At 72.5% G+C, this 57,671-nt stretch carries 38 protein-coding genes (1 of these 38 running past the window's edge); 20 read left to right on the top strand and 18 right to left on the bottom strand.

Features of this window, described 5'->3' with window-relative positions:
* On the bottom strand, nucleotides 1-290 hold the 5' portion of the coding sequence (gene thrB / locus ACFYWM_RS34240; RefSeq protein ID WP_389922497.1) for a homoserine kinase. 670 nt of this gene lie to the left of the window's left edge; the window shows 290 of its 960 coding nt (coding positions 1-290); its start codon is at nucleotides 288-290; its stop codon lies beyond the left edge, outside the window.
* 29 nt (nucleotides 291-319) lie between these two features.
* Nucleotides 320-1,378, bottom strand: coding sequence for a threonine synthase (gene thrC / locus ACFYWM_RS34235; RefSeq protein WP_389922494.1), 1,059 nt, complete (start codon nucleotides 1,376-1,378; stop codon nucleotides 320-322).
* 169 nt (nucleotides 1,379-1,547) lie between these two features.
* Between thrC and ACFYWM_RS34230 the strand changes: the two genes are divergently transcribed.
* On the top strand, nucleotides 1,548-3,170 hold the full coding sequence (locus ACFYWM_RS34230) for a glycosyltransferase (RefSeq protein WP_389922491.1): 1,623 nt from the start codon (nucleotides 1,548-1,550) through the stop codon (nucleotides 3,168-3,170).
* A gap of 143 nt (nucleotides 3,171-3,313) precedes the next feature.
* Complete coding sequence (locus tag ACFYWM_RS34225) at nucleotides 3,314-4,111, top strand: SAM-dependent methyltransferase (RefSeq protein ID WP_389922488.1); 798 nt, start codon at nucleotides 3,314-3,316, stop codon at nucleotides 4,109-4,111.
* Here ACFYWM_RS34225 and ACFYWM_RS34220 read toward each other — a convergent pair.
* Complete coding sequence (locus tag ACFYWM_RS34220; RefSeq protein WP_389922486.1) at nucleotides 4,095-5,852, bottom strand: glycosyltransferase family 2 protein; 1,758 nt, start codon at nucleotides 5,850-5,852, stop codon at nucleotides 4,095-4,097. The two genes, ACFYWM_RS34225 and ACFYWM_RS34220, sit on opposite strands and share 17 nt — an antisense overlap.
* Nucleotides 5,853-6,292: 440 nt before the next feature.
* Between ACFYWM_RS34220 and ACFYWM_RS34215 the strand changes: the two genes are divergently transcribed.
* The 5 genes from ACFYWM_RS34215 to helR all read left to right on the top strand — a co-directional run bounded on the left by ACFYWM_RS34215 (nucleotide 6,293) and on the right by helR (nucleotide 14,894).
* Nucleotides 6,293-6,775 carry a hypothetical protein gene (locus tag ACFYWM_RS34215; protein ID WP_389922483.1) on the top strand — a complete coding sequence of 161 codons (483 nt, stop codon included), beginning with the start codon at nucleotides 6,293-6,295 and terminating at the stop codon, nucleotides 6,773-6,775.
* Nucleotides 6,772-8,505: a glycosyltransferase gene (locus tag ACFYWM_RS34210; protein WP_389922480.1), complete on the top strand. Its 1,734-nt coding sequence runs from the start codon at nucleotides 6,772-6,774 to the stop codon at nucleotides 8,503-8,505. The genes ACFYWM_RS34215 and ACFYWM_RS34210 overlap by 4 nt, the downstream gene beginning before the upstream one ends.
* Entirely contained in the window at nucleotides 8,505-10,427 is a 1,923-nt protein-coding gene (locus ACFYWM_RS34205; RefSeq protein WP_389922477.1) for a glycosyltransferase, read from the top strand. Before ACFYWM_RS34210 ends, ACFYWM_RS34205 begins: the two co-directional genes overlap by 1 nt.
* The gene (locus tag ACFYWM_RS34200; protein ID WP_389922475.1) at nucleotides 10,424-12,241 is read left to right on the top strand and encodes a glycosyltransferase; all 1,818 of its coding nucleotides are present in this window, start codon (nucleotides 10,424-10,426) and stop codon (nucleotides 12,239-12,241) included. Before ACFYWM_RS34205 ends, ACFYWM_RS34200 begins: the two co-directional genes overlap by 4 nt.
* 499 nt (nucleotides 12,242-12,740) lie before the next feature.
* Complete coding sequence (helR, locus tag ACFYWM_RS34195; RefSeq protein ID WP_389922472.1) at nucleotides 12,741-14,894, top strand: RNA polymerase recycling motor ATPase HelR; 2,154 nt, start codon at nucleotides 12,741-12,743, stop codon at nucleotides 14,892-14,894.
* A gap of 44 nt (nucleotides 14,895-14,938) precedes the next feature.
* Here the strand turns inward: helR and ACFYWM_RS34190 are convergent, their stop codons facing one another.
* From ACFYWM_RS34190 to ACFYWM_RS34165, 6 genes are all read right to left on the bottom strand, one after another.
* The gene (locus ACFYWM_RS34190) at nucleotides 14,939-15,775 is read right to left on the bottom strand and encodes a polysaccharide deacetylase family protein (protein ID WP_389922467.1); all 837 of its coding nucleotides are present in this window, start codon (nucleotides 15,773-15,775) and stop codon (nucleotides 14,939-14,941) included.
* A gap of 175 nt (nucleotides 15,776-15,950) precedes the next feature.
* Nucleotides 15,951-17,243, bottom strand: coding sequence for a homoserine dehydrogenase (locus tag ACFYWM_RS34185; RefSeq protein WP_389922462.1), 1,293 nt, complete (start codon nucleotides 17,241-17,243; stop codon nucleotides 15,951-15,953).
* Between the two features lie 61 nt (nucleotides 17,244-17,304).
* On the bottom strand, nucleotides 17,305-18,687 hold the full coding sequence (gene lysA, locus ACFYWM_RS34180) for a diaminopimelate decarboxylase (protein ID WP_389922459.1): 1,383 nt from the start codon (nucleotides 18,685-18,687) through the stop codon (nucleotides 17,305-17,307).
* Between the two features lie 193 nt (nucleotides 18,688-18,880).
* On the bottom strand, nucleotides 18,881-19,693 hold the full coding sequence (locus ACFYWM_RS34175) for a neutral zinc metallopeptidase (protein WP_389922456.1): 813 nt from the start codon (nucleotides 19,691-19,693) through the stop codon (nucleotides 18,881-18,883).
* A gap of 61 nt (nucleotides 19,694-19,754) precedes the next feature.
* Nucleotides 19,755-20,423, bottom strand: a complete 669-nt coding sequence (locus ACFYWM_RS34170; protein WP_389922453.1) for a DALR anticodon-binding domain-containing protein — start codon at nucleotides 20,421-20,423, stop codon at nucleotides 19,755-19,757.
* 135 nt (nucleotides 20,424-20,558) lie between these two features.
* Nucleotides 20,559-22,466, bottom strand: coding sequence for a hypothetical protein (locus ACFYWM_RS34165; RefSeq protein WP_389922450.1), 1,908 nt, complete (start codon nucleotides 22,464-22,466; stop codon nucleotides 20,559-20,561).
* Nucleotides 22,467-22,537: 71 nt separating this feature from the next.
* Between ACFYWM_RS34165 and ACFYWM_RS34160 the strand changes: the two genes are divergently transcribed.
* Both ACFYWM_RS34160 and treS read left to right on the top strand, forming a co-directional pair.
* Nucleotides 22,538-24,196 (top strand): asparagine synthetase B family protein, encoded by a 1,659-nt coding sequence (locus ACFYWM_RS34160; protein ID WP_389922448.1) that lies wholly within the window; start codon nucleotides 22,538-22,540, stop codon nucleotides 24,194-24,196.
* Between the two features lie 613 nt (nucleotides 24,197-24,809).
* The gene (gene treS / locus ACFYWM_RS34155; RefSeq protein ID WP_389922445.1) at nucleotides 24,810-26,531 is read left to right on the top strand and encodes a maltose alpha-D-glucosyltransferase; all 1,722 of its coding nucleotides are present in this window, start codon (nucleotides 24,810-24,812) and stop codon (nucleotides 26,529-26,531) included.
* A 114-nt stretch (nucleotides 26,532-26,645) separates the two neighbouring features.
* Here treS and ACFYWM_RS34150 read toward each other — a convergent pair whose 3' ends face one another.
* From ACFYWM_RS34150 to ACFYWM_RS34140, 3 genes are all read right to left on the bottom strand, one after another.
* Complete coding sequence (locus tag ACFYWM_RS34150; RefSeq protein ID WP_389922443.1) at nucleotides 26,646-28,925, bottom strand: FtsX-like permease family protein; 2,280 nt, start codon at nucleotides 28,923-28,925, stop codon at nucleotides 26,646-26,648.
* 68 nt (nucleotides 28,926-28,993) lie between these two features.
* The gene (locus ACFYWM_RS34145) at nucleotides 28,994-29,761 is read right to left on the bottom strand and encodes an ABC transporter ATP-binding protein (RefSeq protein WP_389922441.1); all 768 of its coding nucleotides are present in this window, start codon (nucleotides 29,759-29,761) and stop codon (nucleotides 28,994-28,996) included.
* A complete protein-coding gene (locus ACFYWM_RS34140) occupies nucleotides 29,758-30,264 on the bottom strand; it encodes a PadR family transcriptional regulator (protein ID WP_389922439.1) in 507 nt (168 codons plus the stop codon). The genes ACFYWM_RS34145 and ACFYWM_RS34140 overlap by 4 nt, the downstream gene beginning before the upstream one ends.
* Nucleotides 30,265-30,393: 129 nt before the next feature.
* On the opposite strand from ACFYWM_RS34140, the gene ACFYWM_RS34135 reads away from it, so the two are divergent.
* The 6 genes from ACFYWM_RS34135 to ACFYWM_RS34110 all read left to right on the top strand — a co-directional run bounded on the left by ACFYWM_RS34135 (nucleotide 30,394) and on the right by ACFYWM_RS34110 (nucleotide 36,864).
* Entirely contained in the window at nucleotides 30,394-31,674 is a 1,281-nt protein-coding gene (locus ACFYWM_RS34135) for an ABC transporter substrate-binding protein (RefSeq protein WP_389922436.1), read from the top strand.
* 106 nt (nucleotides 31,675-31,780) lie between these two features.
* Nucleotides 31,781-33,115 (top strand): ABC transporter substrate-binding protein, encoded by a 1,335-nt coding sequence (locus tag ACFYWM_RS34130; RefSeq protein ID WP_389922433.1) that lies wholly within the window; start codon nucleotides 31,781-31,783, stop codon nucleotides 33,113-33,115.
* A 12-nt stretch (nucleotides 33,116-33,127) separates the two neighbouring features.
* Nucleotides 33,128-34,834 carry an ABC transporter permease subunit gene (locus ACFYWM_RS34125; protein WP_389922431.1) on the top strand — a complete coding sequence of 569 codons (1,707 nt, stop codon included), beginning with the start codon at nucleotides 33,128-33,130 and terminating at the stop codon, nucleotides 34,832-34,834.
* Nucleotides 34,831-35,706, top strand: a complete 876-nt coding sequence (locus ACFYWM_RS34120; RefSeq protein WP_389922428.1) for a carbohydrate ABC transporter permease — start codon at nucleotides 34,831-34,833, stop codon at nucleotides 35,704-35,706. Before ACFYWM_RS34125 ends, ACFYWM_RS34120 begins: the two co-directional genes overlap by 4 nt.
* A gap of 83 nt (nucleotides 35,707-35,789) precedes the next feature.
* A complete protein-coding gene (locus ACFYWM_RS34115) occupies nucleotides 35,790-36,467 on the top strand; it encodes a uracil-DNA glycosylase (protein WP_389922426.1) in 678 nt (225 codons plus the stop codon).
* A gap of 37 nt (nucleotides 36,468-36,504) precedes the next feature.
* On the top strand, nucleotides 36,505-36,864 hold the full coding sequence (locus ACFYWM_RS34110; RefSeq protein WP_389922423.1) for a hypothetical protein: 360 nt from the start codon (nucleotides 36,505-36,507) through the stop codon (nucleotides 36,862-36,864).
* Between the two features lie 390 nt (nucleotides 36,865-37,254).
* Here the strand turns inward: ACFYWM_RS34110 and ACFYWM_RS34105 are convergent, their stop codons facing one another.
* Nucleotides 37,255-38,208, bottom strand: a complete 954-nt coding sequence (locus ACFYWM_RS34105) for a hypothetical protein (RefSeq protein WP_389922421.1) — start codon at nucleotides 38,206-38,208, stop codon at nucleotides 37,255-37,257.
* Between the two features lie 68 nt (nucleotides 38,209-38,276).
* Nucleotides 38,277-39,623, bottom strand: a complete 1,347-nt coding sequence (locus ACFYWM_RS34100) for a cryptochrome/photolyase family protein (protein WP_389922420.1) — start codon at nucleotides 39,621-39,623, stop codon at nucleotides 38,277-38,279.
* Between the two features lie 119 nt (nucleotides 39,624-39,742).
* Here ACFYWM_RS34100 and ACFYWM_RS34095 point away from each other — a divergent pair, with 119 nt between their 5' ends.
* Both ACFYWM_RS34095 and ACFYWM_RS34090 read left to right on the top strand, forming a co-directional pair.
* Entirely contained in the window at nucleotides 39,743-40,723 is a 981-nt protein-coding gene (locus ACFYWM_RS34095) for a MerR family transcriptional regulator (RefSeq protein ID WP_389922418.1), read from the top strand.
* Nucleotides 40,724-40,888: 165 nt separating this feature from the next.
* On the top strand, nucleotides 40,889-42,475 hold the full coding sequence (locus tag ACFYWM_RS34090) for a DUF1722 domain-containing protein (RefSeq protein WP_389922415.1): 1,587 nt from the start codon (nucleotides 40,889-40,891) through the stop codon (nucleotides 42,473-42,475).
* A gap of 19 nt (nucleotides 42,476-42,494) precedes the next feature.
* Here the strand turns inward: ACFYWM_RS34090 and treZ are convergent, their stop codons facing one another.
* The 4 genes from treZ to ACFYWM_RS34070 form a co-directional block, all read right to left on the bottom strand.
* Nucleotides 42,495-44,222 (bottom strand): malto-oligosyltrehalose trehalohydrolase, encoded by a 1,728-nt coding sequence (treZ, locus tag ACFYWM_RS34085; RefSeq protein WP_389922412.1) that lies wholly within the window; start codon nucleotides 44,220-44,222, stop codon nucleotides 42,495-42,497.
* Between the two features lie 3 nt (nucleotides 44,223-44,225).
* Nucleotides 44,226-46,775, bottom strand: coding sequence for a malto-oligosyltrehalose synthase (gene treY, locus ACFYWM_RS34080; RefSeq protein ID WP_389922409.1), 2,550 nt, complete (start codon nucleotides 46,773-46,775; stop codon nucleotides 44,226-44,228).
* Nucleotides 46,768-48,873, bottom strand: a complete 2,106-nt coding sequence (gene glgX / locus ACFYWM_RS34075; protein WP_389922406.1) for a glycogen debranching protein GlgX — start codon at nucleotides 48,871-48,873, stop codon at nucleotides 46,768-46,770. The genes treY and glgX overlap by 8 nt, the downstream gene beginning before the upstream one ends.
* 440 nt (nucleotides 48,874-49,313) lie before the next feature.
* On the bottom strand, nucleotides 49,314-52,574 hold the full coding sequence (locus ACFYWM_RS34070) for a BTAD domain-containing putative transcriptional regulator (protein WP_389922403.1): 3,261 nt from the start codon (nucleotides 52,572-52,574) through the stop codon (nucleotides 49,314-49,316).
* 187 nt (nucleotides 52,575-52,761) lie between these two features.
* Here ACFYWM_RS34070 and mscL point away from each other — a divergent pair, with 187 nt between their 5' ends.
* The 3 genes from mscL (at nucleotide 52,762) to ACFYWM_RS34055 (ending at nucleotide 57,386) form a co-directional block, all read left to right on the top strand.
* Complete coding sequence (gene mscL, locus ACFYWM_RS34065) at nucleotides 52,762-53,190, top strand: large conductance mechanosensitive channel protein MscL (protein ID WP_389922400.1); 429 nt, start codon at nucleotides 52,762-52,764, stop codon at nucleotides 53,188-53,190.
* 125 nt (nucleotides 53,191-53,315) lie between these two features.
* The gene (locus tag ACFYWM_RS34060; RefSeq protein ID WP_389922397.1) at nucleotides 53,316-56,429 is read left to right on the top strand and encodes a BTAD domain-containing putative transcriptional regulator; all 3,114 of its coding nucleotides are present in this window, start codon (nucleotides 53,316-53,318) and stop codon (nucleotides 56,427-56,429) included.
* Nucleotides 56,430-56,681: 252 nt separating this feature from the next.
* On the top strand, nucleotides 56,682-57,386 hold the full coding sequence (locus ACFYWM_RS34055) for a hypothetical protein (protein ID WP_389922394.1): 705 nt from the start codon (nucleotides 56,682-56,684) through the stop codon (nucleotides 57,384-57,386).
* The last annotated feature ends 285 nt before the right edge of the window (nucleotides 57,387-57,671 follow it).

Below are 57,671 nucleotides of genomic sequence, written 5' to 3'. Positions count from 1 at the left end.
CGGGCGTGCGGGATCCGGTTGAGGCAGCGCAGCCTGATGCCGCGCGGCTGCGCGAGGCCCATCCTGTCGAAGGTCGCGCGCATCGTGCTGACGACGAGGTGCCCCTCGCCCGGGTCGAGCTCGCCGGCCCCCTCGCCCTCGACCGCGATGTCGATGCCGGGAGAGTCGGAGATCTCGGCCTCGATCTCGTCGTGCAGGCCGAGGGCGAGCCCCAGGGTGTCGAATCCGGGACCGAGGTTGGCCGAGGTCGCGGGGACCCGGACGGTCACCCTCGCCGTGCCGCCGGTCATCGGGGTCCTGGAAGAGTCATCGGGCCCCACTAGGCGAGTTCGAGGGCGGTGGCCGCGGCGTGCGCGTCGATCGGGATCGTCACCGGGGTGGGCGCGCCCGAGATCGCCCAGTCGGGGTCCTTGAGGCCGTTCCCGGTCACCGTGCACACGACGCGCTGCCCGGGCTCGACCAGCCCCTGCGCGTGGGCCTGCAGGAGGCCCGCCACGCTGGCGGCGGAGGCGAGCTCGACGAACACGCCCTCCTCCTGGGCGAGCAGCTTGTACGCGGCGGCGATCTGGCGGTCGGTGACGGCCTGGATGACACCGCCGGACTCGTCGCGGGCGGCCTCGGCGAGCTGCCAGGAGGCCGGGTTGCCGATGCGGATCGCGGTGGCGATCGTGTGCGGGTGGGTCACCGGCGCGCCGTTGACGATCGGCGCGGCGCCGCTGGCCTGGAAGCCGAACATGCGGGGCGTCCTCGTCGCGACGCCGTCCCCGGCGTACTCGGTGTAGCCCATCCAGTACGCCGAGATGTTGCCCGCGTTGCCGACCGGGATGCAGTGGATGTCGGGGGCGTCGCCGAGCGCGTCGACGATCTCGAAGGCGGCGGTCTTCTGGCCCTGGAGCCGGAACGGGTTCACCGAGTTGACCAGCGCGATCGGGTAGTTCTCCGACAGCTTCCTGGTCATCTCCAGGCAGTCGTCGAAGGAGCCCTCGACCTGGAGCAGCCTGGCCCCGTGGACCAGCGCCTGGGCCAGCTTGCCCATCGCGATCTTGCCGCGGGGCACCAGCACGGCGCAGGTCAGGCCCGCGCGGACCGCGTAGGCGGCGGCGGAGGCGCTGGTGTTGCCGGTCGAGGCGCAGATGACGGCCTTCGCCCCGTCCTCGACGGCCTTGCTGATGGCCATGGTCATGCCACGGTCCTTGAAGCTTCCGGTCGGGTTCAGGCCCTCGACCTTCAGGTAGACCTCGCAGCCGGTCAGCGCCGACACCCGGTGCGCCGGGACGAGCGGGGTGCCGCCCTCCAGGAGCGTGACGACGGGCGTCGCCGTGGTCACCGGAAGTCGGTCACGGTACTCCTCGATGAGGCCACGCCACGCCCTGGTCATGATTGCTCCTCACCGCGCGCGGCCGGTCCGTGCGCGTGCTACCTGCGGTATTGGGAACCGAGTCTACGGGCAACACGCTCGGCCCTGGGATGCGTTGTCCACCAAATGGACAAGCCGGGCGTCCTGTCTCCAGGGAACCCTAAGGATCGACCGGTATGGTCTGCGGGGCTTGACAGAGCTTGACAGCGGGGACCACGACAAGGGGTGTCACATCATGACGGGCGGCACGGCGGCGGACCTGCCACCGATCCGGCACAACGACTACTCGCCCCTGGACCCGCCCGCCCTCGGCGAGTGGGACCCGGAGCTCCCGGTGAGCGTGGTCATTCCGGCCCACGGCGGGCAGCACCGGCTCGATCTGACCCTCGCCGCGCTGGCCGCGCAGACCTACCCGGGTCACCTCATGGAGGTGATCGTGGTCGACGACGGCAGCGAGCCGCCGCTGCGGCTGCCGGAGATCGTCCCGGACGGCACCAGGATCGTGACCGCCGGCTCCTCCGGCTGGGGCATCGCCCACGCGGTGAACACCGGCGCCGCCCTCGCCGAAGGACAGATCATCCAGCGCCTCGACGCCGACATGGTCGTCTGCCGCGAGCACATCGAGGCCCTGGCCCGATGGCACCACCTGGCCGGATACCTGGTCACGATCGGCTCGAAGAAGTTCGTCGAGGAGCCGGCGCTGACGGCCGCGCGGGTGCACGAGGGCGTGCGCGCGGGCTCGCTGGGCTCCCTCTTCGACCTGTCGGGCGCCCTGCCCAGCTCCACCGAGCAGACGATCTCCCGCACCGACGGCCTGCGGGCCAGCCGCAACCCGTACCACGTGTGCACGGGGCCGACGGTGTCGATGCGGCGTGAGATCTTCCGGGCCGTGGGCGGGGTGGATCCCGGGGTGCTGCGCGGCGAGGACACCGAGTTCGCCTACCGGCTGGCCGCGCACGGTGTCGTCTTCGTCCCCGACATGGCCGCCCAGGCCGTCCATCTGGGACTTCCCGCCCAGCGCCGCGACCCTCGGCGGGCGGTGCGCGTCGTCGCCCCCTACCTGGCCCACCGGGTGCCGCTCCGCCGCGACCTGCGCAAGGACCGGGGACGGCACTGGCTGGTCCCGTACGTGGAGGTGGTGCTCCACGCCGACGGGCCCGAGGAGCGGGTGCGCGAGGCGGTGGGCGCCGCGCTCGACGGGTCGCTCGGCGACGTGGTCGTCACCCTGGTCGCCCCGTGGTCGAAACTGTCCGGCGACCGCCGTCCGGTGCTGGACGACCCTCTGTTCGACCTGCGGCTGCTGCGCGAGCACTTCGCCCACGACGAGCGGGTGCGCTTCGCCGACGAGGTCTCCGCCACCCCCGCCCCGATCCCGTTCCGCTACACGGGCCCGATCTCGGTCCCGCTGGGGCGCGACACGCTGGAGCGGATGATCCGCGCGATGCAGGAGGACCGCTCGGGCATGATCGTCGTCGGGCTCGGCGGTGACGGCGAGGCGACCCTGGAGCGGACCGAGGCGCTGGGCCGGGCGAGGCTGCTCGGCGCGGACGACGTCGCCGCCTCGATCCGGGCCACCCACGGCGTGCGGCGCGCCGAGCGGCCGGAGTTCTGGCCGGCCGAGCCCGCTCCCCCGGCCCCCACGGCTCCCCCGGCTCCCGCGCCGTCCCCCGCCCGGGTTCCGGCCTCGTCCGGGACGGCGGCAGGCGGACGGGAGGCCGCGCGGCCCTCGGTGGAGCGGGTCTCCGGGCAGGAGCAGCGCCAGGAGGGACGCGGTTCGTTCCTGGGGAGGCTTCGTACCGCTCTCAGGAACTGAGCGGGGCCGCGCGAGGAACACCCCCGGAACCGGGCGAGGGACGGCTGTGACGCGAACTCGCCCGTGTTGATAATGGCCTTTTTGATATTACAAGTGGCTATGATCTACGCAATTCTGGAAATGTCATTACCTGGGAGCGGCACATGGCCGACCAGATACCCAAGGGTGTCCAGACGCACATTCCCAACGTCGCCCGCATGTACGACTACTACCTCGGGGGCAAGGACAACTTTCCGGCGGACCGGCAGGCCGCGGAGAGGGCGTTGGAGATCGCCCCGGAGATCCGGCACGGCGCCCGCGCCAATCGCGCGTTCCTGAGGCGGACAATCGGTCTTCTCGTCTCGGCGGGGATCGACCAGTTCCTCGACCTCGGCGCCGGGCTGCCCACCCGGGACAACGTGCACCAGATCGCGGCCGGCGCCCGGATCGTCTACGTCGACAACGACCCGACCGTGCTCGTCCACGGCAGGGCGATCCTCGGCAAGAACGAGAACGTGACCATCGTCGAGGGGGACGTCCGCCGGCCCGGGGAGATCCTGGAGCACCCGGACGTGCGCGAGGCGATCGACTTCGACCGGCCCGTCGGGGTCCTCCTGCTGGCGATCATGCATTTCGTCCCGGACGCGCACGATCCCCCGGGCATCGTCGCCACCCTGCGCCGGGCCATGGCGCCCGGCAGCCACCTCGCCCTGTCCCACGTCGCGCTCGACGCCCGTCCGGAGGCCGCCGAGGGGGTGGTCAAGATCTATGACCAGGCCTCCGCCCCCCTGGTCATCCGTACCGGCAGGGAGATCGCCCGCCTGTTCGACGGTTTCGACCTGGTCGAGCCCGGGGTCGTCAACCTGCCCGAATGGCGCCCGGCGCCCGGCGCCGCCGTGCCCTACCGGGGCGCCGGCCCCTATTTCCTGGGGGGCGTCGGCGTCGTCAGCGGCGGCGGGTGATGACCCGTTTCACGGAGGTGAGCAGCCCGTACTGGACGACCTTCCTGGCGGCTGCCAGCTCCTTGCGCAGGGTGCCGACCTCGCGCCGCAGCTCGACCGTGCTCCTGCGCCAGCGACCGGCCTCGTCGCGCCACTTGGCCACCTGCTCGCGGAGCCGCTCCGCCTCCCTGGTGAGGCGGGCCACCTCGGCCGCCGCCTCCGCCCTGGCCCGGTAGGCGCCGCGACGGCCGGTGAGGACACCGGCCTCGGACGCGAACCCGTAGGTCTCGCCGTCCACCCAGATCACGCCGAAGGTGTCGTCCACGGCGGAGTCGAGGTCCTCCCCCTCCTCCAGCACGATCGCGGCGCGCGCGAACGCGGCGGCACGTTCCAGCCGCGCCCTGACCACCGCCCCGGCGCTCCCCCCGCTCCCCCCGGTCGCGCCGTCGTCCCCCTCGGCCAGCAGCACCGAGACCAGGCCGTACCCCTCGTCCCTGGCCAGGTCGAGCAGGCGGGCGAGGGTGTCCTCGCCGGGCACCCACCCGGCGGGCAGCCGCAGGCGGTACGGGACCGCCCAGGCGGGGCCGGGCGCGACGGGAACGGACGCGGCGGGAAGGGCCCGGACGGCGGGAACGGCGGGAACGGCGGGGACCTCGTCGGCGAAGCGGACCCTGGGCTCGTGGGCGTAGTGGCCGCGGATCAGCACCAGGTCCAGGTCGGGGTCCTTCAGGGGGGCACGCCCCTCGGCGCCGACGCGCTCCCACGGACCCGTGAGGGTGACCGCGACGTCGGGCAGGGTGCCCGCGAGCACGGCGTCGACGGTGGCGCGGACCTCGTCGTAGACGTAACCCTCGCGGCCCTCGCGGCCCTCCCGCCCCCCTCCGGGCTCGACGACCACCTCCACGTACGGCACCTTCCACTGCCTGGTCGGATGGGAGCGGAGCCAGCGGTAGGAGGGGATCCGGTCGGCCACGAAGGCGTGGCTGACCCGGTCGATCGGGGCCTTGTCGCGCATGCGCATCGTCGGGCCCAGGTGGAAGGCGCGCGACAGCGGCTCGGGCACGAAGACCGCGCCCGCCTGGGCGAGCCGGTAGCCCATCTCGGTGTCCTGGCCGAGGATCAGGTCGGTGTCCATCGGCCCCGCGGCGGCGAACAGCGCGGCGTTGACCGAGGTCGCGCCGCCGACGTGCAGGCTGAACGCGCGGTGCGGGTTGGCGGTGAGGCCGTCGGTGCGCTCGACGAGGTCGACCAGCCAGGCGTGCGGCTCGGCGGGCTCGAAGAGCTTGGCCAGGTCGTCGGCGGCGGCGACCACCTCGGGGGCGGGCAGCGCGGCCGGGGTGAAACGCAGGTAGCCGGTCACCACGAGGTACGGGGCCGCGTGGTGCCAGCGCATGTGCGCCTCGACCGACCTGCGGTCCAGGACCACGTCGGAGTCGAGCCAGTGGACCACGTCGCCGGTGGCGGCCGCCAGCCCGGCGTTGCGGGCGTGGGCGCGGCCGGGGACCGGGCAGAGGAGCAGGCGGGTGTCCGAGGGACGCAGGGCCGGCAGGCGCAGCGGCGGGTTGCTGCCGTTGTCGACCACGATGACCTCGGTCAGCGCCGCCGGGTAGGTCTGCGCGGCCAGCCCGGCGAGCGTGAGATCGAGTTTCTCCTGGTCGCCGTACGCGGGAACGACGACGCTGACCCGGAGCGAGGGGGTCAAGGAGCCCAGGGCGGGCGGCGTGAGGCTCCGGTAGTCGTTACCGGCGATCCGTGCTGTCATGGCGTTTCCAGGATCGGGCTCGGGCGGGGACCGCGCCACCGGTTCGGTACGACAGGCGGGAAACCGGTCTGGGAGGGCCGCCGGGGGTGCTCGGCGCCGGGGGTTCCGCGAACCTCGCGATCCCCGGGGGCGCCGTGAGGGCCGGGGGCGCACGCCCTCGGCAACGGCCGTGGGAGGCTCGCCGGGGCGGCGGGAGAGGGCGGGGGGAGGGCGGTCGGCTGCGCGGGCACGAGCGAAGGATAGCGAGGTGGGAAGATCCCTTCTCACCGCGCTTCCCCCTTGACATCGACGATGACCCTCGACCACTCACAGCTGTCACACAGGTCACAGGAACCTTCGAATTTCCTATTTATCGCCGTATTTGCACTTGGAGAGCCGATAGCCTCATTTACCACCCACAAGGACAAGTAACGACAGAGCGGCACGGAAGGTAAGCGCGGATGCCCACGCCCCGAAAACTGACGCTTCTGGCGGCGACACTCGGCCCGGTGTTCCTGATCGCGCTGACGCTGCTCGCGACCACCGGGATTCTCTCGGTCACGGCGGCCATCGTGCTCGGCGCGATCGCGACGCTGCTCGCCGTCCAGGTGCTGGCGGTCGCGACCGTACGCAGGGTCGACGGCAAGGCACAGCGGATCGACGCCCGGGTCAAGCGCTACGAGGCGGAGCTGGCCACGGTCAAGACGGCCGCCCAGCGCCTGGACCGGCGGCTGGACGAGATCGTCGAGCTGCTGAAGGAGCACGAGCGCAAGCGGGACGAGGACCTGCAGGCGATCCTGGTCTCCCTGGGCGAGGACCGGCTGGCCTCCGTACCCCGGCGCCAGGAGATCGAGAAGATCGTCCACGACCTGCTGCCGCGCCTGGGCGCGGCGGGGGCCGGGACCGAACGGACCACGGAGGAAAGAGCGAGGAGGGAGGCGTGACCGGCTCCGCCACCTCCGGCGCCACCCCGCCCGGCCACCCACGTGACGACCGGGACGACAGGGCCGACCGAAACGACTGCCCCGAGCGGGCCGACCACGCTGAGCGGGCCGCCGTCCCGCGTGCCAGGGTCGGGCACAACGACTACGGGACGCTGCTCCCGCCCGACCTGGGCGAATGGGAGCCCCGGCTCAGGGTGAGCGTGGTGATCCCGGCGCACGACTGCCAGGAGGCCCTGGACCGCACGCTCGCCGGGCTGGCCGCGCAGACCTACCCCGCGCATCTCGTGGAGGTGGTCGTCTCCGACGACGGCAGTGACCCGCCGCTGCGCGTCCCCGAGATCGCCCCGGCCAGCACCAGGCTCGTCCGGGTGCCCGAAGGCCGCTGGGGACGGGGCTGGGCCCGCCAGACCGGCGCCGCCACGGCGGCGGGCGACGTCCTGCACTGGGTCGACTCCGACATGATCCTTGACAGGGAGCACGTCGAGGCGCACATGCGCTGGCACCATCTCGTCCCCTACGCCGTCGTGATGGGCGACGTCCGCTTCACCCCCGACGGGGCCGCCCCCTCCGCCAGGGAGGTCCTCTCCGCGGTGGACGCGGGGGACGCGGAGAAGCTGTTCGACGAGTCCGCGCCGCACGAGTGGCGCGCCGGGGTGCTGGAGGAGACCCGATGGCTGCGGGACGCGGGCGCCGGGGCCTACCGGCTCCACTCGGGCGCCACCACCTCGGTCCCGGTGGCGCTGCTGCGCTCGGTCGGCGGGGTGAACACCACGCTGAACATGGGTGAGGACACCGATCTCGGCTTCCGTCTCGCGCAGGCGGGCGCGGTCTTCGTCCCCGACCCGCGTGCCCGTGCCTGGCACCTCGGGCCGTCCACGGTCATGATCCGGGAGAAGGAGGTGCACCGGCACAACTGGTCGGTGCTGCCCGACCTCATCCCCGACCTGCGCTGGCTGCGCACCCACCCGCGCAGGGCCTGGCTGGTGCCGTACGTGCACGTCGTCGTCGACGCCCGCGGCGCCTCCTACGAGGACGTGCGGGCGAGCGTGGACTCCGCGCTCGCGGGCACCCTCGTCGACGTCGCCGTCACCGTGGTCGGCCCCTGGACGGACCTCCCCGCCGGGCGCCGCCCCTCCCTCGACGAGCCGCTGCTCGACCTGCGCCTGGTGCGCAACCTGTACGTCCACGAGCCGCGCGTCTCCTTCACCGAGGAGGCGCCCGCGTGCTCGGCGCCCGCGCCGTTCAGGCTCACCGTCCCCGCCGGGTGGGCCCTCGGCGCCGACAGCCTCGCCGAACTGGTCAAGCTCGCGGAGAGCGAGGAGTACGGGCTGCTGAGCGCGGCGCTCGACGAGGGGGCCTCGGGGGTGAGGGCGGCCAGGTTCGAGCGCACCGCCGCCTTCGCCAGGGCCGCGCTGGTGAGCGAGGGCCCCGGTGGCGACGGGATCGACGACGCCGTCCACGAGATGTTCGGCTCGCTCTGGGTGAGCGCCGCCGAGGTCGGCGTGACGACCGCCGACGAGGCGGAGCCCGTCGCCGGGGACACCGCGAGGTGGCGGGCCGACTCCGCGCGCTGGAAGCGTGAGGCGGAGAGCCTCAAGGACGAGGTGGAGAGCCTCCGCGCCGAGACGGATCGGCTGCGGGCCGAGGCCGGGCGCCTGGCGGCCGAGCGGCGGCGCGGCCCGCTGGGAAAGATCACTTCTATGGCCAGGCGTCTGGGGAAGACCGGCTGATGTCCTTTCTGATCGATCTGGTCCGTGCCGCCCTGGAGCGGAACGGCAAGCGACGCGTCCTCGTCTACTGCGCGGGCTTCGAGACGCCCGGCGAGCTGGAGCCGTACGAGGTGATCGACCTCGACGGCGACCTCGACGGCATCCCGCGCCCGGAGGAGGGCGCCGGGGAGATCCTGGTGCTCGCCCGCACGCCGACCGACGTCCGCAGGGCCGCGAGCCTGCAGTCGCTGCTGCCCATGGCCCCCCGGGTCGTCGTCGCCGTACGGGAGACGCCGTACTGGTACACCGCGCCGGTGCTCGCCCCCACCCCCGCCCACCGCTGGCGCGCGCTCGTGGAGCTCCGCGTCCACCAGCCGAAGCAGCACGCCTGGGTGGTCGAGGCGAGCTTCTCCAAGCCGGTGCCCGCGGGGCGGACGCTCGCCGCGACCGCGAGGGCGTTCGGCGGGCACCGGATGGACGCCGTCGCCGGGCCCGTCGCCGGTCTGGCGGGACCGGGAGCGGCCCACTGGCGTCCCGGCGACCCGAACGCGGCCCCGGCCCCCCTGACCGGGCCCGTCCCCGACAGGTTCGGCGCCCGGGGCGCCGACCTGGTCGTGCGCGCGGTAGGCGAGGAGCCGCCGTCCTGGACCGGCGTCGAGGCCGCGGTGGACCGCCCGGTCGCCGGGCTGCTGACCTGGGAGAGGCTCGGCCGCCCCGGCGGCGGAAAGATCCTGGAGAACGGCCTGGGCGACCTGTCGGAGCCCTGGACCATCCCCCCGGTCGACGGCCGCTCGGTCAACCCGATGAACTTCGTCACCGTGCCGACCCTCGGCACGGCCGACCTGTCCTCCGAGTCCGGCCGCTGGGCGATCACCTGCGAGGGCAGGACGCTCACCACCTTCGACGCCTCCGGCCTCGTCACGGACGTGGACGTCAACCGGATCAGGCAGGTCAGGGGGGTACGGGTGGACTGGCGGCGCAGCCACACCGGCCCGGCCGCCGCGCTGCGGGTCGTGACGGGGCTGGCGGCGGCCGGGGTGCCCCTGGTCTCCGAGGCCGTGCCGCGCTGGGCGGGCGCCCTCGGCCCCGAGCTGGCCAGGCTGATCACCTCGGTCGACGTGCCCGCGCTCAAGGACGACCTGGAGCGCGAGGAGCACAGCATCCGGCTGCGCCGCGAGGCGCTGCGCGTCCACGGGGTCCGCGCCCGCTGGGAGCAGCTGGGCGCCCCCGTGGGGCCCGTGCCGACGGTCTCGGTGCTGCTCGTCACCCGCCGCCCGGACATGGTGGGCTTCGCGCTGGAGCAGCTGGCCAGGCAGCGCGGCGCCGAGTTCGAGGTGATCCTCGCGCTGCACGGGGTCCCCGCGACGCACCCCGGCGTGGCCGGGGCCCTGGCGGGCTTCGAGCGGCCGGTCACCGTGGTCGAGGCCGACGGCGGGACCGTCTTCGGGACCGTGCTGAACCAGGCCGCCGCCAGGGCCTCGGGGTCGTTCCTGCTGAAGATGGACGACGACGACTGGTACGGGCCCGACTTCGTCTCCGACCTGCTGCTGGCCCACTCCTACTCGGGCGCCCAGGTCGTGGGCATGGTCCCCGAGTTCGTCTATCTCGCCTCGATCGGGGTGACCGTCCACCGCGAGCAGATCACCGAGCAGATCACCAACTTCATCGCCGGGGGGACCATCTTCTCCGAACGTTCCGCCTTCGAGGCCGTGGGCGGCTTCCGCCCGATGCCCGGCACGATCGACGCCCAGTTCCAGCACGCCGTGCAGGCAGCGGGCGGGCAGATCTACCGTACCCAGGGCCTGGGCTACATCCTGCGGCGCGGCAACGTCGCCAACCACACCTGGCGCGAGCCGATCGGCACGTTCCTGCGGCGCAACAAGCGTCAGTGGCGCGGTTTCCGGCCCAGCGCGCTCATGGAACTCCCCCCGGAGGCGCCGTGAGCACGCCGCGAGCCCCTTTCGACGCGCCGTACGTGGGAGCGGTCCCGGCTGGAGGCGACGCGGACGTCCCGCGGATCCCCTCCCACGCGCCGTACGCGACACCGGAACCGGGCGTGGACGTCGCGCGGATCCCCGGCAACGACTACGGGGTGCTGGCCGCGCCCGCCCCGGGCACGTGGGAGCCGCGCCTGGCGGTGAGCGTGGTGATCCCCGCCAGGGGACGGCAGGACAGGCTCGACCTCACGCTGGCCGCGCTCGCCGCGCAGACCTACCCCTCCCACCTCCTTGAGGTGATCGTGGTGGACGACGGCAGCTCGCCCCCGCTCCGGCTCCCCGAGATCGCCCCGGAACGCACCCGGATCGTCGGCAACTCCCCCGGCCGCCGGGGCATCGCCCGGGCCCTGGAGACCGGCACGGCCGTCGCGGACGGCCAGGTGATCCACCGGATGGACTCCGACATCGTCTCCTACCGGAAGCACGTCGAGGCGCACATGCGCTGGCACCACCTGGCCGGCTACCTGGTGGTGCTGGGAACGCTGCGCTTCACCGCGATGGCGGGCATCCCGCCCACCCCCGCCGAGGTCCAGATCGCCGTCGCCAAGGACAGGGCGAACCTCCTCTTCGAGGAGGACCCCGAGCACGGGCACGACTGGATCGGCGAGCTCGTCGCCGCCCACCGCGGCTTCCGCGACGCGCCCAGCTCCCTGCTGCACCGCGTCCACGTGGGCGCGACGGTCTCGCTGCCCGCCGCCCTGCTGAGGGAGGCGGGAGGGCTGGACACCTCCCTCACCCTCGGCGAGGACACCGAGCTGGGCTACCGGCTCACCCAGACGGGCGCGGTGTTCGTCCCCGACGCCGAGGCGCTGAGCTGGCACCTGGGCACCACGACCGCGATGCGCAGGCCCGCGGACGTCAGGCGGCACAACGACCCGTTCATCGCCGACCGGGTCCCGTACCGGCGCCACCTGCGCACCGACGCGGGCCGGCAGTGGCTGGTCCCCTACGTCGACGTCGTGGTGGACGCCGCGGGCGCCTCCTTCGAGGACGTCAGGGCGAGCGTCGACGGGGCGCTGGCCAGCACGCTGCCCGACGTGCGCGTCACCCTGACCGGGCCGTGGGCGTCCCTGGCCGGCGAGCGCCCGGCCCCGCTGGACGACCCGCTGCTCGACCTGCGGCTGCTGCGCGGCCAGTACGCCCACGACGGCCGCGTCTCCTTCGCCGAGCGGGTCCCCGCGACCTCGGCGCCCGCGCCGTTCCGCCTGGTCTGCCCGGCCGGGTGGGTACCGGGCGCGGACTCGCTGGCCAGGCTGGTCGAGCAGGCCGAGCGGGACGACGAGGGCCTGCTGCTCGTGGCGCTGGACGAGGACGAGTCGGGGGTCCTCGCCGCCCGCCTGGAGCGGACCTCCGCTGTGGCCAGGGCGAGGCGCGTGATCCGCGAGGGCGAGCGGCTCGACGACGTGATCGCCGACCTGCACGGGGCGACCTGGCTGGACGCGGAGTCCTGGAAGCTGCGGCCCGCGGCGCGCGCGTACCCCTCCTGGGCCGTGAACCGCAACCGGGAGGCCGCGCACTGGCGGGCCGCGGCCGAGGCGCGCGCGAGGGAGGCCGAACGGGCCCAGCGGCAGGTCGCCGCCCTCAAGGCCGAGCTGAAGGAGCTGCGGGCCAGGGCAGCCAAGGGCAGCCGCGACACCGTCAGGTGGAAGGAGAAGGCCGAGCAGCGCCGCCTGGAGGCCGTCGCCCTGCGCCAGGCCCAGCAGCGCTCCCTGCTCGCCCGCGCCGCCCGTCGCCTGCGCAGGCTCACCGAGGGTTCCTGAGCGGGTTCCCGAGCGCGGGAGCGGCGGACGATCAAAAAGGGGAAAAGAGGAGCAATCACTCCTTTCCACTCTCAACGTATAGCGCACCGGGGGGCTTGCCACAAGACCCGGGTCATGCCTCAGAATCGTCGGCCGAGGCTGGAACCTGCGGAAACCGGGGGCATGGAATGCGTGTGTTGTTGTCGGCGTACGGGCCGGGCGGGGGCGTCGAACCGCCGCCGGGACTCGCGGCGCGGTCGCGAGAAACGGGACTCGCGGCGCGGTCGCGAGAAACGGGACTCGCGGCGCGGTCGCGAGAAACGGGACTCGCGGCGCGGTCGCGGGAAACGGGACTCGCGGCGCGGTCGCGAGAAGCGGGGCTCGCTGTGCGGTCGCGAGAACCGGGACTCGGGACGGGCGCGAGGGGTGTGGCGGATGTGGCGGGTGTGACGAGCATGACACGGTCGTGGGACTCAGGGCTCGCGGCGCGGTCGTGGGAGTCCGGCGCGGGGGTGGTGAGGTGAACCCGTTGTCCACCAGCGCGTTCGACCTTCCCGGCCACCTCGCGCCCAAGGCCGACCCGACGCTGATCGCCGGTGACGAGCGGCACTTCGCGGCCATCGCCGAGAGCCTCAATCGCTCGATCGCCGACCTGTCCGACCGGCTCGACGCCGAGCGCAGGGCTCCCGGCGGCAAGGGCCGGCAGGTGCTGGACCGGGACCTGGAGATCCACCGGCTCACCTCCCGCCTGCGCGCGCTGCGCCGCTTCGGCCTGGACCTGTGCCTCGGGCGCATGGTCGGCGCGGACGACCCCGAGCCCGTGTACGTCGGGCGGCTCGGCCTCACCGACGGCGAGGGCCGCCGGCTGCTGGTCGACTGGCGCTCCCCGGCGGCCGAGCCGTTCTTCGGGGCCACCCACGCCAACCCGATGGGCCTGGCGAGCCGTCGCAGGTACCGCTGGACCCGCGGCCGGATCAGCGACTACTGGGACGAGGTGTTCACCCCGGACGGGTTCGAGGGGCACGCCGCGCTCGACGACCAGTCCGCCTTCATCGCCAGCCTGGGCGGCGACCGGTCGCCCCGGATGCGGGACGTGCTCGGCACCATCCAGGCCGACCAGGACGCCGTCATCCGCGCGGGGTCGCGCGGCGCCCTCGTCGTCGACGGCGGTCCGGGCACGGGGAAGACCGTCGTCGCCCTGCACCGCTCCGCCTACCTCCTCTACTCCGACCCCCGTCTCGGCCACCGCCGGGGCGGCGTGCTGTTCGTCGGCCCGCACCAGCCCTACCTGGCGTACGTCGCCGACGTCCTCCCCAGCCTGGGGGAGGAGGGCGTGCGGACCTGCACCCTGCGGGACCTCGTCGCCGAGGGGGCCTCGGCGACGGTCGAGGCCGACCCGGAGGTGGCCCTGCTGAAGTCGTCCGCGGACCTGGTGCGGGCGATCGAACCGGCCGTCAGGTTCTACGAGAACCCGCCCGCCAAGGGGATGACGGTCACGACCCACTGGTCGGACGTCTGGCTGAGCGCCGAGGACTGGGCCGAGGCGTTCGAGGCCCCGGAACCCGGCACCCCCCACAACGAGGCGCGCGACCGGATCTGGGAGGCACTGCTCACGATCCTGATGGACAAGCACGACGACGACGTCCCGGCCGACCAGCTCCGCGGGTCGCTGCTGCGGGACAGGGAGCTGCTCACGGCCCTCAACCGCGCCTGGCCGCTGATCGAGGCGGCCGACCTCGTCGGAGACCTGTGGTCGGTACCGGCCTACCTGCGGTTGTGCGCCCCCTGGCTCGGCCCCGAGGACGTAAGGAGGCTGCAGCGCGAGGACGCCCAGGCGTGGACGGTGTCCGACCTGCCGCTCCTGGACGCGGCACGGCAGCGGCTCGGCGACCCGGAGGCGTCACGGCGCAGGCGCCGGCACGAGGCCTCCGTCGCCGCCCGGCGCGAGGAGATGGCCAGGGTCGTCGACATCCTGCTGGAGGCCGACGACGACGGCGAGGGCGCGGTGACGATGCTGCACGGCCAGGACATCAGGGACGCCCTGGTCGACGAGGCCGGGCTGCCCGGCGCCGGCGCCGACCCCGACCTGCTCGCCGGGCCGTTCGCGCACATCGTCGTGGACGAGGCCCAGGAACTGACCGACGCGGAATGGCAGATGCTGCTGCTGCGCTGCCCGTCCCGGAGCTTCACGATCGTCGGCGACCGCGCCCAGGCCAGGCACGGGTTCACCGAGTCGTGGCGGGAGCGGCTCGAACGGGTCGGGATCGACCGGGTGGACCTGGCCTCCCTGAGCGTCAACTACCGGACGCCCGAGGAGATCATGGCGGAGGCCGAGCCGGTCATCCGGGCCGTGCTTCCGGACGCCAACGTGCCGGCCTCCATCCGTGGCGGCGGCGTCCCGGTCGTCCACGGGCCCGCCTCGGACCTGGGCCCGATCCTCGACGCCTGGCTCGCCGGACACGCCGACGGGATCGCCTGCGTCATCGGCGACCCCACGTTCCGGGCGACGCCCCGCGTCCGGTCGCTCACCCCGGAGCTGTCGAAGGGGCTGGAGTTCGACCTGGTCGTCCTCGTCGACCCGGAGGCGTTCGGCGAGGGCGTCGAGGGGGCGGTGGACCGCTACGTCGCGATGACCCGGGCGACCCAGCGGCTCGTCGTCCTCACGAGCTCCTGACGTTCTCGTACGGGACGGTCCTGTGCCGTCCCGTACGGGAAAAGTCACAGGGGGCGGTAGCGGGCACCGACGGCGCTCTGCAGGGTCCGCACGACCGTGCCGTGGGACTTGCGGCTCACCAGCCAGTCGAGAAATTGGCCCAGGAGCTCGGGAGTCGTCGAGTAGAGGCCGCAGTCGTCGCAGACGCGGTGGAACACCAGCGGGACCAGCCCGCCCCCGCCCTTCTCGGCGTTGAGGACCTGCTGCTTCATGTGCCGCAGCAGGGTGTCCTCGCGGACGGAGCCCGGCGTGCGGATGTCGTAGCGGTTCTTCGGGCGGAGGGACTCACCGGGCGGGCAGCCGGGGCAGCCCCACTCCTTGAGCCCGCCGACCCCGCGCGCCGCGTCGTAGCCGCACCGCCGCGCCACCGCCATGGCGTCGGAGTCGACCGCGCCGAACGGGTAGGCGAGGGTGGTGGGCCGGTACCCCCACGCCACCAGCGTCCTGCGGTCGTCGCAGATCTGGCCCTCCTGCTCGCTCCGGGTCAGCTCGGTGAGGCGGACGTGGGTCAGCGTGTGCCCGCCGATCTCGTGGCCCTTCCTCGCGATCTGGGCGAGCTCGCGCCGGGTCAGCTTCTGCTCGCCGCCCACGGTCTCGGTGTTGATGTAAAACGTTCCACGCATCCCGCGTCTCTCCAGCATGCGGGCCACGGCGGGGTGGGTGGAGTCGCCGTCGTCGAAGGTGAGGGCGACGACCGTGGCGGCCTTCCTCGCGGGCCGCTCGGCCGCCGCGTGGGCGGCCGGGCCCAGCGTCACCACGGCGGCCAGCGCCGTGGCGGCCGCCACCGCCCGGCGAAAGACCTTCGCGGTGAGCTTCCCCTCACGGAACGGCAAATAAAGCATGAAAGCACCTTATAAGCCGATAGAGGCCACCAAATGATCCGTTATCAAACGCCCAGGAACCCGATGCCGAGCCGGCATGACACGGGGACCGCGTGGGCCGGGCGGCCCCGGACCGGGCACCGGGCCCGAACCGGACAGGCCGGGCCCCGGCGGGGACCGGCCTGACGGGACGGCGCTAGGGAGTGTCCTCGCCCTCGACGCGCATGACGCTCACCACGTCGCGGACGATGTCCAGCTCGCGCAGGCCCTCGATCGTGGCGGAGAGCGCGGCGTCGCTGGCCCGGTGGGTGACCAGCACCAGCTGGGCGTCCGCGCCGTGCCCCTCCTGCCTGACGGTCTGGATGGAGACGTCCTGCTTGGCGAACATGTCGGCGACCCTGGCGAGCACGCCGGGCTTGTCGGCGACGTCCAGGGAGACGTGGTAGCGCGTGACTGTCTCGCCCATCGGGTGCACGACCAGGTCGGCGTACGTGGACTCCTCCGAGCCCCGGGTGCCCGCCAGCACGTTGCGCGCCACGGCCACGATGTCGCCCAGCACGGCGCTCGCGGTCGGGGCTCCGCCCGCGCCCGCGCCGTAGAACATGAGCTGCCCGGCCGACCGCGCCTCGACGAACACCGCGTTGTAGGCCTCGCGGACCCCGGCCAGCGGGTGCGTCCGGGGGATCATCGCCGGATGCACCCGTACGCCGAACGACCTGCCGTCGTCGGAGCGGGCGCAGATCGCGAGCAGCTTGATGACGTATCCCATGGCCTTGGCACTGGCCACGTCCGTCGCGGTGATCTCGGTGATGCCCTCGCGGTGCACGTCGGCGGCCGTCACCCGGCTGTGGAAGGCGATCCCGGCGAGGATCGCGGCCTTGGCCGCGGCGTCGAAGCCCTCCACGTCGGCGGTCGGGTCGGCCTCGGCGTAGCCCAGCGCCTGCGCCTCCCCCAGCGCGTCGGAGAACGAGGCCCCGCTGGAGTCCATCTGGTCGAGGATGTAGTTGGTGGTGCCGTTGACGATGCCGAGCACGCGGTGCACGTGGTCTCCGGCGAGCGACTCGCGCAGCGGCCGGACCAGCGGGATGGCGCCCGCGACGGCCGCCTCGAAGTAGAGGTCGGCGTCACCGGCCCTGGCCGCGGCGTGGACGGTCGCGCCGTCCTCGGCGAGCAGCGCCTTGTTGGCCGTGACGACCGACTTGCCGCTGTTCAGCGCGGCCAGGATGAGCGACCTGGCGGGCTCGATGCCGCCGATCACCTCGACGACGATGTCGATGTCGTCCCGGGTGACCAGTGCCTCGGCGTCCGTGGTGAGCAGGGCGGGGTCCACGTCGGCGTCCCGCCTGCGGCCCAGGCGCCGCACGGCGACCCCGGCGAGCTCCAGCGGCGCCCCGATGCGGGCGGCGAGGTCGTCGGCCTGCTCGTGCAGGAGCCTGACCACCTGGGAGCCGACGACGCCGCATCCCAGCAGCGCGACTTTCAGTGCCATGCGATCAGGCCCCCTTCTCGCTCACACCGCGGACGGGCTTCCCCCGCCGCTCCGGGTCGTTTCACAGCTGTCCTCTCAGGAGGTCGTCCTCGGTCTCCCGGCGGACGATCACGCGGGACACCCCGTCCTTGACCGCGACCACGGCGGGCTTGGGGAGGTAGTTGTAGTTGTTGGAGAGCGAGCGGCAGTAGGCGCCGGTGCCCGCGACGGCGATCAGGTCGCCGGTGGCCAGGTCGGCGGGGAACCACAGGTCGCGCACGACGATGTCGCCGCTCTCGCAGTGCTTGCCGACCATGCGGGAGAGCATCGGCTTCGCGGCGCTCTCCCGGGAGGCCAGGCGCGCGGTGTAGTCGGCCCCGTACAGGGCGGTGCGGATGTTGTCGCTCATGCCGCCGTCGACGCTGACGTAGGTGCGCAGGCCCTCGACGTCCTTGATCGTGCCGACCTCGTAGAGCGTCACCCCGGCGAGCCCGGCGATGGCCCTGCCCGGCTCGACGGTGAGCTTGGGCACCGGCAGGCCGGCGCCCCTGGCCACCTTGCTGACGATCTCGCGCAGGTTGTCGGCGATCTCCTTGACGTCGGGCGCGGTGTCGCCCTCGACGTACGGGATGCCGTAGCCGCCGCCGAGGTCGAGCTCGGGGAGCACGACGCCGTGCTCATCCTTGATCTTGACCAGCAGGGTGGCGAGGCGGGCCGCGGCGACCTCGAACCCGGCGGTGTCGGTGATCTGGGAGCCGATGTGGGAGTGCAGGCCGACGAGCTCCAGCTGGGGCAGGGCGAGGATCCGCCTCGCCGCCTCGGCCGCCGCGCCGCCGCTCAGCGAGAAGCCGAACTTCTGGTCGTCGTGGGCGGTCGCGATGAACTCGTGGGTGTGGGCCTCGACGCCCACGGTGACGCGGATCATCACCTTGGGGCGCCTGCCGTGCTTGTCGGCGAGGAAGCCCAGGCGGGCGATCTCCTCGAAGGAGTCGGCCACGATGTGCCCGACTCCGGCCTCGACGGCCCTCTCCAGCTCGGCGAGCGACTTGTTGTTGCCGTGCATGGTGATCCGCTCGGGCGGGAAGCCGACGCTGAGCGCGACGGCGAGCTCGCCGGCGCTGCAGACGTCGAGGCCGAGGCCCTCCTGCATGATCCAGCGGGCGACCTCGCGGCACAGGAACGCCTTGCCCGCGTAGTGGACCTCGCCCCCGGAGAAGGCGTCGGCGTAGTCGCGGCAGCGGGAGCGGAAGTCTTCCTCGTCCACCACGTAGAGCGGGGTGCCGTGCTCCGCGACCAGGTCCCTGACGTCCGCGCCGCCGATCGTGATCGAGCCGTCGGCACGGCTCGACGTTCGCGGCCAGATGGTCGGGTCGAGCGTGTTCAGGTCTGCGGGTGCGTGCGGAGGGCGCTCCTCGGGCAGCACTTCTGCATGCCGGTCACCGGCGGGGTGGGCGAATCGACTCACCCGATCGAGGCTATCGGACCCGGTGATCCCCCTGAGACGATTGCCCACCCATCGAGACGCGATCCACCTCAACCACGCGAACTTTTTACGTTATGCGCCACTTTGGCAGCATATTTTAATGGCGTACCGCGACATGATCTTCGTGAGAACCCGTGCCTGGGAAACAGGAGGGACCGGCGATGCCGGAGCGAGACTAGGAGACCCGCTCGGCGGGAGCGGACCAGGTGTTGCAGGATCCCACGGTGCCGCCCTCCTGGCCGCGCCGCATCCAGGCGGCGCTGCTCGTCCCCGAGCCGTGCGACTGCCGGTAGCCCGCCTCCACGCCCTCGTCGGCGCCGGAACCGCGCCCGGCGAGACGGCGCAGGCTCTCCAGCCGCCGCGGCGCCGCGACGCGCAGCGTCACCGCGGCCAGGCAGTCGGCCTGCAGTTCGAGCCGCCGCGACCACGCCTCGTCGAAGGCCTCCGAGCCCCTCTGCTCGGCGATCCCGCTGACCTCCTGGGCGTGGTGGGCGTACTCGTGCGCGAGCGTGAACATGATCGGGAAGGCCCGCTCCCCCTCGACCAGCACGTTGACGACACGGGGCCCGGGACAGTAGATCCCGGCCCAGTCGTAGTCGTCGATCCCGCACGCGGCCTCCTCGGGGGCGGTGACCAGCCGCACCTCCTCCGGTGGCTCGTAGTCGATGCCCGCCTGCCCCAGGGTGGCCGCCCACATCCGGTCCAGGCACCCGCCGAGAGCCCTCAGCGACGCCGTCACGTCGGCGTCGAGGTCCTTGGGAAGGGTGTCGCAGCGGCCGTCGACCGGCCCGGTCTTCTCGTAGAGGCGATGCGTCGCCGCGGCCGAGCGGGGCGAGCCGGGGGCGGTGCCGAGGAGTTCCCTGAGGTCCCCGCCGAGATAGGCGAGCCCGCCGAGGATGACGGCGAAGGCGAGCAGGGTCGGCAGCACTCGCCGGACCATCCCGGAGCGGCGCGGCTCGCGCGCCTCCCAGTCCCGGGGCCCGACCATTCGCCTCTTCCCTTTCCCTTCGCCTCTTCCTGATCCTTTTCAGCTTCTTTGGGAGGGTCTATCACAATCTTTCGGGCGCCGTCTCACCAAGCGCCGCCAGCACCTCGGCCAGTACGTCCCGCACGGCCCGCGCCAGGCGCACCCGGGCGGCGTGGAGCTCCGACGGCTCCTCGTCCCCCGAGGGGAGCGCGGCGGCCCCCTCGAACGCGTCGTGGTAGGCCAGGGCCAGCTGCTCGGCGTAGGCGGCCCACCCGGGGTCCCGGCTCACCCGCCTGCCGTGCAGCTCGGCCAGCAGCCTGAGCACCGCCCGGTCCCTGGGGCCGGCCAGCAGCTCGGGCCTGAAGTCCCCGCCGACGCCGAGCTCCGCCGCCCAGCGCTGTACGGCGACCGCCCGCGCGTGCGCGTACCCGACGACGAACCCGGGATTGGCCCACGTCCTGGGCAGGTCCCGCCATGGGGCCCCGCCCCCGACCCCGACCGTGCCCTTGGGAACGGCGGCGCCGATCTCCGTGACCAGTTCGCCGGGGACGGCCACCGCGATCTCCAGGAGGCCGCCGGGCCGCACCCGGACGGCCGCGATCCCCGGCAGCGCGCGGAGCCGGTCGGCCATCTCACCGGGATCCTCGCCCCGGCGCAGCGCGGCCGGGGAGACGTAGGTCGCCTCCCCGGCCCACGTCCCCCTGGGGATCGGTGGCAGGCCGAGAACCTCGCCGAGCGCGCCGGGCGTCATCCCGGCAGCCTAACGATCCCGGAACGGCCACCGGCCGGACCGGGGCGCCGGTCATGCCAAGCCAGGCCACCGACCGGACCAGGCCGCCGGTCAGATAGGCCCCGGCCGGACCGGGAGGCCGGACCGGGGCACCGGTCAGATCAGGGCGTGCGGGTCGGGCGGGCCGTAGTCGACGAGCTGGGCCGAGCCGAGCAGCCAGCGGTCGCGGTCCCGCATGCAGACGTACCCGAAGCGGTCGGCGGAGAAGACCTTGATCCCGTCCGCGCGGCACTGCCGCATCAGCACGTCGGCCCAGTTGTCCGAGACGTCGGCGAAGCCGATGCCCCGCAGGACCGCGCGGCGGGCCAGCAGGGTCGCCCCGGCGACGTCGGGCAGGTAGGAGTACTCGGCCGAGGGCTGGCGCAGCACGGTCGCCGCGACGTCGCGCAGGTGGGCGTAGTAGGCCGCCTTGCCCACGATGTCGGCGTTGGCGAACAGGAAGGCCCGGCTGAGATCGGCCAGATAGTGCTCGCCGTAGCGGTCGCGGGCGTCCATGACCGCCACGAGGTCGCCCTGGCACAGGTCGAGGGCGCGGTTGAGCAGGCCGCCCGTGGTGAGCTCGGTGTCGGAGCGGCGCACCGTGACGTCCACCCCGTCGGGCATCGCCTTCCTGGCCCGCCCGACGGCGTCCGGGGCGTCCGACAGCAGCACCAGCTGGACGACGCCCTTCTGCGGCGCGACCTGGGCCAGCGTGTGGTCGAGGTCGCCCCGGTCGATCATGATGACCGAGATGTTCAGGGTGGCCCTGCCGCTGGGCAGCCCGATCGCGTCCAGCAGGTCGTCGACCTTGTTGGTCATCGTCCCCGAGGCGTACGCCTGGCGGAGCGCCAGGTGGGCGCGGCGCGCGTCGGGCTCGGTGCCGATGGGGGTGCCGCAGGCGGCCAGCTCGGCCATCCGCCAGGGTTCCGTGCCCGGCGGGCAGTCGACCGCGACGGGCCAGCGGTAGGAGGTGAGCACGTCCGGGTACGACAGGTGGCCGGGAAGCAGCTCCTCCAGCGAGAGCACCCGCTCGAACCGGTCACCGGCCAGCGGGAGCGGGTTGTGCACGCGCGGCTGGACGGCGAAGGGCAGGATGCCCAGCGAGGGCGTCCGGCGGCCCTGCTCGGGCTCCTGGGCCGCCAGCGCGGTGCCCCACGCTCCCACGGACCTGGGCAGCGCGGTCACGACGTGCTCGAACAGCCTGGCAGCGGCGACGAACTCGCCGGGCTCGCCCCCGGTGTGCCAGAAGACGGTGCGGATGCCCCGCTCCGCGCACCAGGCCAGCAGGGCGCGCAGTCCCTGGTCCGGACTGCGCAGCTCCGCGGCCCAGGGGCCCTCGGTCACCGACTCGACCAGCAGCAGGTGCGGGACCTCGGCGGCCAGCACCCGGGCGAAGTCCCTCGGCGTGAAGCCGGTGGTCTGGCGCCACTCGTAGCGCAGCAGCGCCTCGCCGTGCGGCGCGGCGATCACGGCGGCGGTCAGGTGCGGGCGGGTGTTCGGGCCGGTCGGCACGCGGTAGGGCTTGAGCTTCACCGACCTGCCGCCGACGGTCCTGACCGAGCTGGTGGCCTGGAAGGACGCGCCGGGGACCGGCGCCTTGTCGCCCGCCTTGCGCGGCACCGGCTGGCGCTTGGGAGCGGTCGGGCGCTTGGCGGGCTTGGCCGCCCCGCGCAGGCCGCGCGCCAGCCGCACCGGGTTGCTCTTGCCCGTCTTGATCGCGTCACCCAGCCGCGACCAGCGGGCCACCTGCACCGAGGAGAGCTTCCACCTGGCCACCTCGGCCTGGTAGCGCTGCTCCGCCAGGTCCTTGCGCAGCTTCTCCTCGGCCGCGTTCGCGGCCTCCAGCCGTTCCTCGGTCTCGCTCAGGAGCTCTTTGACGCCGCGCAGCTCCTCGGCCGCACGCTCCGCATCGGCGATCTTGGCCTGTGCCGCTTCGAGCAGGCGGGCCAGCTCGGCGGCCCTCTCCGCGTGCGCCACCGCCTCCCGCAACGCCTGTCGTGTGCTTTCGAGTTGGTCGCCCGCCACGCCGTCCTCCGTTTCGTGAGCCGGGCGAAAGGATACCCTTTGGTCAATCGCGACACAGAGGAGTCAGCACGGTGCAGTGGCCGACGTTCAATGTGAGGCCGTACGTCTGCGGCGGCATCGGGCACCTCGACGAGGCCGTCCTGGAGACGCTGCGCGGGGCCGGGCCGCGGGTCAGACCCGCCGTCCAGGCCGGGAACGCGGCCCTGTTCAGCTCCTCCCCGCTGCCGCCCTACCGGCGCGACGAGCGCACCTGGGCCTTCGCCTGGGGGGAGCGCACGCCCGGCGGGGCGGCGCCGTGGATCACCGTGGCGGAGACCTACGAGACGCCCGGCCTGATCGACGACGGCGGGCGGATCACGCTGCACGCCGGGGGCCTCGGCCTGGTGGACGTCTACTACCTGTCCCAGGGCGGGGCGGTCTACTTCTCCTCGCTGCTCGAACCGCTGCTCTCCCTGGCCCGCACGCCGTACGAGATCAACTGGGACGCCTGGGCCTCGATCATCCAGATGACCTTCCCGCTGCGCGACGACACCCCGTACACGCAGGTGAAGCGGCTGCCGGGGGCGAGCGCGCTGGTCTTCGACCGGGAGACGGGCCGGGTCGGCGTCGAGCGGATGCTGCCCCGGTGGCTGCGCGAGGAGCCCTACGAGGCGGGCAGGACCGCCGGGGAGATCCTGGAGATCCTGCACGAGGTCTACAAGGAGTTCGACGGGCGCCCGCTGCTGGTGCCGGTCAGCGGCGGCTACGACTCGCGGCTGCTGTGCTCGGTGGCGGTGGCGCGCGGGGCCGACGTGGAGTCGTGGACGACCAGCCCCGACGACGGCACCGACACCGACATCGTCTTCGCCAGGGCGATCACCCGCGAGCTGGGCGTGCGTCACCGGGTGATCCCCCAGGACGCCGCCGCCTACCCCGACGACGCGCTGGCCGCGGCGCGGCGGCTGGAGTTCCTCACCCCGCACCACGCCTGGTACACCCCGTTCGCCCGCGAGGTGCACCGGGCCGGACGCACCCTGGTCGACGGGCTGGCCGGGGGGCCGCTGCTGAAGAACTTCATGGTCAGCGGGGCCGCGCTGGAGGCCTCCACGCAGGCCGAGCGCAAGGCCGCGCTGCTCGGCTCGCTCACGCTGGGCTCCCCGTCGGTGCCGTTCCTGTCGCAGGAGGCCGAGGCGTGGGTCACCGACAGCGTCAGGCACGCCTTCACCCAGTCGACCACCATGCTCAACGGCCACCGGGCGGAGCTGCCGCTGTCGGTCCTGCACACCAGGACCGCGCGGGGCATCGCCCGCTCCCCGGTCAACCTGGTCGGCCCCGAGGTCTCGTTCGCGGCGCCGTTCATCCACCCCGACTTCTTCGACGCCGCGCTCTCGGTCGGCGTGCACCGCAAGGACCAGGGGCGCTTCTACCGCGAGATCCTGTACGCCGCCGACCCGCGCGTGGCCGCGCTGCCCTCCACCAACGTGGTCAAGCAGCCGCTCCAGCGGGTCCCGCTCCGCTCGGCCGCCGCGCCCGCCAGGGAGTACGGGCACCGGATGCTCACCCGGGTCGCCGACGCCGTGCCCTCGCTGCTGTCCGAGCAGCTCCACGTGGTGGTCGCCGAGGGCCCGGACGGGCTGGCGCGCTTCAACGGCTGGAACGACCGCTTCTGGGTGCGGAGCCTGGTGCTGTTCGGCGCCTGGCTCGGCGACCACCGGGACAACCTCCCCGAACTCACCCCTCCCTGGGCCTGACCGGCCCCTCACGGCCTCCTCGGGCTCACCCCGCCGTGGGTCCCGCGGGACCCTTGCGAGCTCTCCGGACCCACCCCGCCGTGGGTCCGCGGGACCCTTGCGAGCCCTCCCGGCTCACCCCTTCCCGAGCCCGGCCGGCCCCCTGTAATCCACCCGCCGTCCCCCTATGACATGGTCCGGCGGGGCCCTTCGACGTCCCCGGAACCGGACGCGGAACCCCTTTCACAAAGGTCTAGTCCGCGCTCCCGCCGGGCGGCGCGCACGCGGGCCTGATCTGCGGGCACGAACGGAAAGCGCTTTCCTGTACCGCATCGTGTTTCCCCCGTGAGAACAGCGGGTGACACGGCGATTACGCGGCAACGGCGCGATGCGCGCGGCGATTCCGTGGGGCGGAGGCGGCGTAGCACGCCAAGGGGGGTTCCACGACGTCGGACGGCTGGTAGTGTTCGGCCCAGAAAGCGCCACAACGGACGGTCCCGAATCACAAATTCGGCCTGTCCAAGAGCATGGAGCTCGTGGGGATGACGGCTCCCGCCGGCGCGGTCACCAAACATCATCAGCCGGAGCATCCGGTGACTTCGTCCTGCCCTCCATCACCGTGAGCGAGAACACGATGAATCCATCCCCCCTCCCCTCCCCTTCCCAGGAGTCCGTGGCCGAGGACTTCGTCTCGGCGGACCCCCAGTGGTACAAGCGCGCGGTCTTCTACGAGGTCCTGGTCCGCGGGTTCAAGGACTCCAACGGCGACGGCACCGGCGACCTGCGCGGTCTCATCGAGAAGCTGGACTACGTCGAGTGGCTCGGCGTCGACTGCCTGTGGCTGCTCCCGCTGTACGAGTCTCCCCTGCGTGACGGCGGATACGACATCTCCGACTACATGAAGATCCTGCCGGACTTCGGCGACCTCGGGGACTTCGTGGAGCTGATCGAGTCGGCGCACAAGCGGGGCCTGCGCATCATCACCGACCTGGTGATGAACCACACCAGCGACAGACACCCCTGGTTCCAGGCCTCCCGGCACGACCCCGAGGGGCCGTACGGCGACTTCTACGTCTGGTCCGACGACCCGGCCGGGTACCCCGACGCGCCGATCATCTTCGTCGGCGCCGAGGAGTCCAACTGGACCTACGACCCGGTCCGCAAGCAGTACTACTGGCACCGCTTCTTCCACCACCAGCCCGACCTGAACTACGAGAACCCGGCGGTCCAGGAGGCCATGCTGGAGGTCCTGCGCTTCTGGCTGGACCTGGGCATCGACGGCTTCAGGCTCGACGCGGTGCCCTACCTCTTCGAGCGCGAGGGCACCGACTGCTCCGGCCTGCCGGAGACCCACGCGTACCTGAAGAAGGTCCGCGCCGAGGTCGACCGCCTCTACCCGGACCGGGTGCTGCTGGCCGAGGCCAACGGCTGGCCCGAGGACGTGGTGGAGTACTTCGGCGACCCCTCGGTCGGCGGCGACGAGTGCCACATGGCCTTCCACTTCCCGCTCATGCCGCGCATCTTCATGGGAGTCCGGCAGGGCAGCCGCGAGCCGATCTCCGAGATCATGTCGCGGACGCCGAAGCTCCCCGACAGCGGCCAGTGGGGCATCTTCCTGCGCAACCACGACGAGCTCACGCTCGAGACGGTGACCGAGGAGGAGCGCGACTACATGCACGCCGAGTACGCCAAGGACCCGCGCATGCGGGCCTACCTCGGCATCCGGCGCCGCCTCGCCCCGCTGCTGGAGAACGACCGCGACCAGATCGAGCTGTTCACCGCGCTGCTGCTGTCGCTGCCCGGCTCCCCGGTCATGTACTACGGCGACGAGATCGGCATGGGCGACAACATCTGGCTGGAGGACCGCGACGCGGTCCGCACCCCGATGCAGTGGAGCCCCGACCGCAACGCGGGCTTCTCCAAGGCCGACCCCGGACGGCTGTACCTGCCCGTCGTCATGGACCCGATCCACGGCTACCAGGCGGTCAACGTGGAGGCGCAGCAGAAGAACCCCGCGTCGCTGCTCCACTTCACCAGGAACATGCTGGCGATCCGCCGCGACCACCAGGTCTTCGGCACCGGGATCTACAACGAGCTGTGGTCCAGCAACCAGGCGGTGCTCAGCTTCGTCCGCGAGGACGGCGACGACCTGATGCTGTGCGTCAACAACCTGTCGAAGTACCCCCAGCCGGTCGAGCTCGACCTGCGCCGCTTCGCGGGCATGATCCCGGTCGAGGCCAGGGGCGGTGTGCGGTTCCCCCCGGTGGGCACCCTGCCGTACCTGCTCACCCTGCCCGGCCACGGCTTCTACTGGTTCTCGCTCAAGAACGCCGACACCCCCGGCGTCGACTTCTGACCTCTTTCCGATTTCCGAGAGACAGCCCCGGGACCGGTGACCGTCCCGGGGTTGTCTTCTGTCGTACGGCGACCGGGCCGCCTCGTCGCAGGGTGACCGTCCCGGAGCCGTCCCCTATCTCGCGGTGACCGGGACCTGGGCGCGGGCCGCGCGCCCGGCCGGGATCAGCGTCACCAGCAGCGCGGTCCCGACCGCGACGAGCACCGCGACGGCGAGCGTCAGGGCCGAGGGCGTACGGCCGATGCCCGCCCCCACGCCGCTGGTGTGCCCCTGCAGGTCGATCAGCCCGCCGACCAGCGAGGCCCCGGCCGCGGCGCCCGCGACCACGCCCAGCACGATCAGCAGGCCGGTCCCGGTGACCAGGGTGGCGGCCACCTGCCTGGGCGTGAGGCCCATGGCCTTGAGCACCGCGAGGTCGAAGGCGTGGTCGCGCAGCCCCAGGGCGCTCGCGGTCAGGAGGTTGGCCAGGCCGAGCAGGGCGAGCACGACGATCAGCGCCACGATCACCACGCGGATGATCGCGAGCCGTTCGGCCGGGTTGACCACCCGCTGCACCTCCAGGGCCTCGCCCGAGGCGATCAGCAGCCGCGCCCTCACCTCCACCGGGTCGGCGCCCGGCCGCAGCACCAGGCTGTAGAACTGCGGCGGCACCGCGTCCTTGGCCGCGAGGCTGTCGATGCCGAAGGAGAGCACCTCGCCGTCCTGGTCGGGCTCCACCACCCGGCCCACGAGGTGCACGATCAGCGGGGTGCCGCCGACGGTGAGCCGGACCCGGTCACCGATCTTCACGTCCAGCAGGTCGAGCAGCCCCTGCCCCGCGACGGCCTCGCCCCTGGCGGCGTACATCCGCCCCTCGACGACCGAGAAGGGGTACGGCTCGGCGGAGGTCCCGGCGGCGCGGGCCAGCACGCTCCTGGTCTGCTCGGGCTCCAGCGCGGGCACCTCGGTGCCGGGGTAGGCGGCGAGCACCCCCGGGTCGGCCCTCGCGATCCGCAGGGCGTCGTCGGCCTGGAGTTTGTCCGGGCGCACGACGAGCGCCGCCGCCTGGCCGACCCGCTCGGGGTGGCGCAGGAAGTCGTCCAGGGTGGCCCAGCAGCCGAGCCCGATGGTGATCATCATCATCGGGACCGCGACGCCGAAGATGCTCAGGAACGCCGGGACGCGCCGGGTGAAGGCGTCGCGGGTGCCCAGGACCAGGGCCGGGGGCAGCCGTACGAGCAGCGCCAGGCGCGCCAGCCGCGACAGGTGCCCCCTGGGCGGGGCGGCGGGGGCCGCGGGGATTGGCGGGGTGCGGCCGCCCCGCCAGGCGGGCAGGGCCACCGCGACCAGCACCACGGCGGCGGTGCCCGCGGCGATGGCGAGCAGCGGGACCGGGGAGAGCGGCAGGATCGGCACCCCGTCCAGGACGAACGAGGCGGCGGCCTGCCCGCAGACCAGCCCGATGGCGATGCCGAGCAGCCCGAGCGCGCCGTGCTCGGCCATGAGCACGCCGAAGACCTGGCCCCGGGTGTAGCCGAGGGACTTCAGGGTGGCGATGTCGCGGGTCTGGCTCAGCACCCGGCCGCCCACCGCGTTGGCGATGGCGAGCGCGGCCGCGACCAGCCCGGTGATCCCGAACAGCGCGAGCAGCAGGCCGAGCAGCCGGTTGTCCAGCTCCATCGAGGCGCGGACCTCGCGCCAGGTGGACATCCGCTGGATCTGCCCCTCCAGGAGGGTGACGGCGCCGTGCACGGCGGGCAGTGTGGCCTCCCCGTCGGCCAGACGCAACCCGGTGACCGACTCGCTGCGGCCCAGGGCGGGCTCGACCCTGGCCAGGACGGGCGCGAGGGTCCAGGCCAGGCCGGGCGTCCACTCGGGGTAGAAGCCCTGGTCGGCGGTGTCGGCCAGGCCGACCACGACGAGCGGGTGGGTGGCGCCGTTGAGCGCGGTCACCGGGAAGAGGCCGCCCACCCTGAGGGAGAGCGCCCTGGCGAAGGAGCGCTCGACGATCACGCCGTCGGTGTCGCCGGGGCGCAGCGGGCGCCCCTCGCGGATCAGGGGGGCGGCGACCCTCGGCGTGGGCGCGGACATCTCCCGCAGCGCCACCGGCGACTTCTTCCCGTCCAGGGTGAGGGTGACCGGAGCCGACCGGTAGGGGCCGGCGACCTGGACCACGCCCGGAAGCCTCGACAGCGCGGCCGGGTCGGGGGCGTCCTTGGTGTGGATCCAGACGTGCGCGCCCCTGGACTCGGCGAACAGCCCGCGCCACGGGTTGGTGCCGTCCTCCAGCAGGGTCGCGGAGGTGATCAGCGCCGTGACGATCCCGGCCACGGCCAGCACCGTCAGCAGCGCCTGGACCCTGCGGGCCCTGAGGTCGGCCCGGATCCACCTGACGGAGGCGCGTACGGTGCTCACCGCGACACCCCCCGCGTGGCACGCCGGGCCGGGGCCCGTGCGGGCCGGGAGGACGGGGGACGCACCGGTCAGCCTCTCAGCTCGACGACGTCGCCCGCGCCGCCCCTGGGGCGGCGGCGGGCCAGCCCGGTGCCGCCGTCGTCGACGATCTGGCCGTCGAGGAGGGAGACCACCCGGTCGGCCAGGCTGGCCACCCTGGCGTCGTGGGTGACCATGATGACGGCCTGGCCGTCGCGGTGGACCTCGCCGAGCAGGCGCAGGACGTCGCGGGTGTTGCGGCTGTCGAGGTTGCCGGTGGGCTCGTCCGCGAGCAGCAGGCTCGGCTCGTTGGCCAGCGCGCGGGCCAGCGCGACCCGCTGCTGCTCGCCGCCGGCGAGCTGGGAGGGGGCGGCGTCGGCGCGGGCGGTCAGGCCGAGCTCGCCGAGGAGGTGTTCGCGGCGCCGGCGGGCCTCGCGCGCGGAGGCTCCGGCCAGCAGCGCGGGCAGCTCGACGTTGTCGGCCACCGTCATGTTGGCGACGAGGTTGAAGAACTGGAAGACGAAGCCGATCCTCCGGCGGCGGAGCAGCGCCCAGGCGCTCTCGCCGAGCGTGTCGGCCCGCTGCCCGTCGAGCCAGATCTCGCCGCTGGTCCGGGCCTCAAGGCCGCCGATCATGTGGACCAGGGTGGACTTGCCGGAGCCGGACGGTCCCATGACCGCCACGAACTCCCCCCGGCCCACCCGCAGGTCGACCCCCCGCACCGCGGGCACCGGCACCCCGCCGTCCTGGTAGATCTTGACGAGATTGACGGTCTCGACCACGGGGGTCTCGGCCACGGGAAGCACGGGAGAGGTCAACTCAGGTCCTCCTGGCAGCGTTCGAGCCAGTCGAGGTCGGCCTGGACGTGCAGCATGGCCCCCTCGACCAGCAGGAGCGCGACGCGGTTCTCCGGGTCGGTGCGCTCGGCGAGGTCGTTGAGGTCACGCATGAGCCCGAGGTAGTGACGGCGCTGGCGGTTGATCATCGCCATCCTGTCGGCGATACCGGTCATCGGGGCCAGCACGAGCTTCATGAAGAACTCGTCCCGGACCCTGGGCCCCTCGGTGGGCTCGTCCACCCACGTCTCGAGGATCTCGCGGCCGGCGGCCGTCAGGTAGTAGACCTTCTTGTTCGGCCGGTTGGACTGCTCGACGTCCACGGCGCGCACCAGGCCGTCCTTCTCCAGACGGCCGAGCGTGACGTAGATCTGCCCGATGTTCGGTGAAGGGTAGGCCCCGCCGAAGATCTGTTCAAGTGCCTGTTTGAGCTCGTAGCCGTGGGCAGGTTCCTTCGCGAGGAGCGCCAGCAGCGTCAGCCGCACGCTCCCACCTCCTCGGAGAGCTCGTTACGTGAGCGTTACGGGGTTATCCGTTGACGGTGATGTTATCGCTATGCATAACATGCATGCATCTACCTAACACGTATGTAACCAACTGGAAATCGGGAGGTCATGGTGCGCCGACTCATCCCCGTCGCGCTCGCCGTGCTTCCCGTGCTCCTCATACCCCTCCTGGCCGGGTGCGCGGCGGCCGGCGCCCGGGAGACCGAACGGTTCGGCGGGACGGGTCCCTTCACCCTCGTGATCGGCCGTCCCGCGACCGCCTACCTGCAGTCGCTGCTCGACCGGTGGAACCAGACCCACCCCGGGGAGCGGGCCACCCTGCTGGAGCTCCCCGAGGCGGCCGACGAGCAGCGGGCGCAGATGGTCGCCAACCTGCAGGCCAAAAGCGACCGCTACGACGTGCTCGGGCTGGACGTGATCTGGACCGCGGAGTTCGCCGACGCGGGCTGGATCCTGCCGCTGGAGCGCGCGATGTTCCCGCTGGACCGGTTCCTGCCCCCGGTCGTCGACACGGCCGTCTACCGGGGCAAGCTCTGGGCGGTCCCGTACACCAGCAACGCCGGCCTGCTCTTCTACCGCAAGGATTTGCTGGCCAAGGAGGGCTTCAAGCCGCCGAGGACGTGGGGGGAGCTGCGCGACCAGGCGAGCGCCCTGCACGAGAAGTACGGCATCGGCGGCTACGCGGGGCAGTTCCTGGCCTACGAGGGCCTGACCGTCAACTTCGCCGAGGCCGTGCAGTCGGCGGGCGGGCAGATCCTCAGCCCGGACGGCACCAAGGTGACCATGGACGTGGCCAGGGCGAAGGCGGGCCTGGACTTCCTGGTGGGCGGCTTCCGGGAGGGGTGGATCCCGCCCGAGTCGCTCTCCTTCAAGGAGGACGAGGCACAGCTCGCCTTCGAGGAGGGCAGGCTCGCCTTCGCCCGCAACTGGCCGCACACCTACGGGCCGGCCACCACCTCGGCGGTCGCGGACAAGTTCGGGGTCACCCGGCTTCCCGGGGCGGACGGGCCGGGAACGGCCTCGCTCGGCGGCTACAACCTCGCGGTGAGCGCCTTCTCCAAGCGGCAGAAGTCGGCCACCGAGTTCATCCGCTACTTCACCAGCCTGGAGAACCAGCGGCGGGTGCTCGCCGACGGCTCGTTCCCGCCCGTGTGGGCCGAGCTGTACGACGACCCCGGCCTGATCAAACGTTTTCCCTATCTGCCGGTCCTGAAGCAGAGCATCCTCACCGCCCGGCCCAGGCCCGCCAGCGCCAACTACGACCAGGTGAGCCTGGCGATCGCGAGCGCGGTCTCCAACGCCCTCACACCGCCCTTCACCGAGCACGACAGTCACGACGTCGTCTCCTCGCTGAAGGGCCAACTCGAAGAGATCATCCGGGCTCGATGACGCCGGGGTGATCCCCGGCAGAAGCCGTCATCCCCATTTCGGCTGCTTGTTCGTCCCATATATCCCCTCAATTTCCAGCCTCAACGTCTCAGGAGGTCTGTCCAGCATGCGCAGAACCATTGCCGCGGTGACGACGGCGGGACTCGCCCTGGCACTCGCCGCGTGTGGCGGCGGCGACTCGACCGCCCCGGCGACGAGCACGGGCGGCGGCGCGTCCTCGTCCGCCCCGGCCGCCGCCGCCAAGACCCTCGAAGGGGTGACCGTCGAGGTCGCCGCCAAGTGGACCGGCGCCGAGCAGGCCAACTTCGAGCAGGTGCTCAAGGCGTTCCAGGCGAAGACCGGCGCGAAGGTCACCTACGCCTCCACCGGCGAGGACACCGGCGCCTACCTCGGCCCGCGCATCGAGGGCGGCAACCCGCCGGACGTCGCGATCCTGCCCCAGCCCGGCCTGGTCCAGCAGTACGCCGACCAGAAGGCGCTCAAGCCGCTCTCCGCCGAGGTCCAGAAGCAGATCGACGACAACTACACCCCGTACTGGAAGGAGCTCGGCTCCGCCGGCGGCCAGTCCTACGGCGTGCTGGTGAAGGCGGCCCACAAGTCGCTCATCTGGTACCGCGACCAGGCCTTCCAGGACGCCGGCGCGACGCCCCCCGCCACCTGGGACGACCTGATCAAGACCGCCCAGACGGTCGCCGACTCCGGCACCCCGCCGTTCTCCCTGTGCGGCGCCTCCGGCTGGACGCTCACCGACCTGTTCGAGAACGTCTACCTGTCCACCGCGGGCCCGGAGAACTACACCAAGCTCTCCAAGCACGAGATCCCGTGGACCGACCCCAGCGTGACCACCGCGCTGGAGAAGATCGCGCAGCTCGTCGGCAAGAAGGAGTTCCTGCTCGGCGGCTCCGCCGGGGCCCTGCAGACCGACTTCCCGACCTGCGTGACCCAGGTCTACGGCCAGGACAAGTCGGCGATGGTCATCGAGGCCGACTTCGTGGGCGTCACGGCCGAGCAGTCGGGCGCGAAGCTCGGCGAGGAGGCCAAGTACTTCCCGTTCCCGAAGGCCGGTGACACCGAGCCGGTCGTGCTGGGCGGCGACATCGCGGTGGCGCTGAAGGACTCCAAGGGCGCGATGGCGCTGCTGGAGTTCCTCGCCTCCAAGGAGGGCGGCGAGGTCTGGGCGAAGCTGCCCGGCTACCTCTCCCCCAACCGCAACGTCTCGCCCGACAACTACCCGGACGAGCTGACCAGGAAGCTCGCCGAGACGATCATCGCCGCCGGTGACGCCGTCCGCTACGACATGTCCGACCTCGCGCCCAGCTCCTTCGGCGGCACCGACGGCAAGGCCGAGTGGAAGTTCCTCCAGGACTTCGTCCGCGACCCCTCGGACGTCAAGGGCATCCAGGCCAAGCTCGAAGACGCCGCCAAGCAGGCCTGGAAGTAAGGGAGAGCGGCCGTGACCGATCGGTTAGACGGCCCGCGGGACCCGCGCGACGGCGACGGTGACGACGCCGCCGTCCGCGACCCCTCCTCCGGACCGGACGACACCCGTACCACCGACACTGACGGCGACACAGGCGGCGACACAGGCGGCGACACAGGCGGCGCCCGTACGACCGGCACCGGGGCCTCCCCGGCCCCGGTCGGCGAGGAGCCCCCGACGTACCCGAAGCCCACCGGGGCGGCTCCCGAGACGGCCTCCGGCGAGGGGGACGGTCATCCGGCCCTGGCCGACGTCAGGTCGGACGACCCCGCCGCGCCGGTCGCCGAACCCGGACTCGCGACGGCCGGGGCCGCGGCACCGGCCGCCGCACCGGCTGTGGCACCGACCGCCGCACCGGCGACAGCACCGGCTACAGGGCCCGCCAAGGCCTCCCGGCTGGGGCCGTCGCCGACGCTGGCGCTGTGGTTCCTGCTGCCGGGCGCGCTCGTGCTCGGCGTGATGGTGATCTACCCGATCATCTACTCGATCTTCCGGAGCCTCTACGACGCCAGTGGCGGCACCTTCATCGGGGCGGACAACTACGCGGCGATCTTCAGCGACTCCTCCACCCTGACCACGATCAGGAACAACCTGATCTGGGTCGCGGTGGCTCCCGCCCTCGTCACCGTGATCGGGCTCATCTTCGCGGTGCTGACCGAGCGGATCCGCTGGGCGACCGCGTTCAAGCTGGTCGTGTTCATGCCGATGGCCGTCTCGCTGATGGCCTCCGGCGTCATCTTCCGCCTGGTCTACGAGCAGGCCCCCGACCGGGGCGTGGCCAACGCCGTCATCACCTCGGTGACCGGCCTGTTCGGCTCGGACCAGGGCTATCCGGACGCCCGTCCCCGGGAGAACGACCAGTCCCCGGTCGCCCCCGGGCAGGGCGGCGGGGTGGTGGCCAAGCAGCCCGCGCAGCCGGGGCAGGCGGTGCTCCTGCCGCTCGTGGGCGTGAAGCCCGCCACCCTCGCCTCGGCCTCACCAGCGAAGGCGGCCCAGCCGGCCCCCGGCCAGCTGACCGGGACCGTCTGGTTCGACTTCACCCAGGGCAGCGGCGGCGCGGCCAACCAGGTCGACGGCACCGAGAAGGCCCTCGCCGGGATGACGGTCGAGGCGGTGCAGAACGGCGCCGTCAAGGCCACCGCCACCAGCGAGGCCGACGGCACCTTCCGCTTCACCGGCCTGGCCCCGGGCGACTACCAGGTGCGGCTGCCGCAGTCGAACTTCGACGCGGCCTTCGCCGGGATCCCCTGGCTGGGCCCGACGCTGATCACCCCGGCGATCATCGGCGCGTTCATCTGGGTGTGGGCCGGGTTCGCCATGGTGCTGATCGCGGCCGGCCTCGCGGCCATCCCGCGCGACGCGCTGGAGGCGGCCCGCATCGACGGCGCCACCGAGTGGCAGGTGTTCCGGAAGATCACCGTTCCGCTGCTCTCCCCGGTGCTGCTCGTCGTGTTCGTCACGATGATCATCAACACCCTGAAGGTCTTCGACCTGGTCTTCGTCATCGCGCCGGGGTCGGTGCAGCCGCAGGCCAACGTGATCGCGCTGGAGATGTGGCGGGTCTCGTTCGGCGGCGGCAGCAACCAGGGGCTGGGCAGCGCGCTCGCCATCTTCCTGCTGGTCCTCGTGCTGCCCTTCATGATCATCAACATCCGCCGGTTCAGGAGGGACAACCAGTGACGACCTCCACCCTCGGCGCCCCGCCCCGCGGCGCCCTCGGCAGGATCGTGGACCGGCTGGGCGGCGGCCTGGTCCAGGCGGTACTGGTGGTGGTCGGCCTGTTCTGGCTGGTTCCCACCCTGGGCCTGTTCGTGGTCTCGATCCGCGACGAGACGGCCAACAACTCCACCGGCTGGTGGACGATCCTCACCAAGCCGGCCGAGCTGACCTTCCAGAACTACTCCGACCTGCTGGCCACCGGGTTCACCGCGTCGTTCTGGAACACCGTGTTCATCACGGTGCCCTCGACCGTCCTGGTGATCGGCATCGCCGCCATGGCCGCGTACGCCTTCGCCTGGATGGAGTTCCCGGGCAGGGACGCGCTGTTCCTGGTGGTGGTCGGCCTGCTGGTGGTGCCGACCCAGATCGCGCTCATCCCGATCGCGAAACTGTACGGCTCCGCCGGGATCTTCGGCTCCATCGCGAGCGTGGTGCTCTTCCACGTCGCCTTCGGCCTTCCCTTCGCCATCTTCCTGCTGCGCAACTTCTTCGCGGGCATCTCGCGCTCGCTGCTGGAGGCGGCACGGATGGACGGCGCGGGGGAATGGAAGATCTTCTCCACCGTGGTGTTCCCGCTGGCCAAACCGGCGGTCGCCTCACTCGGGATCTTCCAGTTCCTCTGGGTCTGGAACGACCTGCTCGTCTCGCTGGTCTTCGCCAACACCGAGAACCAGCCGATGACCAAGGCCCTGCAGTCCCAGATGCGGCAGTTCGGGACCAACGTGGACATTCTTGCGCCAGGAGCTTTCCTGTCGCTGATTATCCCGTTGATCCTCTTTTTCGCCTTCCAGCGGTATTTCGTCCAGGGGATGATGGCTGGCTCGGTGAAGTGAGTTACAGGGGCAGGCCCGGTGCGACGCGCGCTGTTTTCCAGCACTCGCCGTACCGGGCCTAAAACCTCGATAGGGTCCTGCACATGGCCGCACGCCCCTTGAACGAAGTCGTGGAAGCCGGGTGGGCCAAGGCCCTCGAACCCGCCGCAGAGAAGATCGCCGAGATGGGCGAGTTCCTCCGGAAGGAGGTGGCGGAAGGCCGGCAGTACCTCCCCTCCGGCGCCAACGTGCTCCGCGCCTTCCAGCAGCCCTTCGATCAGGTCAAAGTGCTGATCGTGGGCCAGGACCCGTACCCCACGCCGGGTCACCCGATCGGCCTGAGCTTCTCGGTGGCCGCGGACGTGCGCCCGATCCCGGGCAGCCTGCGCAACATCTACAAGGAGCTCACCGAGGACCTCGGGCTGCCGATGCCGGGCAACGGCGACCTCACCCCCTGGACCGAGCAGGGCGTGCTCCTGCTCAACAGGGTGCTCACCGTCGCGCCGGGCAAGCCCGCCTCGCACCGGGGCAAGGGCTGGGAGGAGGTCACCGAACAGGCCATCAAGGCCCTTGTCGCCCGCGACAGGCCGATGGTGGCGATCCTGTGGGGACGCGACGCCCGCAACCTGCGCCCGATGCTCGGCTCCGTCCCGGCCATCGAGTCGGCCCACCCCAGCCCGCTGTCGGCCCGCAGCGGCTTCTTCGGCTCCCGCCCGTTCAGCAGGACGAACGAGCTCCTCCAGCAGCAGGGCACGAGCCCGGTGGAGTGGAAGCTCCCCTAGGCAGTTCCAACCCCACCCAGGCACTAGGATTTCCACCATGAGTGATGTATCGGGCACCGAACGCTATCTGCGTCTGACCGTTGAGCTGACCGTGGAGGTGCAGGACCTCGCCGCCCTGCAAACCGCCGCGCTGAAGGAGATCAACCACCCTGACGCCGACCTGGACGACGATGAGCGTAAGGAGCAGGCCGAGCTGGTCTCGGCCGACGACACCGGCGCCAGCGCGCTGCAGTGGCTGATCGAGCCGGACCACGTCCTGGGCCTGATCGAGCATGTCGACCAGATCGAGCCCCGTGAGGCCGTGCTGGGCGTCGAGCCCTCCGACGGCCCCTCGGACGAGGATGAGGACGACGACCACGCTGACCACGACCACGCGGGTCACGACCACAGGCACTGAGAGCCCGGCACCGAGGTCATGGCGGCGGGAACGCCGCGCCGAGACCACGGAACCGAGACCACGGCACTGAGACCACAGCACTGAGAACGATCACCGCCACCCCGGCGGTGGTGGGCCTTCCCGGCCAGGCGCCCCGCCGGGAAGGTTCACCGCCGCCGGGGCTTTCCTCGTTCCGGGGCCCCTTACATTGAGGCCCCTCACGTCAAGGCCCCTCACGTTGAGGCCCCTTGCGTCAAGGCCCCTCACGTTGAGGCCCCTCACGTCAAGGCCCCTCACGTTGAGGCCTCCACGGGAAGAGCCCGCGCGAGGAAGGCCACGCGGGAAAGCATCTTGGGAAAGCATCTTGGGAAAGGGCTCACGGGAAAGGCCCGGAAGGGCGGGGCTCGGGGCTCAGCCGGTGACGATGACCTCCTCGCGGCGGGCCACCAGGGCGTCCCGCCGCCGGCCCAGCTCTTCGAGGTGAAGGTCCAGGCCGCCGACCGTACGCCTCACCCACTCGGCGACGTCCGCGACGGCCGCGCCGGTGTCGGCGATCCGGTGGTGCTTGATCGCGTCGGTGATGATGTTGTCGAAGAACATGTCGGCGAACCAGCGGGTGTCCACCTCGGGAAGCCTCGGGGTGACGTTCACGCCGATGTCGACGAGCTCCCTGGAGAAGGCGTCCAGCAACTGCTGGGCGTGCCAGGCGGCCTCGTCGGCGTCGCGCAGGTGGCCGTGCTCCACCATGTCCGCGAAGCCGCCCCCGCCCAGCATGTCCCACGTGGAGGCGCCCCGCGCGCTGCCGAGGCGGCGCAGGACCTCGCCGACCCCGTGCAGCGCGTCGACCCCGGCCTGATGGGCCTCCCGGTGCTCGGTGAGGTCGGCGCGGGTGTCGGCGAGATGGTGACCGATCTCGACCAGCTCGCGCCCTCCGGGGGTGCCGGACGCGACCAGCCGGCGCTCCTCGCGCTCCAGCAGCGCGTCGTACTCCTCCCGCGCCGCTCCCAGCCCGGCCAGCTCCTCGTCGACGGCCGCCCGGTCCGCCCTCAGCCATTCGAGGCGGTTGCGCTGGCCGTCCAGGCGTTGCCGTACGGCCAGCGCCTCGGCGCGCTCCCTGGCGAGCCGTTCCTCCCTGGACCCGGTGAGCCCGGCCAGAAGGGCCGCGAAGCCGCCGCCCTCCAGCCTGGAGACGTCCTGCTCCTCCTTGGCGAGCCGCTCCTCAAGGTCGTGGAGAAGGTCCTCGACCTCGTCGAGCTGCACGGCCACCGCCTCGCGCCGGCTGGTCAGTCGTTCGAACCGTCGCACCCGCTCCCGGGCGGCGAGCAGGGCGTCGGCGGCATTGGCGGCGGTGTCATAGGGGGTCACACCTGTGCGACGTGTGAGGGGGGAGATTCGTTCCGCCCCCCTCTGTCACGACCCCCGCCCGTCCGGGATCAGTCCATGGGCACCAGGGGCGGCGGGTAGCCCGGGACGCCCGAGGGGAGCCTCCAGGGCTCGTGGATCCTCCGCGTGGGCACGGCGTCGAGTTCGGGGACGTAGCGGCGGACGTACTCGCCGTCCGGGTCGTACCGCTTGGCCTGCCGGATGTAGTTGATCGACCGGTTGGGACGGGTGTCGTTGCCGGTCCCCGCGACCCACTGCCAGTTGCCGTAGTTGTTGGCGATGTCGCCGTCGAGCAGCAGCTCGAAGAAGTGGTCGGCGCCCACGCGCCAGTCGACGCCCAGCCGCCGGACGAAGAACGTGCCCGTGATCAGGCGCGCCCGGTTGTGCATCCAGCCCTCGGCGAGCAGCTGCCGCATCCCGGCGTCCACGATCGGGACCCCGGTCATGCCCTCCTTCCACGCCTGCGCCCTGTGCTCGTCGTCGCGCCACTCGTTCCCGCGCGGCCGGTAGTCGTCCCGGTTGATGCGCGGGAAGGCCCGCGTCACCTGGTAGAAGAAGTCGCGCCAGCACAGCTGCCTGACGAACTCGTCGGCTCCCCTGCGTTCCCGGCCCTCCCCCTCTATCTCCGCCACGTCCCTCGCGCCCCCGGCGTCCCCCACGTCCCTGGCGAGCGCCTCCAGCTCCAGCGGCGAGACGCACCCGAAGCGCAGGTAGGGGCTGAGCCTGGAGGTGCGGTTGCCCGCCATGTCGTCGTGGCCCTCGGCGTAGTCGTCCACGCAGTGTCTCAGCCACTGCTCCATCTTCCGGCGCCCGGCCGTCTCACCGCCCCTGGACAGCTCGTACGGCTCCTGCCCCGCCTCGGGAAGCCTCCCCGCGTCCAGGCCGCGGAGGACGTGCACCATGCCCGGGGCCTTGAGCACCTCCCTGCGCGGCTGCTGGGCCCAGGCCCGCAGGTAGGGCGTGAAGACCTTGTAGTGGTCGCCTCCGCCCGACGGCCTCAGGGCGTCGGGGGGCACGATCGTCAGGCCGGGGAACACGAGGTACTCCATCCTGAGGCGCTCGCACTCCTGCAGCAGGCGCGACTGCCTGCGTCGCGCGAGGGTGCTGACGTCCAGGCTGGCGTAGACGGCTTGAGCGTTCGTCTCCTGTGCCAGGCGTATCGTCTCGGCGACCGGGTCGCCGTGGCGCACGATCAGCTCACCGCCCCGCTCGCGGAGCGACTCACGCAGGTCGGCGAGACATTCGGCCAGGAACCCCCCTCGGTTCCTCGGGGGTATGGCGGGATCCACGACGAAGAGCGGTATGACGTGACGAGCGCGCTCGCACGCCGCGGCGAGCGCCGGGTGGTCGTGTACCCGTAGGTCGCGGCTGAACAAAACGATCACAGTGTCGGTCATGTTTCTCCTTCGGCCGGTCGCGCCCCGCCGGTTGCATCCGCGGGAGGCCGGAACTCGAAAGAACGTTCAGGGAGCGACTACTCCTGTCGCCTGTCACGCTGGTATCGCGAAGAGCAGGCTTGAAATGGGATGAGATGGACGAGCAGCGTCATGTGGCAGCCGACGAGGAGCCGGGGTACGGCATCGGAGCCGTCGCCCGGCGTCTCGGGGTGCCCGCCCCCACGCTGCGGACCTGGAATCTACGGTACGGCGTGGGCCCGAGCCGCCGGAGTCCGGGGGGGCACCGCCGATACGACGCCCGTGACCTGCGGCGCCTGGAGGAGATGAAGCGGCTCATCAGGGACGGGATCCCGGCCGCCGACGCGGCGCGCAGGGTCCTGCGGATCGAGACCGTCCCTCCCGCGCCCCCTTCCGAGCAAGAGCAGGAGCAGGAGCCCCGGTGGCCGGCCCCGAGGGGAATCCCGTCCCTCACGGCCGAGCGGCTGCCGGGTGTGCCGACGGTGGCGATGCTGGCGCGGGCGGCGATGATGCTGGACGGCGGGGCCGTGCACGACTGGATCGGCGCGGCGCTGGCCAGGCACGGCGTGCCGTGGACCTGGGAGCACCTGGTGATGCCGGTCTTCGAGACGATCTGCAGGCGACAGTCGGAGAGCGGGGCGAGCATCGAGGTCGAGCACCTGTTCTCCGACCGGCTGATGGCCGCGCTGATCGGGCTCACCGAACGCCCCGCCCACCCGGCGAGCCCCCGCCCCGTGCTGCTCGCCTGCGCCGAGAACGACCTCCACAGCCTGCCGGTCTACGCGCTGGCCGCCGCGCTGACCGGCGAGCACCGGGTGGAGACCCGGGTGCTGGGCGCCCGGACCCCCTACCCGGCGCTGGCGGACGCGATGCGGCGGCTGGGCCCCTCGGTGGTCTTCGTCTGGTCCCAGCTGCACGAGACCGGGGACCCCGCCCCGCTCGCGGCGCTGCCCGTGCTCCGCCCGCCGAGCCTGGTCGTCGCCGGCGGCGAGGGCTGGTGGGACGGCCTGCCCGCGTCCGTCGCGCGCGTCGCGTCGTTCCAGGACGCCCTCACCCGCGTCGTCACCGCCGCCCTGGCCTGACTTTCCACCTCCCCCGCCTGCCCCGTTCCGGCAAGCGCCGGCCCGTGCCCGCCCGCGCCTCCGGGCCCCGATGACCTTCGTGCCGCTCACCCGTCGCTTGCGATCACTGCCACAGAGCGAGTATGAATAAGTTTTGAGTAGCTTTTCTCGGTAAGAGGAGGCATCATGACAGACCCTCTGAACACCCGGTTCGCCGAGGGCGATGAGGCGGCGCTGGTCGAGTGCTTCCGGGCCCACGGGCCTCTCATCCGCTCCTACCTGCGACGATTCGTTCGGCCGCAGGACGTCGAGGACCTTCAGCAGATCGTGTTCGCGGAGGTCTGGCGCTCCCGGCACCGCTTCGACCCGGCGCGCAGCCTCCCCGCCTGGATGCTCGGCATCGCCCACAAGCGCGCGGTCGACCAGCTGCGGGTACGCACCCCGCAGACGGTGCCGCTGGACGTCATCGCCGACCCCGCCGGCGCCGACGGCCGGGCCGACGGCGACGGGCTGGCGGAGCGCGACCAGGTGCAGCGGGCGCTGGCCGAGCTGCCCGAGCCGCAGCGCCAGGCGATCGAGCTGGCCTACTACGGCGATCTGACCCAGCGGGAGATCGCCGAGAAGCTGAGTGTCCCGCTGGGCACGATCAAGGCACGTACGGCACGCGGCCTGCGCCGCCTGTCCGGCATCCTCGACACGGCCGCGACGGGCGGCTGGGAGGCGGAGCCCCGACGGGCCGGGGTGGCCGCCGCGCGTGGCGCGAGCGGCACGCGCGCGATGAGCAGGGTGAGCACGATGAGCAAGACCGATGAGACGGGCGGGCCGGTCGTCAGGCCGAGGATCGCGGTGTCCAGCTGCCTGATGGGCGAGCCGGTCCGGTTCGACGGCGGGCACAGCCGCGACCGGTTCCTCAACGGCGAGCTCGACAGGCACGTCGAGTGGGTGCACATCTGCCCGGAGATGGAGATCGGCCTCGGCAGCCCGCGCGAGACCCTCCGCCTGGAGCGCTCACCGGACGGGACGCGGCTGATCTCCAGGAAGAGCCGGACGGACCTCACCGACCGGATGACCGCCCTCGCCGAGGAGCGGGTCCCGGCCCTGCGCGAGGTGGACGGCTACGTCTTCAAGTCTAGGAGCCCCAGCTGCGGGGTGCACGGCATCCCCGTCCACGCCGGGGGCGCGACCGTGGACCGCAAGGGCACCGGGGTGTTCGCGTCCGCGGTCCTCGACGCCCATCCGCTGCTGCCCGTCGAGGACGAGGGGCGGCTCCACGACGCCCTGCTCCGCGAGACCTTCGTGGAGCGGATCTTCGCCCGCGCCCGGCTCCGCGCGCTGCTGGAGAGCGACTGGCGCCCCCGTGACCTGGTGTCCTTCCACGCCCGGCACAAGATGCAGATGCTCGCCCACGACCCCGCGGCCTTCCGGGAGGCGGGACGGGTGGTGGCCGGGGCGGGCTCCCGGCCCCGCGAGGAGCTGGCCGTCGACTACGCCCGCGTCTTCGGCACGGTGTTCGCCGCCAAGGCCAGCATCGGCCGGCACGTCAACGTCCTGCAGCACTGCGTGGGCATGGTGGGCGACGCGCTCGACCCGGTGCGCCGGGCCGACCTGGCGGAGGTCATCGCCTCCTACCAGGCCGGGCGGGTGGCGCTGAGCGTCCCGGCGACCCTGATCCGCCACCACGCCCAGGGCCTGGCCGCCGCCTACGTACGGGACCAGACCTACTTCTCGCCGTACCCCGAGGATCTCCGGCTGCGCAACCACGTGCCCGCCTGAGCCCTCGTGAAGGAGCGGCTCAGAGGGCCGGGTCGAGTCTCACCACCGCGAGGGAGCGGGGAGGCAGGAACAGCTCCTCCCCCTCCGTCGTCGCCGACGGGTCGGAGGCGAGCAGGATGTGGCCGGGCGCGAACCGGCCCGTCCCGAGCTTGACCGTGAGCGCGACCGGGCCGAGGTTGGCCGCCACCCTGAGCCCGCCCCGGTGCACGACCAGCCAGGACTCGCCGTGGTCGACCCGCACCCGCTCCAGCCTGGGGTCGGTCAGCTCGGGGTGGGCGCGGCGCAGCGCGATCAGGGCGCGGTACCAGTCGAGGTGCGCCCGGTGGGCGTCGTCGTCCAGCTCGCTCCAGTCGAGCTTGGAACGCAGGAACGTCATCTCCTCGCCGGGGTCGGGCGCCTTCTCCGCCCAGTCGTCGTAGCCGAAGCCGACGAACTCCCGCCGCCGCCGGTCGCCCTCGCCCTCGCGCAACTGCGGCTCGACGTGGTCGGTGAAGAACAGGAACGGCGCCCGCGTCCCCCACTCCTCCCCCATGAACAGCATGGGGGTGAACGGCGAGGTCAGCAGGAGGCCCGCGGCCAGCCGGAGCGCCTCGGGCTCCATCCGGTCGCCCTCGGCCCGGTTGCCGATCTGGTCGTGGTTCTGCGCGCAGCACACGAATCGGTAGCCGGGCACGTGGGTCGCCGGGCGGCCGTGGGAGCGGCCCCTGAAGGAGGAGTAGGTCCCGTCGTGGTAGTAGGCGCGGGTCAGCACCTTGGGCAGCGCGCCGTAGAAGTCGTCGTAGTAGCCGTGCCGCTCGCCGGTCACCGCCACGTGCAGGGCGTGGTGGACGTCGTCGTTCCAGGCCGCCGCCAGCCCGAACCCCCCGGCCTCGCGCGGGGTCATCAGCCGGGGGTCGTTGAGGTCGGACTCGGCGATGAGCGTGAGCGGCCTGCCCACGGCCGCCGACAGCGCCTCCGTCTCGGTGGCGATCTCCTCCAGCAGGTGCACGGCCCGGTCGTCGTGCAGGGCGTGCACGGCGTCCAGCCGCAGGCCGTCGACGTGGTAGTCGCGCAGCCACTGCAGCGCGTTGCCGACGAAGTAGGCGCGCACCTCGTCGGAGCCGGGGCCGTCGAGGTTGACGGCCTGCCCCCAGAAGGAGGAGGCGCTGGAGTGGAAGTACGGGCCGAAGGGGGCCAGGAAGTTCCCGGAGGGCCCCAGGTGGTTGTACACGACGTCGAGGATCACGCCGAGCCCGCGCCGGTGGCAGGCGTCCACGAAGCGCTTGAACCCGTCGGGGCCGCCGTAGGTCTCGGTGACGGCCCACAGGTCCACGCCGTCGTAGCCCCAGTTGCGCCCGCCGGGCACCGGCGGGACCGGCATGACCTCCACGAAGTCGACGCCGAGCTCCGCCAGGTGCTCCAGCTTGCCGATTGCCGCGTCGAAGGTGCCCTCGGGGGTGAAGGTGCCGATGTGCAGCTCGTAGATGACCGCGCCCGGCAGGTCACGGCCCTTCCACAGGGCGTCGCCCCACTCGAAGCGGTCGTGGTCGTAGACCCGGCTCGGCCCGAAGATCCCCTCGGGCTGCCAGCGGGTCCTGGGGTCGGGCAGCGCCTCGCCCCCGTCCAGCCGGAAGCGGTAGTCGGTGCCGTGCCCGGCGCCGGACACCTCCGCCGTCCACCAGCCGCCCCCGGCGGACGACATCGGGTAGCGGACCTCGCCGAGCTCCACGTCCACCGCCGTGGCCGCCGGCGCCCATACCTCGAACATGCGTCAGTCCCTTTCCAGAAGCGCGACAGGGTGGACGGCCAGCAGGTGGGCCAGCGGGATGCGGCCGGTGTGCTCGGTGCCGGACAGCAGGTCCCGCCACGTGCCGCGCGGCAGGATGAGCGTGTCGCTCTTCCAGCCGCCGCGCCGCTCCAGGCCGACGGGCAGCCGGGTGGCCACCGTCACGGCCCGCTCGCCCCTGGCGAAGGCGACCGCGTGCTCCCCGGCCTCGACGGGGACGTACGGCGCCTCGGGGTCCAGCCTCCGGCGCAGGTCCAGGGCTCGGGCGGTGACCGCCAGCTTGGCCTCGTCCCACGACAGGCTGCCGGTGGCGGCGGGGCTCGGGTGCTCCTCGTCCGGGTGGGCCTGGCTCGCGTGGGCCTGGGCCGAGGAGAGCATCCGGCGGCGCAGCGGGAAGTCGACCGGGCGCCGGTTGTCCGGGTCGACCAGGGAGAAGTCGGTGATCTCGTTGCCCCAGTAGAGGTCGGGCACGCCGGGCAGCATGAGCTGGACGAGCTTCTGGCCCAGCGAGTTGGACCTGGCGTACGGCTCGATCCTCGCCGCGAACTCCGCGACGGAGGCGCCGCACTCCTCGACGGCCCGGCTCACGAAGTCGCGGATGCCGCGCTCGTAGGCCGGGTCGGGGGTGGCCCAGGAGATCGAGGTCTTGGCCTCGCGGGCCGCCTTGAACAGGTAGTCGAAGAACCTGTCGGGCCCGATCGGCCAGGAGGCCATCAGGTTCTGCCAGGCCAGGTAGTCGAGGGCCGGGTCGAAGGAGACCTTCGAGGACCACTCGCCGACCGCGGCCGCCCACTCCCCGGGCAGCTCGGACAGCACGGCCAGCCTGGCCCGTACGTCCTCGGAGCGCTTGGTGTCGTGCGTGGAGAGGGTCGTCATCGTGCCCGGCGACATCTCCCGGCAGAACGCGTGGAACTCCTCGACGCTCCCGCCGAACCGGTCGGGCTCGCCGCCCACCTCGTTGAGGCAGGACAGGGGGTACCAGCGGTAGAGGGCGGTGTCCTCGACGCCCTTGGCCATCACCGGGCCGCAGGTCTGCTGGAAGCGGGTGACCGCCTCGGCGGGCCCGTTCAGGACCCGCTCGACGACCTCCGCCACCGGGGCGCCCTCGGGCAACCGCCCGGCGGCGACCCGCCCGGCCTCCTCGACGATCCGCGTCGAGAGCTCGGGCACCGGCTCGCCAGGCACCGCGTAGGCCCGGTAGACCGGCATCGCGGCGAGCAGCTCCACCAGCGTCCGGCGGTCGGAGCCGACGACGGCGTGCAGCCGGTCGATCTCGGCGCCGAAGAACAGGTCCAGGACCTCCGCCTTGGACTCGCGGACCACGGCGGCGTAGTCGTCGCGCACCCCGGTCTGCTGGGCGAACAGCTCGACCAGCGGCTCCTTCCCCGCCGGGTCGACGAACAGCCCGGTGATCCGGTTGAGCGTGTCGTAGCCGGTGGTGCCGTCGCACTCCCAGTCGGCGGGCAGCCGCTCGGAGCCGACCAGGATCTTCTCCGCCACGGTCCACACGCCCGAGCGCTCGCGCAGCCGCGCCAGGTAGCCGCGCGGCTCGGCGAGCCCGTCGGGGTGGTCCACCCGCAGCCCCTGGATCACCCCCTCCTCGACGAGCGAGAGGATGACGGCGTGCGTGGCGTCGAACACCCCGGGGTCCTCCACCCGCACCCCGATCAGCGAGGACACGTCGAAGAACCGCCGGTAGCCGGGCCCGCGCCGCCAGTCGACGAGCCGGTAGTGCGTGTCGGGCAGCGGGAACTCGTGGTCGTGGTAGCGCAGCACGTCGCCGTCGGCCACCGCCTCACCCGAGTCGCCGAGCACCGGCATGTTCACCCTGCCGCCGCCGCTCTCACCGTCCTCGACGGACCAGTCGATGTCGAACCAGGACGCGTACGGCGACTCCGGCCCGTCCTTGAGCACCGACCACAGCTGGGCGTTGCCCGACTCGGGCACCGGGATCGTCATGTGGTTGGGCACGATGTCGACGACGATGCCGATCCCGTGCTGGGCCAGCGTCGCCGACAGCTCCCGCAGCCCCTCGACGCCGCCGAACTCCTCGCGGACGCGCGAGTGGTCGGTCACGTCGTAGCCGTGCCGCGACTCCGGCACGGCCTGCAGGATCGGCGACAGGTAGACGTGGCTCACCCCCAGGTCCCGCAGATAGGGGGCGAGCTCGGCCACCTTCCCGAACCCGAAGTCGGGGGTGAGCTGGAGCCGGTAGGTCGACAGCGGCACCCCGTAGGAGCCCGGCGGCGGCGGGGGCGCGGGCGTCTCCTCGGGGAGCTCCGCCAGGTCGGGGACGTCCTCGCCGGTCCTGGTCCCGGGGACGGACTCCGGCAGGATCTCGTCGTGGGCGACCTGCGGCGGGACGGCGGGCGGGGTGTCGGGCAGCGGGTCCGGCGGCATGCCGGGGCCGGGTACCGGCTCCGGCTCGGGCACCGACTCCGGGGGGACGATCCCGGGCGCGGGCTCCAGCGGGGCGGGCCCGGGGACGACCTCGGGCGTGGGCTCGGGGACGGGCTGGGTCACGGGCTCAGACACGGCGCAGCACCCTCACCGAGCGGCCGACCACCGGCACGCTCTCTCCGGCCCGGCAGACCCGGGTGTCGACCGTGATCGGCATCGCGGTGTCGATCTCCGTCAGCCACATCTCGCCGTAGTCCTTCGGAAGGGTGAACTTGATGACGTCGTGGTGGGCGTTGAACAGCAGCAGGAACGAGTCGTCGACGATCTGGCGGCCCCGGCGGTCGGGCTCGGTGATGGCCTCGCCGTTCAGGAAGACGGCCAGCGATTTGGCGTACCCCACGTTCCAGTCGGCGTCGGTCATCTTCTCCCCCCTCGGAGTGAGCCAGGCGATGTCGCTGAGGTTGTCCTCCGAGCCTCGCACCGGCCGCCCGTAGAAGAACCGCCTCCGCCGGAAGACCGGGTGGTCGGCGCGGAGCTTGGCCAGCCGCCGGGTGAACTCCAGCAGCAGCCAGTTCTCCCTGATGTCGGACCAGTCGACCCAGCTCAGCTCGTTGTCCTGGCAGTACACGTTGTTGTTGCCCCGCTGGGTGCGGCCCAACTCGTCGCCGTGGGAGATCATCGGAACGCCCTGCGACAGGAACAGCGTGGTCAGGAAGTTGCGTTTCTGCTGCTCGCGCAGGGACTCGATCGCGAGCGAGGCGGGCCCCTCCTCACCGCAGTTCCAGGAACGGTTGTCGTCGGCGCCGTCGCGGTTGTCCTCGCCGTTGGCCTCGTTGTGCTTGTGGTTGTACGAGACGAGGTCCTGCAGGCTGAAGCCGTCGTGGCAGGTGACGAAGTTGATGGAAGCGGCCGGGCGGCGGCTGTCGTCCTGGTAGAGGTCGCTGGAGCCGGTCAGCCGGGACGCGAACTCGGGCAGCGAGGCGGGCTCGCCCCGCCACAGGTCGCGGATCGTGTCGCGGTACATGCCGTTCCACTCGGTCCACCTGGCGGGGAAGTTTCCCACCTGGTAGCCGCCGGGGCCGACGTCCCACGGCTCGGCGATCAACTTGACCTGCGACAGCACCGGGTCCTGCTGGACCAGGTCGAAGAAGGCGCTCAGCCGGTCGACCTCGTGCAGCTCGCGCGCCAGCGTCGAGGCCAGGTCGAACCTGAAGCCGTCGACGTGCATCTCGATGACCCAGTAGCGGAGCGAGTCCATGATCATCTGCAGCACGTGCGGGGAGCGCATGAACAGGCTGTTGCCGGTGCCCGTGGTGTCCATGTAGTAGCGCTTGTCGTCGTCGACCAGGCGGTAGTAGTCGGCGTTGTCGATGCCGCGCATGCTCAGCGTCGGGCCCAGGTGGTTGCCCTCGGCCGTGTGGTTGTAGACCACGTCGAGGATGACCTCGATGTTCGCCTCGTGCAGGGCCTTGACCATGGCCTTGAACTCCAGCACCTGCCCGCCGCGCTGCCCCGTGCTGGAGTAGGCGTTGTGCGGCGCGAAGAACCCGATGCTGTTGTAGCCCCAGTAGTTCGTCAGCCCCCGCTCGGAGAGGACGTGGTCGGTGACGAACTGGTGCACCGGCATGAGCTCGATCGCCGTCACCCCGAGGGCGGTCAGGTGATCGACGATCTCCGGGTGACCGATCGCGGCGTACGTGCCGCGGATCCGCTCGGGGATCTTCGGGTGGTTGATCGTCAGGCCCTTGACGTGCGCCTCGTAGATCACCGTGTCGTGGTACGGCGTGCTCGGCGGCCGGTCGTGCCCCCACCCGAAGAAGGGGTTGATCACGATCGAGCGCGGCATGAACGGGGCCGAGTCGGCGTCGTTACGGCTGTCGGGGTGGCCGAAGCGGTAGCCGTACACCGCCTCGTCCCAGTTCACGTCCCCCTCGACCGCCTTGGCGTACGGGTCGAGCAGGAGCTTGGCCGGATTGCACCGGTGCCCTCTCGGCGGGTCGTACGGGCCGTGGACGCGGTAGCCGTACCGCTGCCCGGGGCCGACGCCCGGCAGGTATCCGTGCCAGACGAAGCCCTCGCACTCGGTGAGGGTGACTCTGGTCTCCTTGTTCTCCTCGTCGAACAGGCACAGCTCGACGCGTTCCGCGGCCTCGGTGAAGAGCGCGAAGTTGGTTCCCGCGCCGTCGTAGGTGGCCCCGAGGGGATAGGGGTCACCCGGCCAGATCTCGATCATCAGTCCCTCTTGAACGTGGAGATCCCCGCCTTGAGGCGGGGGAGAGAACACGGCACGACGCCGTACTGCGAACTTCTCCCGGAAGTCTGGGCGAACGCGGTCGATGGGGAAAGCATGTCAACGCACCGCCTTTCAGCGGTGCAGGAGTATGCCCGGTGTTCGCGTGGCCATGCGCGTGTTTCCCCTCCTGTGACGCTCATCTCAGACCCCGGCGACGGCACGTCGGCCCTTTACCACCTAACCCTCCCGGCGCATGCGAAACGTGCCGGTCGGTACCGGCTTGGGGGCGCCGCCGCCGATCACGCCTCCGGAGGGCGGGTTCCGGGGCCTCACCGCCGATCACGCCCCCGGCGGGCGGAGTGTCTCGGCCGGCGCACGGGTTCCGGGGCCTCACCGCCGACCACGCCCCCGGCGGGCGGGTTCCGGGGCGTCACCGCCGATCACGCCCCCGGCGGGCGGAGCGTCCCGGCCAGCGCGCGGAGCGCGGGCTCGTGGACGCGCAGCCCCGCCCCGGCGGTGAACGCCTCGGCCGCCCGCAGGTGGGCCCTCGCCCGGTCCCCGTCACCGTCGAGCAGCGCCAGCCTGGCCAGGCACAGGTCGGCCGGCGACCAGCCCAGCAACCGGCCCGCGTGCGGGGCGAGCCTGGCGTACAGGACCCTCCCCGCCGCCCGGTCGCCGAGCGCCGCGCAGATCTCGCTGACGGCGTCCGGGACGAACCGGTACGCCAGCTCCGGGTCTATCGCCGCGAAGCCGTCGCGGGCGAGGCCGGCGAAGACGTCGCGCGCCTCGGCCGTCCTGCCCAGGTCGATCAGGGCCAGGCAGCGCAGGATGTGCCAGGGCTTCTGGCCGGGACGGCGGGCCAGCATCTCGTCGGCCAGTCCTAGCGCCTCGTCCGTCTCCTGAGGCCGGCCCGCCGCCCGCAGGGACAGGAAGCGGAACACCTCCCGCCGCAGCGACGCGTCGTCCCGGCCCAGCGCCCCCTCGGGGTGGGCCGCGCCGGACACGTCGGCCGCGGCGAGCGCGTCGGCGAAGCGCCCGGACAGGTAGGCCCGGACCGCGGTCTGCCAGGCGGCCAGGCTCACCATCGAGGGAAGCCTGAGCCGCTCCGCGGTCTCCCGCAGCCAGGCCAGCAGCTCCCCGGCCCGCCCCGCGTCCCCCCGGGCGGTCAGCTCGACGTACTCGTTCTCCCTGCCGATCCACTCGACGGCCAGGTCGCCGGTGCGGCGGCCGATCTCCACGATCTCGCCGACGACCGCGCCGTGGCGCTCGTGGTCGTGGCCCGAACGCAGCAGGATCTCCAGGGCGATCAGCGTCCTGGACAGGGTCAGGTCGTCACCGGCGAGGCGGGCCAGCCGCACCGCCTCCCCCGCCATCTCCACGCTCCGCCCGACGGGCCGCGTGGTGGAGCCGGTCAGCGCGGCGGCGGCGAGCAGCCGGGCCCGCCACGGCGAGTCGCCGGCCAGGTCCGAGGCGAGGACCCGGTCGATGCGCTCGGCCAGCCGGTCGATGCCGGTCATCTCCTCGTACATGGCCAGGTGGATCGGGTCGGAGAACCCCAGGGCCGCCCTGGCCAGGCGGTTGTCGTCGCCGAGCCGTTCGGCGATCTCCGCGGTGGCCTCCAGCGAGGCGTGGGCCGAGGCGCTCATCCCCGCCGCGGCCTGCGCCTCGGCCAGGTCGAGCAGGAGGTCGCAGCGGAGAGCGTCGTCGGGCTCCGCCAGCCGGCCGGTCATCGCGATCGCCCGTTCCAGGTTCTCCACCGCGTCCTCGTGGGCGAACTGCGCGGTCGCCTGGGCCGCCGCGCGCCGGGTGTAGCCGATGGCCCTGCCCGCCGTCCGGGGATCCAGCAGGCCCTCGCGGTAGTGGTGGGCGATCTCGGTCAGGCGCGTCCCGCTCCGCTCCTCCAGCACCTCGGCGATCCGCGCGTGCAGCCTCCTGCGGCGCAGCGGCGGCAGCGACTCGCGCAGCGCGTCGCGGACGATGTCGTGGACGAAGCGGCAGCTCGGCCCGTCGCCCTCGACCAGCAGCCGGGCCCCCACGGCGGCGTCGACGATGTCGAGGACCCGCTCCCCGGGCAGCTCCGCCACGCGCGTCAGCACGTCGGTCGCCGCCTCCCTGCCGAGCAGCGCCGCGACGGTCAGCACCTCCTCGGTGCCGGGCGGCAGACCGGCCATCCGGCCGCGCACGACGTCCGACAGCGCCTCGGGGGTCTCCCCCAGCTGCAGCACCTCCCCCAGGAAGAACGGGTTGCCCGCGGTCAGCCTGCCCATCTCCGCGGCGAGGGCGGGGTCGGCGCCCGCCCGTCCCAGGTACTCGCGGATCTCCTCCTCCGCCAGGCCGCGCAGCAGGAGCCTGCGCACGTGCGGCAACCGCAGCAGCGCGCCGAGGGCGTGCTCCAGCGGCTCGCCGGGGCGCACGTCGGTGTCGCGGTACGTGGCCACGACGGTCAGCTCGGGACAGAGCCGGGTGGAGGCCAGGAACTCCAGCAGCCGCAGCGACGAGGGGTCCGCCCACTGCAGGTCGTCGAGGACCACCAGGACCCGGCCGTGCTCGTTCAGCAGCCGGGCGAACGCCTCGTACAACGCGAACTGCCCGGCCTGCCCGGCCTGCCCGGTTCCGGGGCCGCCTCCGGCCCCGGCCAGCCGCGCCAGCTCGCCGTCCCTGCCGACCAGGTCCCGTACGGCCTGCGTCCAGGGCCAGAAGGGCGGCGCGCCGGTGCCGTCCCAGCAGCGGCCCCACACCACCCGCCTGCCCCGCGCCCGCGCGGCCTCGGCGGCCCGCTCGGCGAGGCTGGTCTTGCCGATGCCGGGCTCCCCGGCGAGCAGCACCGTCCGGTGCCCGTCACCGGCGACCGCCCGCTCCAGCACCTCCGCCTCGGCGTCCCTGCCGACCAGCCCGGCGCCCTTCCCCGCCGGCCCGGCCTCCACCACGACGCGGGGCGTCAGCGCGGCGTCCTGGCCGAGGATGCGCCGTTCCATCTCCCTGGACCGGGGGTCGGGGTCCAGGCCCATGTCCTCCATCAGCAGCCGGCGTCCCTCGGCGAGCACGCCGAGCGCGTCGGCCTGCCGTCCCGCCTGGTAGAGCGCGTGGGCGGCGAGCACCCGCAGCCGCTCCCTGAACGGGTGGGCGCCGACCAGATGGACGAGCCCGCCCGTCAGCGCCGCCCCCCGGCCGAGCGCGAGTTCCGCCTCGGCCAGATCCTCCTCGATCGTGAGCCGCAGCTCGGCCAGGTGCGCGCTCTCCTCCACCGCCCAGGATGTGCCGGAGAGGTCCGCCAGCGGCTCCCCGCGCCACTCCCCCAGCGCCAGCCGCAGCCGCCCGGCCGCCCCCTCGTGGTCGCCCCCGGCCCCCAGGCTCCTGCCCGCGGCCGCGTGCCCCCGCGCCCGGCCCAGGTCGACCGCGCCGCCGGGGACGTCCAGCGCGTAGCCTCCCGGCCTGCTGACCAGGACCGCCGGTGGCACGTTCCTCGCCCTGCCCGGCTCGAAGACGCGGCGCAGCTTGGAGACGTACGCCTGCACGGTGTTGAGCGCGCCCGGAGGGGGGTCGCCCTCCCAGAGCGCGTCGATCATCCGGCTCGGGCCGACCGGCCGCGGGGCGGCGACGACGCACATGGCCAGCACCAGCCGCTGCTGGTGGGGGCCGATGTCCAGTGCCGCCCCGCCGTCGGCGAACGCCTCGACAGGGCCCAGCACACGAAAGTCCATCCGGCCACCTCGCTCGCGAACTGCGCCGAATATTAGCCTTTCACGTCCACCGTTCCGTACAGCCCGTACGCTTCCGCGCAGCGACGTTCCGACACACTCCCTCCTCGACGGAACCCCGGCGAAGACGGGAGTTTGGCCGCCGACAGGGGGGTAGTCCGACCCTCCTCACAAGTGGAGGACATGGGCGATGGGCGGATTCAAGAAGTTCCTGCTGAGGGGCAACCTCGTCGAGCTCGCCGTGGCCGTCGTGATCGGGGCGACCTTCAGCGGGCTGGTGCAGGCACTGGTCAAGGACCTCATCACGCCGCTGATCGGAGCGATCACGGGCGGCAGGGAACCGGACTTCTCGCAGTACGTGTTCACGATCAACGGCTCCAAGTTCATGTACGGCGACTTCATCAACCACCTGCTGAGCTTCCTGATCATCGCGGCGGTCATCTACTGGCTGGTCGTGATGCCCATGACCCGGCTGATCGGCTTCTTCGACAGGGACAAGAAGGCGGCCGAGAAGGAATGCCCGGAGTGCCTGAGCGACATCCCGATCGACGCCAAGCGCTGCGCGTTCTGCACCGTGGAGCTGTCGAAGGTCGCCGTCGGCGACCGGCCGCCCGCCTGACACCGGCCCCGCGGGACCTTCGCGGGAACCGGCCGGCCCCCCTGCCTGGGAGCTCTTGGTGATCATTGACGGTCGGGGGGAGGTCGGGCACACTTGGCCCCGGCGAAGCCTTCCAGGGGAGTGGTATGAACTTCTCCGTCCTGGGGCCGGTCGAAGTGAGGGCCGACCACCAGCCGCTTCCCCTGGGCGGACGCAAACAGCGGGCCCTGCTCGCGATGCTGCTCCACCACGCCAACGGCTCCGTGGCCGACGACCTGCTCGTGGACGCGCTCTGGAGCGAGCACCCGCCGAAGACGGCCGACAACAACCTGCGCCTGTACGCCTCCCGCCTGCGCCGGCTCCTGGGCCACGACCGGCTCCTGCGCCGTCACGGCGGCTACCTGCTGGTCGTGCACCCCGGCGAGCTGGACGTCCACCGGTTCCAGTCCCTGGCCAAGAACGGCCGCGACGCGCTGCTGCACGGTGACCACCACGAGGCCGCCGACTTCCTGCACCAGGCCCTGCTGCTGTGGCGCGGCCCCGCGTACGGCGACCTGCGGTTCGTCGAGGACCTGTCGGGCGAGGCCGCGCGCCTGGAGGAGCTGCGGCTCGCCACCCTGGAGGACCGCGTCGAGGCCGACCTCTCGGTGAGGTTCCAGCCCGAACTCGTCGCCGAGCTCACCGGCCACGTGAACGCGCACCCCCTCCGCGAGCGCCTGCGGGCGCATCTCATGGCGGCGCTCGCCCGCTCCGGCCGGGGTTCCGAGGCGCTGACGGTGTACGCCGACATCCGCCGCCTGCTGAACGAGGAGCTGGGCGTCGAGCCCGGGGAACGGCTGCGCGACCTCCACCGGCTGATCCTGACCGGGGAGTGGACGGACCCCGGGCAGGTCGCGATCGGGAGCGCGAAGGACGGGCGGGACGAGCGGGACGGGCCGGAGCACCGGGACGAGCGGCAGGAGACCGGCCCGGGGCCGGCCGGGCCGCGCGAGCCCCCCGCGGAGCTGCCGATGAGCATCGCCGACTTCGCGGGACGCGAGCGGCACGTCAGGGAGCTCGTCGCCCGGCTGGACGATCGCTCCGCGACCACCGTCTCGGTCATCACGGGGATGGGCGGCATCGGCAAGACGGCGCTGGCGGTGCACGTGGCGCACCGGCTGGCCGACAGGTTTCCCGGAGGGCAGCTCTACGTCGACCTGCACGGCGCGCACGAGGAGGAGCAGGCGGATCCCGGCCACGTGCTCGGCCGGTTCCTCGTCGCGCTGGGCGTGCCCGGTTCGAGCATCCCGGAGTCGGTCGAGGCCCGTGCCGCGCTGTACCGCAGCCGCCTGGCCCGCGCGAACGTCCTGATCGTCCTCGACAACGCGGCGTCGGAGCAGCAGGTGCGCCCCCTGCTCCCGGGCGCCTCCGGCTGCGCCGTGATCGTCACCAGCCGCGCGAGGCTCTCCGGCCTGGAGGGCGTGCGACCGGTCGAGCTGGACGTCCTGAGCACCCAGGAGGCCGTGGAACTGCTCTCCCGGCTGATCGGGCACGAGCGCGTCGCCGCGCAGCTCCCCGCCGCCACCGAGCTCGTCTGGCTGTGCGACCGCATCCCGCTCGCCGTGCGCGTCGCGGGAGCGCGGCTGGCCGCCCGCCCCCAGCGGAGCGTCGCCTGGCTCGTCGAGCGGCTCGCCGACGAGCGCGGGCGCCTGGACCAGCTGGTCGTCGGCGACCGCGCGGTCAGGGCGAGCCTGGCCCTGAGCTACGTCGGCCTCCCGGCGAGCACGCGACGCGCCTTCCGGCTGCTCGGCCTGCTCGACGTCACCGGCTTCGCGAGCTGGGTCCCCGCCACGCTGCTCGACTGCCCGCACGAGGAGGGGGAGGCACACCTGGAGTCGCTGGTGGACGCGCAGCTCGCCACCATCTCCGGGGTCGACTCCACCGGGCAGGCCCGCTACCGCTTCCACGACCTCGTCCGGCTGTACGCCCGCGAGCGCGCGGAGGCCGAGGAGGAACCGGCCGAGCTCCTGCTCTCGACGACCCGGGCGTTCGGCGCGTGGCTCTGGCTGGCCGAGCAGGCCATGGAGCACGTCCACGGCGCCTGCTACGCCGTGCTCCACGGCCCGGCGCCGCGCCGGTCGCTGCCCGGCGACATCGCCGAGCCCCTCCTGCGCGATCCCCTGTCCTGGTTCAACGCCGAACGGACCGCGCTGGCCGGGCTCATCGAGCAGGCCTGCGCCCTGGGGCTCGACGACTTCGCCTGGGACCTGGCCGGATGCCTCGAACGCTACTTCGACTCCCACGGGTTCTTCTCCGAGTGCCGACGCCTCAACGAGCGGGCCATGCTGGCCTGCCGTACGGCGGGGAACCTGCTCGGCGAGGCCGTCATGCTGCGCGGGCTGCTCGACGTGACCACCTGGACCGGGGTCGAGCACGAGGGCGGCGCCATGGTGGCGCTGCACACCAACGCCGTCCGGCTGGCGGAGATGTTCACCGAGGCCGGCGAGTTGCGCGGGCTGTCGGACGCCCACGTGATGTGCGCCTGGGGCCTGGCCGCGCAGGGGTTCGTCGAACAGGCCGTGGAGTCGGCGGAGACGGCGCTGCGCCTCGCGGAGGAGACCGGCCATCTCGGCGGCCGGGCGCGCGCCCACCTGGCGCTCGGCATCACGCACGGCCAGCGGGAGGTGCTCTCGGCGATCCCGCACCTGGTGAGCGCGCTGAGGGTGGCGGAGACCCTGGGGAACCCGCGCTTCGAGGCGACGTCCCTGCAGTTCCTCGGCCTCGCGTACGTCGAGACCGGCCAGCCCGAACCCGCGGAACACTGCCTCAACCGCTCCCTCGTCATGTCCAGGGTCGCGCGGGACCCGGCGTCCGAGGCGATGACCCTGCTCGCGCTGGCGAAGCTCTACAGCGGCGAGGGCGACGAGCGGGCGCGGCCCACAGCCGTCACCGTGGAGGAGCTCAGCCGCCGCTACAACCTCACCCACCACCTGGCCGACGCCCTGTGGATCCTGGGCGACCTCGACCGCGCCGGCGGCGACCACGCGCGCTCGGTCGAGCGCCTGACGGAGTCCGTGGCGCTGTGGCGGACCCGCAGCTGGACGACGTACCTGGGAGGCGCGCTCCGCAGCCTCGGCCTCGCCCACGCGGCGGCCGGCCACAGGGAGAAGGCCGTCAGGTGCTGGCGCGAGGCCCACGAGCTCTTCACCGTCATCGGGGACAGGGCGAAGGCGGACGAACTGGCCGGGCTCCTCGGATCCTCGATCACCGGCTGTCCGTGAAACTTTTTCGGCATATGCGGAAAATATGCAGGGGCTCCGTAGCGTCCGGATGGCAGGAGATCACGTGGTCGTTTGAGGCTTCACGATCCGTACGAGGATGAGCGGGCACGGCGGGCTCATCTCTGGGGTCACACAGGGGCTGACCCTTTTGGCGTCTCGTGAACGCCCCGGCCGCGGCGCGTCCTCCGGGCCGATCATCCGATCGGTCCGGCCCTTTTCCACCGGGAAAGGCACCCGGAGGACAATGGGACCGTGAGTTTCGAACTGGCCGTCTGGCACGAGCCCAAACCGATCACCAGGGAACACGCGGAGACCGTCTTCCAGTCCCTCCGCCACGGGGAGCCTCATCGCGCCGAACCTCACCCCGGGGACCGGACGGCTTCCCTTGCGGATCCCGACTCCGGAGAGCGGGATCTTCGTCCCGGAGAGCGGGGAGAGCGGGAGGACGCCGAGGCGTACCCCGGGGTGACGGCGTTCGCCGACCGGCTGCCGGGGGCCCGGTGGCTCTCCCCGGACCACCTCCTGGTCGGCATGGACCCGGAACAGGCCGACGAGGTGTCGGCCGAGGTCTTCGCCCTGGCCGCCGAGTGCGGGCTGGTCTGCTACGACCCGCAGCGCGGCCTGGTGCACAACCTGTCCCCGCGAGGCGTCTACCCGACCATGGAGATGCGGACGGGCGACGGGATGATCGTGGTCGGCCCCGACCTCCGGCTCATCTCCGACGCGCTCGCCACCATGTCACCGCAGAACCCTTTCACGGCCCTGGTCGTCTTCGGCGAGCACTTCGTCCAGAGCTCCCCGGAGGTCTCGGGCTACGAGCTGGAGTACAAGGACAGCGTCAGGAACCGGATGTTCCGCACGCACGTCCCGGACCTGGGCGCGGTCCAGGAGGCCTTCACCGAGTACGCCACCGGCGAGCGCGCCTTCCTGGACCGCCACGACTGGAAGCTCGTCTAGCTTTCTCCCGGCGGGGCGTTTCCTTTTTCGGTGTGGTTGTTCTTGGTGCTCGCTGCGGTGGGCGTGTGTCCTTGTTCTTGGTGCTCGCTGCGGGCGGGTGTCCTTGTTCTTGGTGCTCGCTGCGGTGGGCGGGTGTTCCGGCCGGCCGTCTCAGTTGCTGTCTGGTGTTTCAGGCCTCCGGCCTGCTCGGGCGTGGTGGTTGCGGGCTCTTTTCAAGCCGTCCGGAACACCCGCCCACCTCCGCTGTACGCGTTCTGTCCGTGGGGGTGCGGGCCGTAGTTGCTT

Source organism: Streptosporangium sp. NPDC002721 (assembly GCF_042888905.1).
In the GTDB taxonomy this organism is placed as follows: domain Bacteria; phylum Actinomycetota; class Actinomycetes; order Streptosporangiales; family Streptosporangiaceae; genus Streptosporangium.
Note: the sequence above shows the minus strand (reverse complement) of the source record. Positions and strands in the feature narration are given on the sequence as shown.

Bases quoted from the DNA above. Each gene is read 5' to 3' on its own strand.
- treZ (WP_389922412.1), bottom strand. From the start codon at position 44,222: ATGTTCGAGGTATGGGCGCCGGCGGCCACGGCGGTGGACGTGGAGCTC.
- ACFYWM_RS34115 (WP_389922426.1), top strand. From the start codon at position 35,790: ATGGCCGCACGCCCCTTGAACGAAGTCGTGGAAGCCGGGTGGGCCAAG.
- ACFYWM_RS34175 (WP_389922456.1), bottom strand. From the start codon at position 19,693: ATGGTCGGGCCCCGGGACTGGGAGGCGCGCGAGCCGCGCCGCTCCGGG.
- ACFYWM_RS34170 (WP_389922453.1), bottom strand. From the start codon at position 20,423: ATGACGCCCGGCGCGCTCGGCGAGGTTCTCGGCCTGCCACCGATCCCC.
- ACFYWM_RS34090 (WP_389922415.1), top strand. From the start codon at position 40,889: ATGACAGACCCTCTGAACACCCGGTTCGCCGAGGGCGATGAGGCGGCG.
- ACFYWM_RS34060 (WP_389922397.1), top strand. From the start codon at position 53,316: ATGAACTTCTCCGTCCTGGGGCCGGTCGAAGTGAGGGCCGACCACCAG.
- ACFYWM_RS34185 (WP_389922462.1), bottom strand. From the start codon at position 17,243: ATGGCACTGAAAGTCGCGCTGCTGGGATGCGGCGTCGTCGGCTCCCAG.
- treS (WP_389922445.1), top strand. From the start codon at position 24,810: ATGAATCCATCCCCCCTCCCCTCCCCTTCCCAGGAGTCCGTGGCCGAG.
- glgX (WP_389922406.1), bottom strand. From the start codon at position 48,873: ATGATCGAGATCTGGCCGGGTGACCCCTATCCCCTCGGGGCCACCTAC.
- ACFYWM_RS34135 (WP_389922436.1), top strand. From the start codon at position 30,394: ATGGTGCGCCGACTCATCCCCGTCGCGCTCGCCGTGCTTCCCGTGCTC.
- ACFYWM_RS34205 (WP_389922477.1), top strand. From the start codon at position 8,505: ATGTCCTTTCTGATCGATCTGGTCCGTGCCGCCCTGGAGCGGAACGGC.
- ACFYWM_RS34110 (WP_389922423.1), top strand. From the start codon at position 36,505: ATGAGTGATGTATCGGGCACCGAACGCTATCTGCGTCTGACCGTTGAG.
- ACFYWM_RS34070 (WP_389922403.1), bottom strand. From the start codon at position 52,574: ATGGACTTTCGTGTGCTGGGCCCTGTCGAGGCGTTCGCCGACGGCGGG.
- ACFYWM_RS34190 (WP_389922467.1), bottom strand. From the start codon at position 15,775: ATGCTTTATTTGCCGTTCCGTGAGGGGAAGCTCACCGCGAAGGTCTTT.
- ACFYWM_RS34100 (WP_389922420.1), bottom strand. From the start codon at position 39,623: ATGACCGACACTGTGATCGTTTTGTTCAGCCGCGACCTACGGGTACAC.
- ACFYWM_RS34220 (WP_389922486.1), bottom strand. From the start codon at position 5,852: ATGACAGCACGGATCGCCGGTAACGACTACCGGAGCCTCACGCCGCCC.
- thrC (WP_389922494.1), bottom strand. From the start codon at position 1,378: ATGACCAGGGCGTGGCGTGGCCTCATCGAGGAGTACCGTGACCGACTT.
- mscL (WP_389922400.1), top strand. From the start codon at position 52,762: ATGGGCGGATTCAAGAAGTTCCTGCTGAGGGGCAACCTCGTCGAGCTC.
- ACFYWM_RS34130 (WP_389922433.1), top strand. From the start codon at position 31,781: ATGCGCAGAACCATTGCCGCGGTGACGACGGCGGGACTCGCCCTGGCA.
- ACFYWM_RS34225 (WP_389922488.1), top strand. From the start codon at position 3,314: ATGGCCGACCAGATACCCAAGGGTGTCCAGACGCACATTCCCAACGTC.
- ACFYWM_RS34215 (WP_389922483.1), top strand. From the start codon at position 6,293: ATGCCCACGCCCCGAAAACTGACGCTTCTGGCGGCGACACTCGGCCCG.